Genomic DNA, 57,671 nt, shown 5'->3' on the forward strand with positions numbered 1-57,671 from the left:
TCTGATCTTCTGGACAGCGTTGATTTTATAGGTGCCAAGTTTCCAGCCCGTTACGGTGGTGCTCCAAGTGCCGTTGCGCTGTACTTGTGCATTTGGAGGCGCGACCGGCATTGGGTCGGCTGGACTTTCGAGGATAGTGAACTCGATTTCGGTTCTGAGCTTCTCGTCGAAATGTCCGGTGCCGGAAAATGTGATCGTTTCATTGGCTTGCGTATATGTGACCGTCGGCTTGCCCGTGCGTACTCGTATGCCGAAGGGTTGGCTGGTCAGTGATGTCGTTCCCAAATAGGTATGCGTGCCGACAATTGAATGCGGACCAGGTGTCAGCGTGAAAGATGCAGACCATGCGCCTGTGGCGGCATCGGTTGGGGTGCTGATTTGAGCTTGGGTGTTTTCCGAACGCACAGCAACAGCACTGGAGATCCCGGCGACGACAGTGCCTGTGAACGTTGATGTCATGTCCACCGTCTGCGTCAATCCAGGAGACGTTATTCGGGGAGGGTCAATGACATAAAAATTTCGTTGGACTGACGGCACAGATGTTGCGCCATCGTATCTTTGAATGGCGACTAGAGAATAATTTTTGCCGAACGCAAACTTATAAGTGCTGGTACCACCCCATGACCCATCAATTTCGATCTTTGCGTAGGCCAATACTTTGATCGATGTGTCTTTGATGTAAACATCCACTCTTGTCAACTCTTGGTGCAGACCGCCTGTACCCGCAAATTGCGGCGTTTGTGTACTTATAACCTGCGGCAACGGACTGAGCGTTACAGGCTTGAGTACGGTCAGTGACGCTTTCCCCGCGTAGCGCCCCTGCGTATTTCCATACTCCTCTCGGATGATGAAATCCTGTAAACCCTGAGGGACATTATCAAGGAGCGTGACAGTCCAATTTCCGTAGCCATTGGTAATGGCCGTTGTGCTCAGTACAGTGCCTGAATTGGGACGCACAAGCGTGATTTTGCTGCCTTTACCGGCGAGGCCTGGAACCGTTGTAGTCACAGTACCATTGCTGCCAATGCGAGCAGCCTTTCTGACCAGCAAAGTCCGCGGTGTCCACCTTGACCATTGATCAATGTAATCCCATCTTCCATCAACTCTGACTTGCAGGTCACTCTCGGGAAGGTCTTCGACTCGAATACTGTGCCAGACGCCCCCCAACCATGCACTTTCAGTGATACGTCGGTAGTAATTATCGGCTCCGTGAAAATCCAGATGAACGTTGTGATAACGGCCATCGTTTACCGGTATACGAAACTTGAAGTCCATCGTGGTATCTACTAACAGTGACTCGGAGCCGGCCTCATACTCCAAATCCGCGACCAGGATTCCCGGCTCTTCGGAAATCGGATCATCGGATTTTTGGGAAGGGCGATGGTCCTCAGGAAACGGGCCATCTTCTGGAGAATTGGAGCCTGGGTTCTCATGGTCGGACATGATTGAGCTTCCTTATACCGTCGGTACCTGGGTGCCTCATTGAAGAACCGTAAGCACGAAATGACACCTGTAAAACCTGACAGTCCCGATCAGCGGTAACTATTCCCACGCCGCATCATGCAGACGTCCTTCAGTCATTAACACGCGGCTACATCGGCTTGCGCCGTTGCCTACACATCACTCAGAATCCGCCGGCTTGTGCGCTTTGAAGCGGCCTCGTAACGTGATCCGTGCCGCTGCCAATCAGTGGTCGGGTTTAGTCGCTCGGGGGTTTGTCATCAAGGTGTATAAGCGTCATCAAGTCGGGTAATCCCTATCCCCGCACTCGATGGTGGCTGTACGCAGGGCGCTTCGGCGCGCCGGTTTTTGGTGATACCCCCGGTCGACTAACCTGCGTCCAGCCGCCACCCTTTCGTTTAGTCGCGAGGGGTGAAGGCCCCAACCAAGGGTTATCACCATGATCAAACCAACACCCAATCCCCCCGAAACCGAAGACTCGACCTCCCCCTACGCTTCCCCCGATTCCACCAGACTCCACGAGGCCGCTGAAAAAGCCCTCGATCACTACCTGAAAAAAGCCGCCGCTGCGCCGTCGTGCAATTCCGTCGATCGCGGCATGCAGATGTTCATGGTCGCGCCCGACATCAACCCCGAAGCGATGGCCATTCAAACCTACGAAACCTTTTCTTCGGTCAGCATTCTGCTGCTCGACCTGGCGGACAGCCTCGAGGACAAGCCGCGACATCTGGCGATGGCGATCTATCAGTTGAGCGAGATGGGCCTATTGCTGGCGGAAAAGGCGCTGGATCAGGAGCGGGCGATCGCGGTGGCGTGACGTAAAAATCAAAAGATCGCAGCCTTCGGCAGCTCCTACATTTGGAATGCGCTCCCCCTGTAGGAGCTGCCGAAGGCTGCGATCTTTTGCTGTTCAGGCAGAAGCGGGCAGCGGCTGAAAACTGAAATACTGCTTCAGCGCCAGCACCAGTTGGCCAAACTCCGGCGGAGCGCGGCGCAGGATGAACCCGGCGTCGTAATGCAGCGGCGTGGCGTCTTCATGGCACCACACGCAACAGGCGCTGAAATCGATGACTTGCTGGCTGCCATCGCGGGCGGGGACCTTGAGGCGTAACTGAAAATCCACCCCGATCATCATCGGCAACTGGCTGATCAGCATCAGCCCGTCCGTAGACACATTGCCGAGAAAGCCGACGGGTTTGTCGGTGACGCTGTTGAACACTCTGAGGTAATACGGCAATTGATGCCGTTCGATCCGGCGGTCGGTAAACATGATGTGCTGTTCGCCATGCAGGGCTCCGTCACGGAGCCGCACCTGTGCTTCGGAACGAACCTGTGCGACAGGCCCGCTCTCCCCGCTTCCGGTGTGACGGTCGCGACAATCGCCGTCACCTTGTAACTGCCAGTCGCAGGTGTTGCGCCGTTATCGAGACACGGCTCGAAACGGTTTCCTTGACTATAGCGGAGCTTGTACAGACGGCCAGATTTTGTACGAAAACCGCGTCAGAAGCGCGTCGGCCGTACCACCGCAGCGGCGCTGCGTGTCGGGTAATGGCCCAGGCTCTGCAACGTTTCCAGACGCGCGCGGGCGCGGTAGGCGTATTCGCTGTTGGGGTACGAAGCGATGATGAACTGGTAGGTCTGCACCGCGTCGATGTAGAGCTTCTGTCGTTCCAGGCACTGACCGCGCATCATCGACACTTCCGGCCACACGTACGGGCGGGCGCGGCTGGCGCGTTCGACCTTGGACAGTTCGAGCATGACCTGCTCGCAGTTGCCGCGTTCATAGGCGCTGTAGGCGTTGTTCAAATGGTGGTTCATCGACCAACGGGTGCAGCCCGTCGCGGCGAGGGCGCTGAGGGCAAGGGCGGCAATGGGCAACAATCGCATGGGGGTTCTCCTGTCTTGTGCTCTGTATCGACCCCAGGTCGGAAAACTTCAGACGCGCTGGTCGCAAAGTTGCCGCGTTCAATAAAGAAAACGATAAGTAGTGCATTCGAACAATGACTACACCCTTCGAGCATAGTAGCCTCTGCCTGCGCTTGAACTCAGGAGTCTTTGCATGTCCGTCCGTCGTACCAAAATCGTCGCTACCCTTGGCCCGGCCAGTAACTCGCCGGAAGTTCTCGAACAGCTGATTCTGGCTGGTCTGGACGTCGCCCGTCTGAACTTCTCCCACGGCACCCCCGACGAGCACAAGGCTCGCGCGAAGCTGGTGCGTGACCTCGCTGCCAAGCACGGCCGCTTTGTCGCCCTGCTCGGTGACCTGCAAGGCCCGAAAATCCGTATCGCCAAATTCGCCAACAAGAAGATCGAGCTGAAGATCGGTGACAAGTTCACCTTCTCCACCAGCCATCCGTTGACCGAGGGCAACCAGCAAGTGGTCGGCATCGACTACCCGGATCTGGTCAAGGACTGTGGCGTGGGCGACGAGCTGCTGCTCGACGACGGCCGTGTGGTGATGCGCGTTGAAACCGCCACCGCCACTGAACTGCATTGCGTAGTGACCATCGGCGGCCCGCTGTCCGACCACAAAGGTATCAACCGTCGCGGTGGCGGTCTGACCGCGCCGGCCCTGACTGAAAAAGACAAGGCCGACATCAAGCTCGCCGCCGAAATGGAAGTCGACTACCTCGCCGTATCCTTCCCGCGCGACGCCGCCGACATGGAATACGCCCGTCAACTGCGTGACGAGGCCGGCGGCACTGCCTGGCTGGTGGCGAAGATCGAACGCGCCGAAGCCGTGGCCGACGACGAAACCCTCGACGGCCTGATCAAGGCCTCCGACGCGGTGATGGTTGCCCGTGGCGACCTCGGTGTGGAAATCGGCGATGCCGAACTGGTGGGCATTCAGAAGAAAATCATTCTGCACGCACGTCGCCACAACAAGGCCGTGATCGTCGCGACGCAGATGATGGAGTCGATGATCCAGAACCCGATGCCGACCCGCGCCGAAGTGTCCGACGTGGCCAACGCCGTGCTCGATTACACCGACGCCGTGATGCTCTCGGCCGAATCCGCCGCTGGTCTCTACCCGCTGGAAGCCGTGCAGGCGATGGCGCGCATCTGCGTCGGCGCCGAGAAACACCCGACCGGCAAGACCTCCAGCCACCGCATCGGCAAGGAATTCAGCCGCTGCGACGAGAGCATCGCGCTGGCGACCATGTACACCGCCAACCACTTCCCGGGCGTCAAAGCGATCATCGCGTTGACTGAAAGCGGCTTCACCCCGCTGATCATGTCGCGGATCCGCTCCTCGGTGCCGATCTACGCGTTCACCCCGCACCGCGAAGCCCAGGCCCGCGCAGCAATGTTCCGTGGCGTCTACACCATCCCGTTCGACCCGGCCTCGCTGGAACCGCACGAAGTCAGCCAGAAAGCCATCGACGAACTGACCAAGCGCGGCGTCGTGGAAAAAGGCGACTGGGTCATCCTGACCAAGGGCGACAGCTACCACACCACTGGCGGCACCAATGGCATGAAGATCCTGCATGTCGGTGATCCGCAGGTCTGAGTGACCGGCAGCTGAAACGCAAAAGCCCCGCCATGTGAATGGCGGGGCTTTTTTGCTTATGATTCAACAGATATTTTGTCTGGTAAGGCCCTTTTGCGAGCAGGCTCGCTCCCACACTTGAAATGCAATCTCCTGTGGGAGCGAGCCTGCTCGCGAAGGCGTCTTGACACTCAGCGAAAGAACCCGCTCAACGCCGCCACCGCCTCTGGCGAACGCAGCCGCTGGGTAAACAATGCGCCCTCCTCCTCGATCACTTTGCGCAGCAGCTCGCGATCGGGCGCTCGCATCAGTTGCTTGCTGATGTGCACCGCTTCGGCCGGCAGCTCATCAAAACGCAGCGCCATTTCCCGGGCCTTGCTCAACGCAGCCGCGCCACTGTCCAGCGCGTCTGTGGCAATTCCCCATTGCGCAGCCTGTGCGCCGCTAAAGCCTTCGCCGAGCAATAACAACTCAGCCGCTTTTGCTTGCCCGAGCAAACGCGGCAGGATCAGGCTGGAGCCGAATTCCGGGCACAATCCGAGGTTGACGAACGGCATGCGCAGCCGGGCGTCGCGGCTGACATAGACCAGATCGCAATGCAGCAGCAGGGTCGTGCCGATACCCACCGCAGCACCGGCCACGGCGGCGATCACCGGTTTGCGGCATTCGAGCAGATTGAGCATGAAGTGAAACACCGGGCTGTCGAGGTCGCTCGGCGGTTGTTCGATGAAGTCGGCGATGTCATTGCCGGCGGTGAAGCACTCGGCGCTGCCGCTGATCAGTACGGCATTGATTTCGGGGTCGCTGTCGGCCTGTTTCAGTGCTTCGGCGAGGCGGCTGTACATGGCGCGGGTCAGGGCGTTTTTCTTGTCCGGGCGGTTGAGGCGCAGGGTCAGCAAACCGCGTTCGCGTTCCAGCAGGATGGCTTCGGTCATGGCGTGTCTCGCGTCTGAAAATCAGCGCTCAACCACGGCTCACAAACACGTCGGCCAGCAGTTGATTGCGCGGCAATCCGGCCAGGTACAGACGCTTGGCGAATGCGTCGACACTGGTCGTCGAGCCGCAGACTAAGGCCAGGGTCTGCCGGGAAACAAGGCGCAGTTGCGCCAAAGCGGCGGCCGAGTCGGCCGCTGCCCACAGCTCGACACTGAGGTTTTCGCGCTGCGCGGCCAGTGCGGCAAGGGGTTTGGCCAGATAGTGTTCGCGTTCGTCATGGGCCAGGTGAATGACGCGGATGGCGCCTTGGTGATCCTCACGCAAGGCCTCACGCAGCACCCCGAACAACGGACCCAAACCAGTACCGGCAGCCAGCAGCCACAGCGGCCGGGCGTGCCAGTCCGGATCGTAATGCAAGGCACCGCCGCGCAGTTCGCCAAGGCGGATCGAGTCGCCGATCTGCAGCTTGCGTGCGGCATCGATGAATTCGCCGGATTGCCGGCAATCCAGGTGAAACTCGAGAAAGCGGTCTTCTTGCGGCAGGCTCGCCAGCGAGTACGGGCGGGCGATGTGGCCGATCCACAACACCAGATGCTGGCCGGCGCTGTAGCGCAATGGCCGCTGCGGGGTCAGGCGCAGGCGCAGAACGCTGTCGCTGAGCCAGTCCAGCGCTTCGACCACGGCCGGGCGGCCGTCGCTGATCGGGTCGAAGGTGTGTACCTGCAAGTCTTCGACCACCTGACACTGACAAGCCAGGCGCCAACCGTCCTGACGTTGCTCGGCACTCAAGGCGTCCGGACGATTGTCGGTGGGCACACCTCGGATGCATTGCACCAGACAGGCATGGCAACTGCCGGCGCGGCAGCTGTAGGGCACGGCGACACCGTTCTGATTGAGACTGTCGAGCAGGTTGCTGCCCGCTTCAACCGTCCACTGCCGATCACCGACGCGCAATTCAGGCATCAATGTTCTCCCACGCGGCGGCACAACGATTGCGCCCGTCACGCTTGGCCCGGTACAGCGCCTGATCGGCACGCTGCAACGCCTCATCCAGATCATCGCCAACGGACAGCAGGGTCATGCCCGCCGACAGGCTCAGGTTGCGCACTTGCAGGCCCATCAATTCCACCTCACTGAAGGCGATGCGCAAACGCTCGCAACACGCGGTCAGGCGTTCGGCATCGCAGTCGGGCACCAGCACGACGAATTCCTCGCCACCATAACGCGCCAGCACATCACCGTCGCGCAGACAGGCTTGCGCCACCCCGGCAAACGCCTGCAATACCTGATCGCCGGCGGCGTGGCCATGCAGGTCGTTGATGCGTTTGAAGTGGTCCAGATCGATCAGCGCCAGCCCGTGCATCACGTCGCTGTCCAGCGCGTTCAGCTCGCGGGAAGCGATGCGCAGGAAATGCCGGCGATTGAACAGCCCGGTCAGTTCGTCGGTGGCGACCAGATCTTCAAGCTGGCGCATCATTCCGCGCAGGGTGTCCTGATGCGCCTGCAAGGCAAACCGGCGCTGGCGCTGGCGTTGTCGGGAAACCTGGACAAAACGTGCGTAAAGCACCAGCCACGCCAAGACCATCGCCAGAATGCACACCTGCAACGCTGCGAGCGCAGGCTCGGCCAAGCGGAAGTGGTAGGCGTCCCACAGGGTAATCGCGGAAAAACTGAAGAACACCAACAGCGCACAGCGGATGAACACCCGTCGGGTGAGATGGAACAGGCCGAACAGCAGGATCAGCACGTAAAACACCAGAAACGCGCCGCGCGCCTCGTCGACATGGGCGATCAGCCACGTTTGCCAGCCCAGGCCCATCAGCACTTGCGCTTCGGTCAGGCTGGGGTCGGCGAAGCGCTGGTTGCGCCCGCTCCAGAACATGGCGAAAAGGCTCGCCTGACTGATCACTACCAGCGCGCTGCCGATGGCCACGCCACTGAGCGATTGCTGGTAATGCCCGGTGAAAAACGCCAGCCACAGCAGCAGCAGAGCCAATCCGTAGGTGGCCGCAGCGAGGGCGAAGCGTTTGAGCAAAAGGCGTTGAATGGCGTTATGGGTCAATCGTTGACTCACCGTGCGATAGGAGGCTGACCGAGTGTCCTACTCTACAGACCGGATGCCACTTTAGAGGCCCGGTCGCTAAATGACCACCGATTTTCGGGCTCGAAAATTGACGTCAAATGCATGACCTGATTGAGCTGCATTGATGCCCGCACCAGGTCCCTGTGGTGAGGGGATTCATCTTCGATGGGCTGCGAAGTGGCCCCTTGCAACTTGTCAATCACACTGAGCTCACAGGTTTTACGACTGCTGCGCAGCCGAGCGGGGATAAATCCCCTCGCCACAGGGTCATCCGACCAAAAGCCAATGTGCCCCCACCACCGAGGCGCGGTATACTGCCGCGCCTTTTTAGCGTCGCGCCACAAAGGGACAGCTACAAGCCGCAAGCCTGAAGCGGCAAGCTCAAGCTGTCCGCGTAATGCTTTAACTTGCCGCTCGAAGCTAGAAGCTTGTAGCTGCCCCATCGTGTTTTAGAGGAGCGCGACTCATGACCGTGATCAAGCAAGATGACCTGATTCAGAGCGTTGCCGACGCCCTGCAGTTCATTTCCTATTACCACCCCGTGGATTTCATCCAGGCGATGCACGAAGCCTACCTGCGCGAAGAATCGCCAGCGGCCCGTGATTCGATGGCGCAGATCCTGATCAACTCGCGCATGTGCGCCACCGGCCATCGCCCGATCTGCCAGGACACCGGTATCGTCACCGTGTTCGTCCGTGTCGGCATGGACGTGCGCTGGGATGGCGCCACCATGGGCCTGGACGACATGATCAACGAAGGCGTGCGTCGCGCCTACAACCTGCCGGAAAACGTCCTGCGCGCCTCGATCCTTGCCGACCCGGCAGGCGCTCGCAAGAACACCAAGGACAACACCCCGGCGGTGATCCACTACTCCATCGTCCCGGGTAACACCGTGGAAGTGGACGTGGCGGCCAAGGGCGGCGGTTCCGAGAACAAGTCGAAAATGGCCATGCTCAACCCGTCCGACTCGATCGTCGACTGGGTCTTGAAGACCGTGCCGACCATGGGCGCCGGCTGGTGCCCACCGGGCATGCTCGGCATCGGCATCGGCGGCACCGCCGAGAAAGCCGCGGTGATGGCCAAGGAAGTGTTGATGGAATCCATCGACATTCACGAGCTCAAGGCCCGTGGCCCGCAGAATCGCATCGAAGAAATGCGTCTGGAGCTGTTCGAGAAGGTCAACCAGTTGGGTATCGGTGCCCAAGGCCTCGGTGGCCTGACCACCGTGCTCGACGTGAAGATCATGGACTACCCGACCCACGCCGCATCATTGCCGGTGTGCATGATCCCCAACTGCGCCGCCACCCGTCACGCACACTTCGTGCTCGACGGTTCCGGCCCGGCCTCGCTGGAAGCGCCACCGCTGGACGCCTACCCGGAAATCGTCTGGGAAGCCGGCCCGTCGGCGCGTCGTGTCAACCTCGACACCCTGACCCCGGAAGACGTGCAGAGCTGGAAACCGGGCGAAACCGTGCTGCTCAACGGCAAGATGCTCACCGGTCGCGACGCGGCGCACAAGCGCATGGTCGAAATGCTCAACAAGGGTGAAACCCTGCCGGTCGACCTCAAGGGTCGCTTCATCTACTACGTCGGCCCGGTTGATCCGGTCGGTGACGAAGTGGTTGGCCCGGCCGGCCCGACCACCGCAACGCGGATGGACAAGTTCACCCGCCAGATCCTCGAGCAGACCGGCCTGCTGGGCATGATCGGCAAGTCCGAGCGCGGCCCGACCGCGATCGACGCGATCAAGGACAACAAGGCCGTGTACCTGATGGCCGTCGGCGGCGCTGCGTACCTGGTTGCGCAAGCGATCAAGAAGTCCAAGGTGCTGGCGTTTGCCGAGCTGGGCATGGAAGCGATCTACGAGTTCGAGGTCAAGGACATGCCGGTCACCGTAGCGGTGGACAGCAAAGGTGAGTCGGTACACATCACCGGCCCGGCGATCTGGCAACAGAAGATCAGCGAGAGCCTGGCGGTAGAAGTGCAGTAAGCCTCTGGCGTCATGAAAACGGCCGGTGCATCCGCAAAGATGCCCCGGCCGTTTTTGCTTGTTCAAACCAATTGCGATAAAAGAATCGCCCAAGCACAGAAAACGATCTTGCGCACCTGTCAGATCTGACAGGTCCATCTCTGGCCCACTCCTGTTAGCGTCTATCCATACGCCCTATGTAGCGCGAATGGACTCGACCATGGCCGATCAAGACCTCAGCATCACAGCTCCCTCCATCGCCAAGAGCTCATCGATCGCCACCATCGGCAAAAGCTGGAGCGCCGTCGGGCCGACCGCCTCGGCTGGATGCGAATTGCCGATCCCGCTCTCAAGAGGTCGTGGTTATGACCCGCAAATATCCCTGTCAATCAACAGCCAGAGCGGTAACGGTCCGTTTGGCCTTGGTTGCCACCTGGGCCTGAGCCAGATCAGCCGCCGCACCAACAAAGGTGTTCCACGGTATACCGAGCACGATCAAATCATCGGGCATGACGGCGAGGTGTGGATGCCGGAGCTCGATGATGCCGGAAACCTGAAGTCGCGCACGGAACACAGCTACAGAGCTCGCCCCATTCCTGAGCACAACGTCGTGATCTACCGGGCGCGGATCGAAAGTGATTTTTCCCTGCGCGAATGCTGGCATCCGGCTGACGGTGGAGCCCCGTTCTGGCTGGTCCACGGCGCCGACGGTACGTTGCATGTCTACGGCAAAACCAGCGCCTCACGCCGTGCCGACCCCGACGACGAATCGCGCATTAGTAGCTGGCTGCTGTGTGAAAGCATGAACGCCCATGGCGAACACATCTGCTACGAGTACAAGCCCGACGATCAGCCTGACGAGCACGATCCGATTCACGACTACCGCGCCCAGCGCTATCTGCGCCGGGTGTGCTACGGCAATGCCACGGCGAGCGATCGCCTTTACAGCTGGGACACTGACCGGCCGACGGATCTGCCATGGCATTTTCAACTGGTGTTCGATTACGGCGAACGCAGCAGTTCGCTGACGGAGACCCCGAGCTACGAAGAAGTGAACCGCTGGCGGCTGCGACCGGATCCGTTTTCCACCTATGGCCAGGGTTTTGAACTGAGCACCCGCAGGCTGTGCCAGCAAGTGTTGATGTTTCATCACTTCCCCGAAGGGCTGGCGACAGAGGCGAAGCTTGTACGGCGCCTGCTGCTGGAATACCGACCTATCCAGAACACTGCGCCGTGGGCCTACAGCCAAATCACCGCGGCGCACTATCAGGCCTTCGATGCGCAAGGCAATGTCGAGCATTCACCGCCGCTAGAGTTCGAATACTCACCCTTCGAGATCAACAAGACAGCTGCACGCCTGTTGGAAAACGAGACTCAACCGGGCATTGATGACGGCGGGTTCTACCAATGTGTCGATCTGTATGGCGAGGGCGTGCCGGGCTTTCTCTGCCGCTATGACAACGCCTGGTACTACCGCGAGCCGCTGCGCGCGGCGCCTGGCACTGAATTGATCGGTTACGGCCCATGGGCTCTGCTGGACAAGATCCCGGTGGCAGATCGTAACCGCGCCGTGGCGCAACTGCTGGATCTGACCGGTGATGGGCGCCTGGACCTGATAATCGCCCGCTTGGGTTACTGCGGTTTCCATGCGCTGAATGCGCAGCGCCAATTCGAACTGTTCAGCGCGTTCGACACGTTTCCCCGGGAACACCAGGATCTGACTTTGACCATGGGGGATTTCAGCGGCGACGGCCTGATGTCAGCGGCCAGCATCAGCCACGACCGAGTGAGGCTCTATGCCAGCCTGCGCGAAAAAGGCTTCGCCGCCGCACAGGAAATACCCCATGCATACGAAGACGACCGTCTGCCGGTATTCAGCAACTCGCGAACCGAACTGGTGCTTCTGGGCAATCTGCTCGGCAGCGACATGCCCGAGCTGTGTCGCATCCGCCATGACGAAGTGCGCTGCTGGCCGAATCTTGGTCATGGCAAATTCGGTCAAGGTCGCAAGATCAGTGCCCTGCCCTTCACCTACGACGAATTCGACGCCGCACGAGTGCGTCTGGCCGACCTCGATGGCTCCGGCGCACCCGCGCTGATCTATCTGCGATCCGAAGGGTTCGACATCTACCTGAACCGGGGCGGCAACGGCCTGGAGCAGATTCCCGTCAGCGTGCCGTGGCCTGAAGAAGTGCGTTATGACCGTTTGTGCCAGGTCAGTTTCGCCGACCTGCAAGGCCTCGGTTGCGCCAGCCTGATTCTGACGGTGCCGCATATCCAGCCTCGGCATTGGCGCTACGATTTTGTTGCAGCCAAGCCCTATCTGCTGCTCAACAGCAACAACAACATGGGTTACTCGAGCAGCGTGACTTATCGCAGTTCGGCTCAGGAATGGCTGGATGAAAAGGAGCGGCTGCTGGCACTTGCGCGTGCACCGATATGTCATCTGCCGTTTCCGCTGCCCGTGGTGAAGAAGCAGGAGCAACACGACGAGATCACCGACAACCGGTTGACCCAGTCATTCACCTGGCGCGAAGGGTTCTACGACGGCAGGGAACGGGAGTTTCGCGGGTTCGGCTATTTGCAGCAACTTGACTGCGAGATTGGAGCCGATCCTTCAGAGCCTGGCTTCAACGAGCCGGTGCAAACATGCACCTGGTTTCACAACGGGCAGGAAATGAATCGTTCCCGCGAGGATTATTTCAACGCGGACGTGGACGCCTGCCCGTTGGGCGAAACCCTGTTCAGTCGTTATCACCCCAAGGGTGAAATCGATGAGCCTGTCACGCCGGAAGATTTCGACAGTCGCTATCGGATTGCGCAGGCACTGGTCGGCTCGGTTGCCCGAACGGAGACCCTTGCCTACCAGGCAGATGCCCTAGTGCCTGGCGCTGCCAAGCTGTACTCAGTAGAGGAAAAGCGCTATCTGGTGCGCGAGGTGCGGCCGCAGGGGCCATATGCCGCAGCCATTCTGCTGCCCTTTCAGGTCGAAGCAATCAGCTATCAGTACGACGGTTTTATCAACGACCCGCTGTGCCGCCACGATGTCACCCTGCGCTGGGACGCTTATGGCGCCGCGACCCATGCACTGACGGTGAGCTATGCGCGCAGGTTGACCGCCCAGAGCCCGCCACCCTTCACCGAGGACCACCTGAATCAATGGTGGTCCGACGCTCACGACGAGGCGCAGCAATACTTTTACATCAGCGAAACCCGTGCGCGTCTGATCAATCTGCCAGAGCCGCAGCAATGGCGACTGAGCTTGCCCTATCAGGAACGGGGCGATGCGCTGAAATTGGCCAAAGGTACGCTACCCGGCGAGTTGAACCCGGCACAGGTATCTTTCGAATCGTTGAGAAAGCTGCAGGATTCGCAAGAATGGGCCATCGAACGGGTACTGACTTCCCAATCCATACAGCGTTATGTGGACGTAGAGGGTATTGAACTGGAGGACGGCGTCGCCGGATTCGAAGCCCTGTCGCATTCTATGGAGCTTGCTTTGCTGGACAAGAACGCGCTGGACGCTTACAGCATTGTGCCCGACCTGAACATTCGCGAGGCCCTCGAGGCAATTGGTTACTCACCCATGCCGCTGCTGTTCGATACGCCGCCGAGCGAGGAACAAAACCTTTGGTCATCGCGGTTCAATCTGGCTCGGTACGGCGACTTGCAAGCCTTCTACAAAGTGCTCGATTTCAACGAAACGCCAAGCCATGGCGTGACCAGAGCCGAATACGATCAACACTGCCTGACGGTCATGCGCATGGAGTTGCCCGACGGTTGCGCCGTGCAGGTCGCGGAATTCGATTACCACGCCCTGAAACCCAAGCGAATCACCGACGCCAACGACAACACTGAAGAAGTCATCCATGAGCCTTCCGGTCAGCCGCTGGTCATCAGCTTTCACGGTACCGAGAATGGCAAACCTGCCGGATTCGACAAGCTGACCGATGGGTGGACCCTACCGGACACCAGTCCGGAATACGCCATTCAGTATCCAGAAGACACTGTAAAAAACGCAGCGAGTACCCTGCACAAAAACCTGTTCAGCTGGATGGGCCTGATACCCGCCTCCACGCTTCAAACCCTGTCAATCAAGCAGGGCGATCTGTTGCCCGGCGGGCAGATCCGCGCCAGCGCACGTCGCCGGCTCGCGCAAAGCCTCAACCTGACGCCTGAAGACCAGCAATTGCTCGAGGCCATTGAACTGGCTTACCGAGAACCGGTTCACACCGTGGTGCTCAGCGCCGACCGCTATCCCTACGACGCCATAAAGGCGCAGATCCAGATCGTCAAAACCTGCGTCGACGGCTTTGGTCGGGTACTGCAAACCCAACAGAAGGTCGATCCGGGGCTGGCTTATTTGGTGGGTGAGGATGGTCAATTGCTGATCGAAGAAGGTGAGCAACCGACGCAGACACGCTGGCGTATCAGCGAACGCGTCGAATACAACAACAAAGGTCTCGCGCAGCGCCAATACCGGCCGTTTTTCGCTAACACGCACCGCTACGTCAATGATCAATCGCTGCGCCAACTCGGGCTCTTCGATCAGCTGTTCTATGACGCAACGGGACGTCCGATCAAGCTGATCAACGCCAAGGGCGACTTTTCCCGCGAGACGTATCATCCCTGGTATCACACCAGCGAAGACTTCAACGACACCGCTGAAGAGGTGGTGTCTACGCGCGGGTCAGGCGCATGAGCGCCTCCACACATTGGCGCACGCCTTCGCTGATCGTCAGCGACGGACGTGGCCTGCCAGTCCGTCAGGTCGCTTATCTGCGTACCGTGGTGGGCGATACGCCTAGCGCACTCGTGACCCTCCAGCACCACGATGTCGCCGGGCGCCTGGTCGCGCAACAGGATCCGCGCCTGCCGATCGCGAACACAACCACCGTGTTTTCGCTGAACGATATCGCCGTGTTTACCGACAGCCGGGATAGCGGCTGGCGCCTGCAGCTGCCGGGCAGGGCCGGGGAGCCCGGACACCGTTGGGACGCGCGCGGCCATGTCTGGCAATCGACCTTTGACGAGCAATTGCGCGTGGTGCAGCTCGAAGTCTCGGGAAACGGCGAAAATCAGCTCGATACCTTCACATACGCCCCCGGCTCTGCCGGAGCAGACTCCAACCTGCGCGGCCGGTTGATCCGGCAGACAGATCCGTCAGGCTCGCTGGATATCACCAGCTATGCCCTCACCGGACAGGCACTGGTGGAAAAGCGCACATTTGATGATCACCAAGCGTTCACCAGCCATCAGGTGTTCAGTCCGCTTGGTGCCGTGCTTGAACAGACCGACGCCGGCGGCCATCGCAGAACCTCGCGCTATGGGCTTGCCGGGCAGCTCAGGCAGATGCACTTGCAAGTGAAGGCAAACATCACGCAAGTCCTGCAGGATGCGCACTACAACGCCAATGGCCAGCTCATCGAGCAACAGGACGGCAACGGAGTGCTCAACGAATGGACCTACGACCCAGCCGACGGACGCTTGCGCACCCGGATCAGCCATAAGCCCGGCCAACCCGCATTGCAGGATCTGCAATATTCCTACGATCGCGTCGGCAATATCATCCGCATCGAAGACCACGCCTTCGAGCCCACCTGGTTCGCCAATCAACGGGTCGACGGCCACCGTGAATTCGACTACGACTCCCTGTACCGTCTGATTCGCGCGACCGGTCATGACGACGCCCTGCCCCCGGACATTCCCGGCCTGCCGCGACCGCCCGACGAACGAAACCGCCTCAATTACACCCAGACGTATAGCTACGACGACGGCGGCAATCTGACCGAATTGCGTCATCAGCGCGACGGCAACAGTCGCACCCGCACCATGCGCATCGACGACAAAAGCAATCGCGGGGTGCGCTGGCAAACAGGCGACGAGCCGCCGGACTTCGACATCTGGTTCGACCCGCACGGCAATCAACGCAAGCTGCACCACGGTCCGTCATTGCACTGGAACAGCCGTGATGAACTGGAGCGCGTGGATCTGGTTATCCGTCAGGACAGCGATAACGATGCCGAGTATTACCAGTACAGCGCGGGCCAGCGGGTCCTCAAATGTCATGAATGGTTCACCAACAAGGTCCGCCACTTCCACCAGGTGCGCTACCTGCCAGGGCTGGAAATTCGCAGCAAAGACAACGGCGAAGAGCTGCACATCATCAGCCTCGGTAACGCGCGCTGCCTGCATTGGGCGCAACGTTCAGCGCCGATGGACGACCAGATGCGCTACACCCTCGAAGACCACCTCGGCTCTTGCGTGATGGAGCTCAATGAAGACGCTGTGGTCACCAGCGCAGAAGGCTATTACCCGTTCGGCGAAACCGCATGGATGGCCCCGGAATCGGAAATCGAATACCGCTTTATCCGTTATTCCGGCAAGGAAATGGACGTCAGCGGTTTGTACTACTACGGCGCCCGTTATTACGCGCCGTGGTTGCAGCGTTGGGTCAGTGCTGACGCCGAGCAGGCGGACGGCCTGAATTTGTATGCATTCGTGGGAAATAACCCGATCCGTTTCATCGATCCGGACGGCAACAAGCGTGCAGAAGGCGTGATCATGCTGTATTCGGCGTTCGCATCCGCCGTGGAAGGGCATTCCGAAGAAGTCCTGGGACAGCTGCACAGCATCATTCATCAGGATGTTGCACTGAGCATGGCAATGAATCTGGCGGGAGAAACCCTCAGAGGCGTTATCGGTTATGAGGGTGGATCCATCGGTGGTACGCAATTTGACACCATGATCCCCGCTCTTGAAGTAAAGCCGAATGTGTTGAAACCCTCAGGCTTGATCGGCGGCAACATCGGTGGAGATGTCGCCGCAGCTATCGGCGAACCACTGGCTGACCATGTCAGGCTTCGCGTCGGTCCTTTGATACCGCAGACCTCGCAGATGTCCGTCAGCGCGATTGATCAAAGTCTGGGAATTCAGGAATCGGTCAGGGAGATCAACTCCTGGAAAGACTTCAGGAGGGAGCTGCTCCATCCGGCACTCAATGCGATCACCAACCCAGTGTTTTTGATGAACAGAGTATTCGGATCGGTAATCGCCATCATTCCCGGCGCACTCAACATGGGAAGTCGGGCGCAGGAAGCACAGGACATCAAGAACCGCCTCGACCCGGTGAAAATCGAAAAAATCGAGAAAATGCTCAGCGACTGGAAAGCAGCCATCGAAGAACGGTCTGCATGGGCAGAGAATGCCTTTGATGCACTGGGCGTTGACAGTGTTTCGCCCGCCAATGTGCTGCCGAATGCGAATAGCAACACGTCCAGCGAAACATTGGCGGTCATCACGCGTTCCGGCCTGCAGCAAAGGAACCGGGCTGTACTTGCGAACATCGCGCAAGCGCAGGCCGGCCTCGCGCATTACAAAGAGATGGGGTCGACGGACAACCAGTATTTGGCTAGGCAGCGACATCTGGCATCGAAAAAACCTGGCAGTCCACTGGTTGCCAAGTTTAAAAATGGACGATGAAACCATGCACTCGCGCACGCCGTCCTTGTCGGCCACTGACGGTCGAGGCTTTACTGTCCGGCAGATCGATTACCTGCGCAACCTGGCCGGTGCCTCCCCCAAAGCCCTCGTGACTCGCCAGCAATACGATTTGGCCGGCCGTCTGGCATTGCAGCAGGATCCGCGTCTGGCCGTTGCCAACGTCAGTACCGTTTACGCGCTGAACGGCGATGCGCTGTACACCGCCAGCGTGGACAGCGGCCAGCGTTTGATGCTGCCCGGGTTGGCCGGCGAGCCAGTGCAGCGATGGGACGGCCGCCACCAGCATTGGCAGTCGTCGTTCGACGAGCAACTGCGCGTGGTGAAGCTTGAGATGACCGGCAACGACAAGACACAGCTCGATACCTTCACCTATGCCGACGGTTCTGCCGGAGCAGACTCCAACCTGCGCGGCCGGTTGATCCGGCAGACAGATCCGTCAGGCTCGCTGGATATCACCAGCTATGCCCTCACCGGACAGGCACTGGTGGAAAAGCGCACATTTGATGATCACCAAGCGTTCACCAGCCATCAGGTGTTCAGTCCGCTTGGCGCCGTGCTTGAACAGACCGACGCCGGCGGCCATCGCAGAACCTCGCGCTATGGGCTTGCCGGGCAGCTCAGGCAGATGCACTTGCAAGTGAAGGCAAACATCACGCAAGTCCTGGAGGATGCGCACTACAACGCCAATGGCCAGCTCATCGAGCAACAGGACGGCAACGGAGTGCTCAACGAATGAACCTACGATCCAGCCGACGGACGCTTGCGCACCCGGATCAGCCATAAGCCCGGCCAACCCGCATTGCAGGATCTGCAATATTCCTACGATCGCGTCGGCAATATCATCCGCATCGAAGACCACGCCTTCGAGCCAACCTGGTTCGCCAATCAACGGGTCGACGGCCACCGTGAATTCAGCTACGACTCCCTGTACCGTCTGATTCGTGCGACCGGTCATGACGACGCTCTGCCCCCGGACATTCCCGGCCTGCCGCGACCGCCCGACGAACGAAACCGCCTGAACTACACCCAGACGTATAGCTACGACGATGGCGGCAATCTGACCGAGTTGCGTCATCAGCGCGACGGCAACAGTCGCACCCGCACGATGCGCATCGACGACAAAAGCAATCGCGGGGTGCGTTGGCAAACAGGCGACGAGCCACCAGACTTCGACATCTGGTTCGACCCGCACGGCAATCAAAGCAAGCTGCACCACGGTCCGTCATTGCACTGGAACAGCCGTGATGAACTGGAGCGCGTGGATCTGGTTATCCGTCAGGACAGCGATAACGACACCGAGTATTACCAGTACAGCGCGGGCCAGCGGGTCTTCAAATGTCATGAATGGTTTACCGACAAGGTCCGCCACTTCCACCAGGTGCGTTACCTGCCAGGGCTGGAAATTCGCAGCAAAGACAACGGCGAAGAACTGCACATCATCAGCCTCGGTAACGCGCGCTGCCTGCATTGGGCGCAACGTTCAGCGCCGATAGACGACCAGATGCGCTACACCCTCGAAGACCACCTCGGCTCTTGCGTGATGGAGCTCAATGAAGACGCTGTGGTCACCAGCGCAGAAGGCTATTACCCGTTCGGCGAAACCGCGTGGATGGCCCCGGAATCGGAAATCGAATACCGCTTTATCCGTTATTCCGGCAAGGAAATGGATGTCAGCGGTTTGTACTACTATGGCGCCCGTTATTACGCGCCGTGGTTGCAGCGTTGGGTCAGTGCTGATCCGGCGGGGGATGTGGATGGTTTGAATCTGTATGGTTTTGTCGGTAACAACCCGATCGTCCATGTCGACCAGACCGGTGCCTTCAAAGTGGTGTTTGACCTGGTCAGAAAAGCGGTGGGTATCTTTGATCAAGCGCAAACTGCGGCGGAGCAATTGCACAACCTGACCACCGAGTTCGATGGCCTGATTCCTGAAGGCCAGAACATCGAAGAAGTGCGCAAAAGCATGACGTTCGGCAAATTCATCACCTCCCGGGCCGGCATCAAATCGGCCTTTTACGGTATCGGCAAAGGCATCGCCATCGGCAGTGTCATCGGCACCGTGGTACCCGGAATCGGCAACGCCATCGGTTCCGGCGCAGGGGCAATCGCGGGGGCGATTGTGTTCCCGGTATTGCGTTACCACTTTTTCAAGAAGGGTTTGAAAGCAGCGCAGACGCTGCACACCCAAGAACTCAAGGATGGGCTGAAGACGCTGAGCGACGGCGCCGCAAAAGCCGTCGACGGCGCGGGAGTTCTTCTCGATAGAGGTGCTGCGGTTATCGACAGCATCAAGACCTTCACTGATAACGTCGACAGCTACTCCGAACCCATCCAGAAGATGTTCTACGCCCAACTGGAAGCCCTGGATGCAGAAAAACAGCGTCAGTTCATGAAGCTGGCGAGGACTGGCGTAGACCCGTTCGAAGCTATCGACGAGGTCCTGCAAACCGCACAGGCAATCATCGCAGCCCCGAGCGAGGCGCAAGGCGTGACTGAACGCCTGCAGCAACTGGAGCGCTCGCTCGCTGCCGAACCTCGCGGCAGACCGGTGCCGAAGCCGAGGTTGAATCTTGTGCATCGACGTCAGGTACAGGAGACAGCTGTCTAGCAGACACGGCCGGCGCGAACAGCGCGCCCGGCCACCTCGGCCCATGCTATCGTGCCCGCCCGTCCTGCCGACCTTTCATCCAGCATGCTGCCGACTTCCCGTACCCTGCGTCTGTCGTTGTATTCCCTGCTGATCATCGCCGGCACGGTCATTGCCGCGACGCTCGCGATGCGCCACGCGGAACGTCAGGCGCTGGAAGAAGATGCCGCCCGCGCCAATCAGCAACTGGGGTTGTACGCCAACTCCTTGCACACCCTGATCGACCGCTATCGCGCCCTGCCCGCCGTACTGGCGCTGGATCCGCAATTGCGTTCGGCCCTGGCCGGCCCGGTCGGTGCTGCGCAGCAAGCGGCATTGAATGTGAAGCTGGAAAAGATCAACGGCGCCGCGCAATCCTCGACCCTTGAACTGCTCGATCGCACCGGCCTGGCCGTGGCCGCCAGCAACTGGCGCTTGCCCAGCAGTTACGTTGGCCACAATTACGGCTTCCGCCCCTATTTCAGCCAGACCCGCACCCAAGGCACCGGGCGGTTTTACGCGGTAGGCGTGACCAGCGGCATTCCCGGGTATTTCCTTTCCAGCGCCGTACTTGGCGACAACGACGAGTTTCTCGGCGCGATGGTGGTCAAGCTGGAGTTTCCCGAACTGGAGCGCGAATGGAGCCAGGGCAGCGACACGCTGCTGGTCAGCGATGCACGCGGGATCATCTTTATCGCCAATCAGCCGGGCTGGCGTTATCGCGCCTTGCGGCCGTTGAGCGCTGATGATCTGGCCGAGATCAAATCCACGCGACAGTACGACAAGCAATCGCTGCTGCCGCTGACCCATTTGCCGCTACGGCGCTTCGATGACAACAGCGATCTGCGCCGGGTCGAAGGTCCGCAGGGCACGGCGGATTATCTGTGGGAATCGCTGCCGCTGACGACCGAGGGCTGGACCCTGCACCTGCTGCGCCGTCCGCAAGTGGCCTTCGAGGATTTGCGCAACGCCGCGCTGGCCGCCGCCGGTGTGTGGCTGGCGCTGGTGTTCCTGTTGCTGTTTCTCAATCAGCGCTGGCGGCTGGCCAAGGTCCGTCAGCGCAATCGTGAAGAACTCGAGCGCCTGGTCGAGGAGCGCACCCGCGATCTGCGCACCGCGCAGGAAGGTCTGGTGCAGTCGGCCAAACTCGCCGCGCTGGGGCAGATGTCCGCCGCGCTGGCCCACGAAATCAATCAACCGCTGACCGCCCAGCGCATGCAACTGGCAACCCTGCGCCTGCTGCTCGAACATGGCCGCGTCGATGACGCCTACAAGGCGCTGAAACCGGTGGACGACATGCTCACGCGCATGGCTGCCCTAACCGGCCACCTCAAGACTTTCGCCCGCAAGAGTCCGAGCGGTTTGCGCGAACGTCTGGATCTGGCGACGGTTGTCGATCAGTCGCTGCAACTGCTCGATGCGCGGCTGCGTGACGAACAAGTCAGCCTGGTGCTGCATCTGACCCGTCCGGCGTGGGTGCGCGGTGATGCGATTCGTCTGGAACAGGTGTTGATCAATTTGCTGCGCAACGCGCTGGATGCGATGCAGGGTAAAGCCTGCAAGCGTCTGGAAATCCGTCTGGAGGCTGATGAACAATTGTGGCGGCTGAGCGTCAGCGACAACGGCGGCGGCATTGCCGAGGAACATCTCGGCCAGGTGTTCGATCCGTTCTTTACCACCAAACCGGTGGGTGACGGTCTGGGCCTGGGGCTGGCAGTATCCTTCGCCATCGTGCATGAATCCGGCGGGCGCCTGAGCGCCGAGAACGGCGACACTGGCGCGGTGTTCAGCCTGACCCTGCCAATCGATCTGGAGGCACATATCTGATGCTCGACTCGGTGATGGTGGTCGACGATGAAAGCAGCATTCGCAACGCCGTTGAACAGTGGCTGAGCCTGTCCGGGTTTCAGGTGCAATTGTTCAGCCGCGCCGAAGAATGCCTCGCCGCGCTCCCCGAACATTTTGCCGGGGTGATCCTCAGCGACGTGCGCATGCCCGGCATGGACGGTTTGCAACTGCTCGCCGAAGTGCAAAAGCGCGACGCCGATCTACCGGTGATTCTGCTCACCGGCCATGGCGACGTGCCGATGGCGGTCGAAGCCATGCGCGATGGCGCCTACGACTTTCTGGAAAAACCGTTCAGCCCGGAAACCCTGCTCGGCAGCCTGCGCCGGGCGCTGGACAAACGCCGCCTGGTCCTGGAAAACCGTGCCTTGCACGAACTGGCCGACAACCGCGCAAAGCTCGATGCGACGCTGCTCGGCGTGTCCCGCGGCTTGCAGACATTGCGTCGGCAGGTGCTGGATCTGGCGACGTTGCCGGTCAATGTGCTGATCCGGGGCGAAACCGGCAGCGGCAAGGAACTGGTCGCACGTTGCCTGCATGATTTCGGCCCGCGTGCCGGCAAACCGTTCGTGGCGCTGAACTGCGCGGCGATTCCGGAGCAACTGTTCGAGGCCGAACTGTTCGGCCATGAGAGCGGCGCGTTTACCGGCGCCTCGGGCAAGCGCATCGGCAAGCTGGAATACGCCGATGGCGGCACGCTGTTTCTCGATGAGATCGAAAGCATGCCGCTGGCCCAGCAGGTGAAATTGCTGCGGGTCTTGCAGGAGCAAAAGCTTGAGCGGCTGGGGTCGAACCAGAGCATTCGCGTTGATTTGCGTATCGTCGCGGCGACCAAACCGGACCTGCTCGACGAAGCCCGCGCCGGGCGTTTTCGTGAGGACCTGGCGTATCGCCTGAACGTCGCCGAACTGCGCCTGCCGCCGCTGCGCGATCGCCGCGAAGACATTCCGTTGCTGTTCGAGACCTTCGCGCAGAATGCCGCTCAGCGTCTGGGTCGGACCTTTCCGCCGTTGACCGGTGCGCAGCTCAGTCACCTGCTCAGCCATGACTGGCCGGGCAATGTGCGCGAACTGGCCAACGTCGCGGAACGTCAGGTATTGGGGCTCGATGAACCGGTCGCTGGAATCGATCCGGGGCAATCGCTGGCGGCGCAGCAGGAAGCGTTCGAAGCGCAATGTCTGCGCGCGGCGTTGACCCGGCACAAAGGTGATGTCAAAGCCGTGCTCGAAGAACTGCAACTGCCGCGCCGCACGTTCAATGAAAAGATGCAGCGGCATGGATTGAGTCGGGAGATGTTTGTTTCCGACAGCTGATGATCGTTCCCACGCGCAGCAAAGGAATGCAGCCCGGGACGCTCTGCGTCCCCTTCGAAGCCGAACGCGGAGCGTCCGTTGAGGCATTCCCACGCAGAGCGTGGGAACGATCACACAGCTGACTTATTCGGCGTCTCTGATGGCCCCTTCGCGAGCAAGCTCGCTCCCACATGGAGTCAGTCCACTCTGTGGGAGCGAGCCTGCTCGCGAAGAGGCCTGTTGAGCCGCAGCAAATGCCCACTCTGATGAGCAATTTTCCGCTCACCACAACCCATGCATAAGCGGATTTCCGCTCACCCTTTCCCGCCACCCCCTCTAAACCGGCCCTCCTTCCCTTGGCACACCTCCTGCTATAGCCCTGGCAGGCTGCGTTCCGACGCGCTCCACAAAAACAATTAAACGAAGGATCCTTCAATGGATAACTCCAACGCCCTGCCCCTTGGGTCGGCTGCCGTGCCGGCCAAACCGAGAACCACCGCCAGCCGGATCAAATCGATCTTCAGCGGCTCTGTCGGCAACATGGTCGAGTGGTACGACTGGTATGTGTATGCCGCCTTCTCCCTGTACTTCGCGAAAACCTTTTTCCCCGCCGGTTCCACCACTGCGCAACTGATGAACACCGCTGCGATCTTCGCCGTGGGCTTCTTGATGCGTCCGATCGGTGGCTGGCTGATGGGCATGTACGCCGACAAGGTCGGGCGCAAGAAAGCGCTGATGGCCTCGGTGTACCTGATGTGCTTCGGCTCGCTGCTGATCGCCCTGAGCCCGAATTATGAAACCATCGGCATCGGCGCGCCGATCCTGCTGGTGTTCGCCCGCCTGCTGCAAGGCCTGTCGGTCGGCGGCGAGTACGGCACCTCGGCGACTTATCTGTCCGAGATGGCGACCAAGGAACGTCGCGGCTTCTTCTCCAGCTTCCAGTACGTGACCCTGATCTCCGGGCAGCTCATCGCCCTTGGCGTATTGATCGTGCTGCAAAACATGCTGACCACCGAACAGCTGTACGCATGGGGCTGGCGCATTCCGTTCGCCATCGGCGCGCTGTGTGCAGTGGTGGCGCTGTACCTGCGTCGCGGCATGGAAGAAACCGAGTCGTTCACCAAGAAAGAAAAATCCAAGGAAAGCGCGATGCGCACCTTGATGCGCCACCCGAAAGAGTTGTTGACCGTGGTCGGCCTGACCATGGGCGGCACCCTGGCGTTCTACACCTACACCACCTACATGCAGAAATACCTGGTGAACACGGTCGGCATGAGCATCTCCGACTCGACCACCATTTCCGCCGCCACGCTGTTCCTGTTCATGTGTCTGCAACCGATCATCGGTGGCCTGTCGGACAAGATCGGTCGTCGTCCGATCCTGATCGCCTTCGGTGTGCTCGGTACGATCTTCACCGTGCCGATCCTGATGACCCTGCACACCATCCAGACCTGGTGGGGCGCGTTCTTCCTGATCATGGCGGCGTTGATCATCGTCAGCGGCTACACCTCGATCAATGCGGTGGTGAAAGCCGAATTGTTCCCGACCGAAATCCGCGCCCTGGGCGTTGGCCTGCCGTACGCGCTGACCGTGTCGATCTTCGGCGGCACCGCCGAATACATCGCGCTGTGGTTCAAGAGCATCGGCATGGAAACCGGTTACTACTGGTACGTCACCGCGTGCATTGCCGTGTCGCTGCTGGTGTACATCACCATGAAAGACACCCAGAAGCATTCGCGGATCGTCACTGACTGATAGGGCTACTTCGCTGGCAGGCCACAAAATCTGTGTCCTGCCACGAACCCTACGGGGTCTCGCGTCTGGCTGGAAATATGCGCTGGGTCCTTGCACTATGGCTGCATCCGAATGCAGCTCAGGAATCCGCTCCCCATGCCCGATGACATCCACTTCTACGAACCCGCCAACGGCCACGGCCTGCCTCACGATCCGTTCAACGCCATCGTCGGCCCGCGCCCCATCGGCTGGATTTCCTCGCAGGATGCCGAAGGCCGGCTCAATCTCGCGCCATACAGTTTCTTCAACGCTTTCAACTACGTGCCGCCGATCATTGGTTTTTCCAGTGTCGGGCGCAAAGACAGTCTGAACAATATCGAGCAGACCGGTGAGTTCGTCTGGAACCTCGCCACGCGCCCGTTGGCCGAGCAGATGAACCAGAGCTGCGCGATGGTCGCGCCTGAGGTCAACGAGTTTGAACTGGCAGGGCTTACGACCGTGGCGTCAAAGGTGATTTCGGTGCCACGGGTCGCCGAAAGCCCGGTGTCCTTCGAGTGCAAGGTCACGCAGATCATCCAGCTGCAACGCGCCGATGGCGAAACTGTACCGAGCTGGCTGATCCTCGGTGAAGTAGTCGCGGTGCACATTGCCAAATGGCTGCTGAAGGACGGCATCTACGACACCGCCGCCGCACAACCGATTTTGCGCGGCGGCGGGCCGGCGGATTATTTCCAGCTGGGGCCTGAGGCTCTGTTCAAGATGTGGCGCCCGGGCGCACAGAAGTAATTACCAGATCAGCTCGGCGTCGTCAGTGACGCCCTTGAGCTTGTCCAGTTCGTTGATGGCTGCATCATCGGCAGCGATGGCGCCGGGGAACACCTGCTCGTTGAGCAATTTGTGAAAGCGTGGTGCGCCGCCATCGACCAAGGCCTTGACCGCGATGGCCGCGTAATAACCCTTGTTGCCGCCCAGCTCGACGGGGACGACTGCGGAGACTGCTTCGAAGCGTTCAAACTCTTTACGTGCCATGTCGCGGATCCTGGCTCAATCAAATAAGCCGGACATTAAACCCTCAACCGGCGAGTTTGTGTATCGGCGCGGCGCATTGACCGAGGGCCTGCGCGGCGGAAACGTCCCTGAAGGTGTGGAAGTCAAGGCTGTTGACCACCAGGTCCTGCACCAGCTCGGCGAAGACTTCCATTGACGGACTGTTGAAATAAGTCGTCATCATTTGCTGACTGCTCCAGTAGCCGCTGACCAGCCACAGGTCGGCGTCGCACTGCGATTGTTGCAAGGAAAAACTCAGGCAGCCGGGCGCCGCGCGCGAGACCTCGATCAACGCGCTCAGGCGCACACCGAGTTCCGCCGAACGCCCGGCCTGGGCACGAACGAAGGCCATATGACTGACAGGCATTTGCTTGGACATGATCAACCCTCCATGAAATCGCGTGGCAGCCGGGGGACGGGCTGCGACTGAAGCAAAGATTAAGGGCCGGGGCGGCTGCCCCGTTAGTCGATTCCTGCCTTCGCGTTGCACAATCCTGCGAGACTGTGCCGACGACCTGTAACAACCTGTAAACCCGCGCAACACGTCTGTCATACGCGTTTTGTGTAGGAGCTGCCGAAGGCTGCGATCTTTTGCTTTTGCCTTGAAGATCAACGGATCGCAGCCTTCGGCAGCTTCTACAGAATCGTATGGCGGGAGGCATGTGCGCACCCGCGGGCAGAATCAGGCAAGCATTTGGCAGAATGTGTCTACCGCTGCTGCTTGCACAAACATATGCTCTGCTGCATTCCCCCTCACTTGCCGAGGATGCCGTGCATGACGTCATTCGATCGTTTTCAAGCCGAACCCAGCGCCGACATGGAAAAGCAGCGCGCGGAGCTGGCGGCGATCATCCGCCGCAACACCAGCGACGATGGCAGCTACCAGACCGCCATCGGTTCGCTGGTGATGTCGCGTCACACCCAGTCCCATGACTTTGCCCCGGTACTCGCGCAGCCGGCGCTGTGCATCATGGCGCAGGGGCGCAAAGAGGTCCGCCTGGCCGACGAGTTCTTCAACTACGACCCGCTGAATTATCTGGTGGTATCGGTTTCGATGCCGCTCAGCGGGCGCGTGGTGAATGTCTCGCCGGAAGAACCGATCCTCGCCGTGCGCCTCGACATCGATCCGACCGAAATCACCGCGCTGATCGCCGACGCCGGCCCGATGGGCGTACCGACGCGGCCGACCGGACGTGGTCTGTACGTGGAAAAAATCGACAGTGCCATGCTCGACGCGGTGCTGCGGCTGGCCCGACTGCTCGACGCGCCGAAAGACATCGCCATGCTCGCGCCGCTGATTCGCCGGGAGATTCTCTATCGCCTGCTGCGTAGTCCGCAGGGTCATCGTTTGTATGAGATTGCGATTGCCAACAGCCAGAGCCATCGCATCAGCCAGGCAATCAAATGGCTCAACGGCAATTTCGAGCAGCCGCTGCGCATCGATGATCTGGCGCGGGAAGTGAACCTCAGCGTGTCGACCCTACATCACCGCTTCAAGGCGATGACCGCGATGAGTCCGTTGCAATATCAGAAACAGCTGCGCCTGCAAGAAGCGCGGCGGCTGATGTTGACCGAAGGGCTGGAAGCCTCGGCGGCGGGGTATCGCGTGGGCTATGAAAGTCCGTCGCAGTTCAGCCGCGAGTACAGCCGCCTGTTTGGCGCGCCGCCGTTGCGGGACCTGGCGCGGTTGCGGCTTTCTGTCTGATCCGGAATCTGAAGCGGGGCTCATGGCGCTTTCGCGAGCAGGCTCGCTCCCACGGAGAAATGCATTCCAATGTGGGAGCGAGCCTGCTCGCGAAGGGGTCAGTCCAGGCGATACATCTCTGTGATCAGAGCGCGCGGATCACATGCTTGATCTCCTGAAACGCCGCCAACCCCCAAGGCCCCAGCTCTCGCCCGACACTGCTCTGCTTGTAACCGCCCCAAGCCGTCTGCGGGAAGATCACCTGCGGAGCATTGATCCACACCAGCCCCGCTTGCAAGGCATTGGCCACGCGATCTGCTGCGGTGGCATCGCGTGTCACTACGCTCGCGACCAGGCCGAACTGGCTGTCGTTGGCCAAGGCAATCGCTTGGGCCTCGCTGGCAAAACTGCGCACACACACCACCGGCCCGAAAATCTCTTCACGCCATAAGGCGCTGTCCAGCGACACGTCGGTGAACACCGTCGGTTGCAGGAAATAACCGCGCGGCAAATGCGCCGGACGATTGCCGCCGCACACCAACCTCGCCCCGGCGCTCAAACCGCGATCAATATGCCCAAGCACCCGCTGGTACTGCGCCTGATTGACCAGCGCGCCCATCTCCACGTCCGGATCGAACGGATCGGCCACTCGAATCGCCTCTGCGCGCTTTTGCAGGTGCTGAAGAAATTCATCCATCAATTCCTCGGCAACCAGCACCCGACTGGTGGCCGAGCACATTTGCCCGGCGTTGAAGAACGCCCCACCACACGCCAGTTCCACCGCCAGATCCAAATCGGCATCCGCCAGCACCAGCAAGGAAGATTTGCCACCCAGCTCCAGGCTCACACCCTTCACGGTTTCAGCAGCGCGTTGCATCACCTGCACACCCACAGCGTTGCTGCCGGTAAAGGAGATCTTGGCGATGCGAGGATCCGCCGACAACGGCGCGCCTACCGCCAGCCCGGTGCCGCAGACCAGATTGAACACGCCGTCGGGCAGCCCGGATGCAGCGATGATCGCGGCCAGTTCCAGCTCCGGCAGCGGCGTCACTTCAGAAGGTTTCAGCACCACGCAGCAACCGGCGGCGAGCGCTGGCGCCAGTTTCCACGCGGTGGTGACCATGGGGAAATTCCACGGCACGATCAGCCCGACCACTCCGCACGGCTCGCGCCGCAGGCGCGCACTGAAATCATCGCTGGGCAACGGCACGTTGCTGTCCTGACCGGCGTCGAGGCCTTCGGCGAGTTCGGCGTAATAGTCAAAAGTGGCGATCACGTCATCGACATCGATGGCCGCTTCGAACTGCGGTTTACCGTTGTTGCTCGACTGCAGGTTCAGCAAATGCTCGCGACCGTTGCGCACGCCGTTGGCAATGTTGCGCAGGATCGCAGCGCGTTCGGCGCCGGTGGTTGTCGACCAGTGTTCGAACGCCTCGGTCGCCGCGCTGATCGCCTGGTCGACGGCGTGTTCGTCACCGCCATTGACGGTGGTCAGCAGCGCTTCGGTAGCGGGGTTGATCACCCGCAGATGTTCGCGGCCTGACGACCATTGGCCATTGATGTAGAGGCCGTCGAGTGTGGTTGGAAAGCTGATCATTGGGCCACCGCCTGCATCCACTGGTTCTGGTCGATTTCAATCAGCGTCGGGCCTTGCCGGTCCGTCGCTTTACGCAGCGCTGCGCGCAATTCGTCGATATTGCTGATGGCTTGCGCGGCGCAACCGAGGCCCTTGGCCACGGCGACGAAGTCCGGGGTGTAGATGTCCACGCCAACCGGTTCGATGGCGCGGTTGACCATGTACTTTTTGATTTCCTCGTAACCCTGGTTATTCCACAGCAGCACGATCACCGGCACCCGCGCTTCGACGGCGCTGGCCAGTTCCGGCAGGGTGAATTGCAAGCCGCCGTCGCCGATCAGGCACACCACTGGCGGTCGCGCGCCGTTATCGAGTTGGCCGCCCAGCCACGCACCAATCGCCGCCGGCAACGCATAGCCAAGCGTGCCGTAACCGGTGGATGCGTTGAACCAGCGGCGTGGACGCTGGGGGTTGAACGTGAGGTTGCCGGTGTACACCGGTTGCGTGGAATCGCCGACGAACACCGCTTCGGGCAATTCGTGCAACACGGTTTCGAGGAAACGCGTCTGCGCCAGCGTCGACGCATCCCAACTCGCCGCCAATTCATTACGCAGGCGCATGGCGCGGACCTGGCCCCAATCATTACGACGCTCGGCCAGCGGCTTTTGCGTCAGCGTGCTGAGCAAGGCTTGTGCGGCGTTGCGCGAGTCAGCGACCAGTGCGACGTGCGGCGGGTAGTTGCGCACGGTCTGATCGGCATCGATGTCGATGCGCAGCAGCTTGCCGGGAATCTCGAAGCCGCCGGCGAAAGTGACGTCGTAATCGGTCTCGGCCAGCTCGGTGCCGATCGCCAGCACCACGTCGGCTTCAGCGACCAGTGCGCGGGTGGCGACGAGGCTTTGCGTCGAACCGATCAACAACGGATGGCTGGTCGGCAGCATGCCTTTGGCGTTGATGGTCAGCGCTACGGGAGCGTCGAGCAATTCGGCGAGTCGGGTCAGCTCCGGTGCCGCGTCGATAGCACCGCCGCCGGCGAGAATCAGTGGACGTTGCGCGGTGGCGAGCAGTTCGCTCATGCGGGCCACGGCTGCCGGTGCGGCGCCGGCGCGATCGATATTCACCGGCAGGCTGGCGAGCAACTCATCGGCCTCTTCCACCAGCACGTCCAACGGAATTTCGATGTGCACCGGACGCGGTCGCCCGGCCTGGAACAGCGCGAAAGCGCGAGCAAGCACCACCGGCAGTTCGGCAGCGGACATCAGCGTGTGCGAGAACGCTGCGACGCCGCCGACCAGTGCGCTCTGGTTCGGCAGCTCATGCAACTTGCCGCGCCCACCACCCAACTGACTGCGCGACTGCACGCTGGAGATCACCAGCATCGGAATCGAATCGGCGTAAGCCTGGCCCATCGCCGTGGTGATATTGGTCATGCCCGGGCCGGTGATGATGAAGCACACGCCGGGTTTGCCGCTGGTGCGCGCGTAGCCGTCAGCCATGAACCCGGCGCCCTGTTCATGACGAGGCGTGACGTGGTTGATGCTTGAGCGCGCGAGGCCTCGGTACAGCTCGACGGTGTGCACACCGGGAATGCCGAACACCTGCTCGACCGCGTAATTCTCCAATAGCTTGACCAGTACTTCGCCGCACGTTGCCATGTTGATTGCCCTTTCATTCACTGAACACTCCCTGTGGGAGCGAGCCTGCTCGCGAATAAGCGGTCCAGCCAACATCCGTGTCGAACCTTGAACCGTCTTCGCGAGCAGGCTCGCTCCCACAGGGTCCGTGGAGTGCCCATTGGAACGGTGCGCAACTGGCAGCAACAATCGATTAAAAGTCATACTAGCCATGTCCCCACGTCATACCTCGGATCGCCATGAAACGCCTGCCACCTCTGCCCGCTCTGCATACGTTCTGGATCACCGCGCAATGCTGCAATTTCACTCGCGCCGCCGAGCAGTTGCACATCACTCAGGGCGCGGTGAGCCGGCAGATCGCCGGGCTCGAAGAACAGCTCGGTTATCCGCTGTTCATTCGTCTGGCCCGAGGTCTTGCGCTGACGGCCGAAGGCCGCGAATGGCTGCCGAAAGTGGAAAAAATCTTCGGGCTGATCAGTGAAGCGACCGAGCAGATCGGTCAGACGCGGCAAACCTTGCAACTCAAGGCACCGAGCTGCGTGATGCGCTGGCTGCTGCCGCGTCTGCTGCAATGGCAGAAGGAACGCCCGGACGTGCCGGTCAAATTGACGGCGTCGCTGCAACACGGTGTGGATTTCCAGCGCGAGCAATTCGACGCCGCCGTGATCTACGGCCCGCCGCCGGACAATTCGCCAGGCGCGCTGCATCTGTTCGACGAGCAACTGACACCGGTCTGCTCGCCGCAACTGCTCAAGGGCTCGCCCGCGCTGAATTCACCGCAGGATTTGCAAGAGCATCTGTTATTGCACCCGACCCACGACATTCAGGACTGGTCGGTATGGCTCGATGCAGCGGGATTGCGATTGGGCAACCTTGGCAGCGGGCAGCATTTCGAAACGCTGGATCAGGCGATGTCGATGGCCTCGCACGGGACCGGGGTGGCGATCGGGGACTGGTCGCTGATTGGCGATGATCTGGACGCAGAACGGCTGGTGATGCCGTTTGCGTTGAAGGTGAAGACGGGGTTGGCGTATTACGTGGTGGTGCCGCAGGACGCGGAACCTTGCGCGCCTCTTCAGCAATTGATGGACTGGTTAGTCGAACAGGCCTGGTCTCGCTGAAAATCTACACTCACCTGTGGGAGCGAGCCTGCTCGCGAATGCGGTCGTTCATTGAGCATGAATGTTGACTGACATGCCGCCTTCGCGAGCAGGCTCGCTCCCACATTGAGACTTCGCCCAATCTTAGTAACCGACCGTATAACGCTGGCGCAAATGCTTCGGCGTTTCCACTTCGTCGATCAGCGCAATCGCGTAATCGGCAAAGGTGATCCAGCTGCGTCCTTCGGCACTGACCAACAGATGATCCTTGCCGACGCGATACTGGCCGCTGCGTTCACCCTCGACAAACTCCGCCGACGGCGACAAAAAGGTCCAGTCCAGTTCCTGCTCCTGACGCAGCGCATCAAGAAACTCAGCACCTGCGCTCGCCTCGGCTTTGTATTCGGCCGGGAAACCGGCACTGTCGATCACCCGCGTGTCATCCGGCAGCAACAGCGAACCGGCGCCGCCGACCACCAGCAAGCGCTTCACGCCCGCCTGTTTTACCGGTCCGACAATCGCCGAGGCCGGGACGGTGGCGAAATGCGCTGCGCTGATCACTGCGTCGTGACCGGCCACCGCCGCTTGCAGCGCCGCCGAATCCAGCACGTCGAGGCTCTTGCTGACGACACCGGCGCGATCACCGACCTTTGAGGTATCGCGGGCAATGGCGGTGACGCTGTGGCCGCGACGCAGGGCTTCTTCCAGCAGTTGGCTACCGGCACGGCCGGTGGCACCAATGATTGCAATCTTGCTCATGACATTCTCCAGTTGGCTTGAAAATGCTGCGTGTTCAGGTTCGGCTTACCACTGCATCTCGCCCTTGGCGACTTTCGCGCTGAGCTCCAGCGAGCTTTCCTCGCCGAGTTGCGGGTAGCGTTTTTTCATCGCTGCGATCAGTGCAGCAGAGTCTTTGGCCTTGGCGGTTTCGGCATCGAAGGCCTTGATGTAATCGGCGGTGAATTTCACGCTGGCCAGCGAGCGGCTGCTGTCGCCCAGAAAATGGCCGGGTACTACGGTTTGCGGTTTCAGGCTTTCGATGGCGTGCAGGGTGTGCAGCCAGTCGGCGTGGGATTGCGCGGTCTGGGTGTCGGCCATCCACACATGAATGTTCTCGGCGACCACTACGCCACCGACCACAGCTTTGAGCGACGGGATCCATACGAAGCTGCGATCCGGTTGCTTGCCGTCGAGGCCGATCACCTGCAATTGCTTGCCTTCGAGGGTCAGGCTGTCGCCCTTGAGCACGTCCGGGACGATGGTTTTCGCCGGCACATCGGCGCCCATTTTCGGCCCCCAGAAGGCCAGTTTGCCGTCGACGGTGTGCTTGATGTGATCGACAGTCGGCTGCGAAGCCAGCACTTTCGCCTGCGGGAATGCTTTGGTCAGGGTGTCGAGGCCGAAGTAGTAATCCGGGTCACCGTGGCTGATGTAGATGGTGGTCAACTGTTTGCCACTGGCGCGGATCTTCTCCACCACCTGTTCGGCCTGGGATTTGCCGAATTGCGCATCGACCAGAATCGCTTCTTTCTCACCGCTGACCAGCACCGAGCTGACCGGGAAAATCGCCTGGGTGCCCGGATTGTAGATATCGAGGCTCAGCTCGGCGGCGGATGCATGGGCGGCAAAGCCGAAAAATGCTGCGGCGAGCAGAACGCGTTTGAAGGGGGTGAAGCCGATCATTTGTTGCTCCGGATTGCGAATGCCAGTCTGGCGATGAACAGAGCTTAGTTGCCAGACTCAGTACAAAAAATGCGATGCTTGGACATAGTTTGTTTCTGAAAGCGGGCAAATCATGGATCGGCTTCAAGCAATGCGAGTATTCGTCACGGTGGTGGACCTCGGCAGTCAGTCGGCGGCGGCTGACCACCTCGACCTGTCGCGGCCGGTGGTGTCGCGCTATCTGGCGGAGCTGGAAGACTGGGTCGGCGCGCGGCTGATGCACCGCACCACGCGCAAATTGAGCCTGACCGCCGCCGGCAGCGAAATCCTCCCGCGCTGTCGGCAGATGCTCGACTTGTCGCACGACATGCAGGCCGCCGTCAGCGAACCCGATGACGCGCCGCGCGGATTGCTGCGGATCAGCGTCAGCACCTCGTTTGGCCAGGCGCAGCTGGCCGATGCGGTCGCGGCGTACGTCAGGCTTTACCCCGGCGTGAGTATCGATCTGCAAATGCTCGACCGCACGGTGAATCTGGTCGATGAACGCATCGATCTGGCGATTCGCACCAGCAATGATCTTGATCCGAATCTGATCGCCCGGCGCCTGACCGTGTGCCGCTCGGTGGTCTGCGCAGCGCCGGCTTATCTGCTTGAGCATCCGGCGCCGCAGACGGTTGAGGATTTGAGCCGACATAACTGCCTGACCCATTCCTATTTCGGCAAGAGCCTGTGGCATTTCGAGGAGGATGGCGAACCGGTTTCGGTACCGGTGCAGGGCAATATCAGCGCCAACGAGGCCAGCACCCTTCTGCGCGCAACCCTCGCCGGCGCCGGCGTGGCGATGCTGCCGACCTACCAGGCTGGCGTGCATATTCACAACGGCGAACTGCTGCGTTTGCTGCCACACGCAGAACCGCGCCAGATGAATATCTACGCGGTGTACGCCTCACGTAAACACATGCCGGCGGCACTGCGCAGCATGCTCGACTTTCTGGTTCAGCGTTTTCCCGAAAATCCCGCGTGGGATGAAGCTGCGAGCCTCAAGCCACAAGCGCCAAGCTGACCGCGTCGTGACAGCTTGCCGCATGCCGCATGCCGCTTAAAGCTTGCAGCTGCGCCTGCCTGACCTATGCTCAAAGTAATACCGCAAGGTAGACGTTCAGAGGTCGAACACCATGAACATCAAAACAAAAAGATACGCCGCCATTTTCATCACCTGCGCCGCCACGCTGGCGCTGTACGGCACCGCTGCCTGGCGGGTCGAGCAGTTGCGCCAGCTGCCGCGCGAGTATGCGAGCTGCAACTACGAGCGGTGTATTCCGCACAATGCCACGCTGAACGCATTGCGCTGATAGACCTGAGCTGGACTGCAACTCCCCCAAAGGGCTGGCGGTGTTCTCAGGATTGTTGCTCGGCCTTCAAGCGGTCGCGGAATGCCTTTGGTGAAATCCCCACGCGGCGGCGGAACAGGCGCGTGAAATTGGTCGGATCGGAAAACCCCAACAGCTCCGACATCTCGTAAATCGTCATGCTGGTGTAGGTCAGCAGGCGCTTGGCTTCCAGCAACTGACGCTCGTGCATGATCTGCAACGCCGGTTGCCCGGCCAATTCACGGCAGGTGCCGTTGAGGTGCGACACGGAGATGCCCAGGCGATGGGCGAGGTCTTCGACCTTGACGTGCTGGCGGTAAGTCTCTTCCACCAACTGAATGAAACCGTTGAGGTATTCGCGTTGGCGCTGCGGGCGCTGACTGGCCTTATGGCGGACGATCGCCTGGCGGCTGACCCAGACCATGATCACGCTGACCAGCGAATGCATGAGCATTTCCCGCGCCGGTTGATGGCCGTTGTACTCGGCCTGCAACGCTGAAAACAGGCTGTTGAGATAATCGCCATCCTTGCCGGCCGGGTAGTTTTCCGCCCGGGCCAGCGCGTGTACCGAATCGCCCAGTTGCGCCTGCAAATGGTTGATCAGCGGCGTGGCCAAGGTGACGATGAAGCCTTCAACATCCTCGGAAAAACGAAAGCCGTGCACCGACAACGGTGGCAGCACCTGTATCGCCGGAGTCTCGAGTTGCGTGCGCTGGCCTTCGATTTCTAGCTCTGCCTGACCTTTGAAAACGAACAGCAGCTGGCACAGATCCGCGTGGCGGTGAGGTTTGATTTCCCATTGGTGTTCGCGACTGCGCGAGGAAATGGTTTCACAGTGCAGCAAGTCCGGGGTCGGCCAGTCCAGGCTTTCACCATAGAGCTTGAACACCGGAATAGAAGGCAGGGCAGGCTTGTTCATACTTCAATCCAGGCCTCTGGTTTTTGGGCGATAATCGCACCGATTGGCAGAATGTACAGGTATCGGCTCAGTTTTCACCTTCAATTGACAGACTCGCAAGGGAAAAATGCAAGCACTCGATCCATAAAATCATTCACCGGTTGTTGCTGCGTGAAGCTTGCGAGTCATAAAAACAATGAAAACCCTGAAAACCCAAGTCGCCATTATCGGCGCCGGTCCTTCCGGACTGCTCCTCGGCCAGTTGCTGCACAACGCTGGCATCGACACCCTGATCCTCGAACGCCAGACGCCCGATTACATTCTTGGGCGCATCCGTGCCGGTGTGCTTGAACAAGGCATGGTAGAGCTGCTGCGTGAGGCCGGCGTCGGTCAGCGAATGGATGCCGAAGGTCTGGTTCATGGCGGCTTCGATCTGGCGCTGGACGGGCGTCAGGTGCACATCGACTTGCACGCGCTGACCGGCGGCAAAACAGTGATGGTCTATGGCCAGACCGAGGTCACCCGCGACCTGATGGCCGCTCGTCGGGAGGCCGGCGCGCCAACAATTTATCAAGCGAGCAATGTCGTTCCCCATGGCATGAAAAGCGACGAAGCTTTTGTCACCTTCGAAAAGGACGGTGAAAGCTGGCGCGTCGATTGCGATTACATCGCCGGTTGCGATGGTTTCCATGGCGTCGCGCGGCAGTCAATTCCGGCCGAATGCCTGAAGATTTTCGAGCGGGTCTACCCGTTCGGCTGGCTGGGCATTCTCGCCGACACACCGCCGGTCCACGATGAATTGGTCTACGCCCGCCACGAACGCGGCTTCGCCTTGTGCAGCATGCGTTCGGCCACCCGTACCCGCTATTACCTGCAAGTGCCGGCGGATGAAAACGTCGACGACTGGAGCGATCAGCGTTTCTGGGATGAGCTGAAAAAACGCCTGCCGGATGCCCTCGCGGAAAAACTGGTGACCGGTCCTTCGATCGAAAAAAGCATCGCGCCGCTACGCAGTTTTGTCGTCGAGCCAATGCAGTACGGGCGCATGTTTCTCGTCGGCGACGCCGCCCATATCGTCCCGCCGACTGGCGCCAAGGGCTTGAACCTGGCCGCCAGCGATGTCAGCACGTTGTTCAATATTCTGCTGAAGGTCTATCGCGAAGGCCGCACCGATCTGCTGGAAAAATACTCGGAGATCTGCCTGCGCCGGGTGTGGAAAGCCGAACGGTTTTCCTGGTGGATGACGTCGATGCTGCATCGCTTCGACGAGCACGATGAATTCAGCCAGCGCATCAGCGCGTCGGAACTGGACTATTTTGTCAGCTCGCAAGCAGGGCAAAAAACCATTGCAGAAAATTACGTCGGGCTTCCGTACGAGGCTATCGAATAGCCTGCTATCGACTTACACTGGCGAGCACTTACCCGCTCGCCTTGTCCATGCGGGTCAATCACTGCCCGCAGGTTTTCCGTGACCACTCTCAATCAGCCTGAAACGCCCAAACCGGCCATTCGCAGCGTGCTGGTCGCCTTGATGATGGCGATCTTCCTCGGTGCGCTGGACCAGACCATCGTCGCCGTGTCGATGCCGGCGATCTCCGCGCAATTCAAGGACGTCAGCCTGCTGGCCTGGGTGATTTCCGGCTACATGGTGGCGATGACCGTGGCGGTGCCGATCTACGGCAAGCTCGGCGACCTGTACGGGCGACGCAAACTGATGCTGTTCGGCATGGGCCTGTTCACCCTCGCCTCGCTGTTCTGCGGCATGGCGCAGAGCATGGAACAGCTGGTGCTGGCGCGGATTCTTCAGGGCATCGGCGCCGGCGGCATGATCTCGGTGAGTCAGGCGATCATCGGCGACATCGTCCCGCCGCGTGAACGCGGCCGCTATCAGGGTTATTTCAGCAGCATGTACGCCGTGGCCAGCGTTGCCGGTCCGGTGCTCGGCGGCTACATGACCGAATACCTGTCGTGGCGCTGGGTGTTTCTGATCAACCTGCCGCTGGGCCTCGGCGCCTGGTGGGTGGCTCGGCGCAATCTGCGCGGCTTGCCGATTCCGCAGCGCAAACCGGTGATCGATTATCTCGGCACGGTGCTGATGATCATCGGCCTGACCGCGTTGCTGCTCGGCATCACCGAAGTCGGCCAGGGTCATTCATGGCGCAGCAGCGAAGTGCTCGGCCTGTTCGCTTGTGCCGTGGTGGTATTGGCGCTGTTCGTCTGGCATGAACGCCGGGCGCGGGAGCCGTTGTTGCCGATGCACTTGTTCGCCAACCGCAATGCCCTGTTGTGCTGGTGCACGATTTTCTTCACCAGTTTCCAGGCCATCTCGCTGATTGTGCTGATGCCGCTGCGTTTCCAAAGCGTCACCGGCGCGGGTGCCGACAGCGCGGCGTTGCACTTGCTGCCATTGGCGATGGGCTTACCGATCGGTGCCTATTTCGCCGGCCGCCGCACCTCGATCACCGGACGCTACAAACCGCAGATTCTCACCGGGGCGATCCTCATGCCGATCTCGATTCTCGGCATGGCCTTCAGTCCGCCACAAGCAACGCTACTCAGCGGTCTGTTCATGCTGCTCAGCGGCATCGCCGGCGGCATGCAGTTCCCGACCTCGCTGGTCGGCACGCAGAACTCGGTGGAACAACGCGACATCGGCGTCGCCACCAGCACCACCAATCTGTTCCGCTCACTGGGCGGCGCGGTGGGCGTGGCGTTGATGTCGGCGCTGCTGCTGGCGTTGTTGCACGACTCCAGTTTCGCCCATCTGGCGAACAGTTCGCTGATCAGCGAAGGGCATTCGGGCAACGTCCTGCTCGATGGCCTGAACGCAGCCCCCGGCGAAGCGCAGAACGCTTTGCGCGCGGAGCTGCTGGTGACCTTCCGCCACTTGCTCTGGGTCAGCACGGCTGTCTCGTTGCTCGGGCTGGCAGCGGCGATTGCCATGCCGAACAACCTGCTGCGCGGGCGGGAGCACGGCGCGAAATAATTGCCGCAACAAATACCACTGTGGGAGCGAGCCTGCTCGCGAAGGCGCGGTGTCAGCCGACACATAGCTGAATGACACACTGCTTCGCGAGCAGGCTCGCTCCCACAAGGGAACGGTGTTCGCTCAAGGGCTGTAGTAGCCCACCGCGACGAGGAAATGTCCGACCTTTTTCAGGTAAGCATGCTTGTCCTCGATCTTGCCGGTCACCGGGTTTTTCCAGCGGTATTCATATTCGCCTTCATCCTGCTTGTCGATCAGCGCCAGAATCGGCTCGCCCACCGGTTTGCCTTCCGGATCCTTGACCTTGCCAAAATCAGTGTTGATCAAACGCAGATTGGTGCCGTGGGCGACGTAGCGTTGGTTGTTCAGATCGACCACGAAGACATACAGGTCATCCTGCAAGTAACCGCCCTTGAGTGAGTTGATCGCGGTCAGCGTGCCCTTCTCGTTCTTGGTCAGATCCGTCGCGGCTTTGTCCAGCAAGGCCCTGGCCTGCTCAGCCGAGGCCCGTGGCAGGTAGTAACCCACCGCGAGAATGCGCTGCCCGACGCGCTGGTAGAACACATGCTTGCGCTCGACCTTGCCGTCGGCCCAGTTCTGCCAGCGGTATTCGGCCTGCTGGATACCGTTGCCTTCCGGCACTTTCAACGCATCCTTGAACGCCTTCTGCAGATCCGGCCCGAGCACTTCGCTGACATCGCGGCCGATCAGCGCCGATGACGGCCCGCCACTGGCAAGCATGACGCCTTTGGTGTCGAGGACGAACACGTAGCGATCCTTGTCGACGAACTCACCCTGGCGGCTGAAGGCGGCGAACGCCTTGTCACCATTGTCGTGGTAGTAGGCCAAGGCTTTTTCCAGCAGGGCAATGGCGGCCTGACTGTCATCCTTGGCGGCGGTGGCGGCGCTGGCTTGGCCGAAGCCGGCCAACAACATCAGGCCGAGCCAGGCCACTTTATGCAAAAACCCCATAGCGCATCCCTCGTTCTTTTTGATGTTTCAAGAGCGTAGACGGCTTGCGGTCATGTAGAGATATTCAGAGCGTTTCTGAACATTGCGCCGTGAAGCTGGCAAGCAACGCTCGCCAGCCTCGCTCAGCGCTTACGGGCGGGAATTGATCTGCTGCTGGAGATTCTGGATCTGCGCCTGCAAGGTGTTGAGGTTGCGGGTCATCTGCGCGCGGAACGCATCGAACTCGGCAGTATTGCCGCCACCCTGTGGCGCTGCCGGGCGGTTGTCCTGCTGACTTTTCAGCACCACGATGTCCTGCTCCAGACGATCGATCGCCGCGCTCGGATTGCCCTGTTTCTTCAGCGCGGCGATATCGGCGCCGAGGCTTTTGAACTGGGCGTCGAAAGCTTTCAACTGGGCATCGACCTTGCTGGTATCGGCCGGGGTGCTTTTAAGGGTCGCCAGCTCGGCGCTCAAGGCTTTGACCTGAGCCTGCAACTGCGTATTGGCGTTCTGTTGTTCGGTGGTCTGCGCGGTCATCTGCGCCAGACGCTTGTCCAGTTCGCTGGCCTGCCCGGCCACGCCTTGCTGCTGCTTGCTCTGGTCGAGCAGCTTGCCTTCGAGTTGCTTGATCTGCAGCTTCAGCGCTTCGCTGTCGCTGCTGACGTTGCTCTGGCTGGCGACAACCTTGCCGGAAATATCCTGCAGGCGCCCCGCCGCTTCTTCGCTGATGCGGGCGAAGCTTTCCTGGGTGGCGACCAGTTGCTGCTCCATCAACGAAATCTGCTGGAAGCTCCACCAGGCCAGACCGATGAAGGCAAAAAACAACGCACCGACCAGCGCCCACAGCGGCCCGGTGCTGGCGGCCTTGACCTTGACCACTGGCGCGCTGCGCGAATGCACGGAAGTGCGGTGGCCGGGGGCGATGTCATCGTCATCGAACGGATCGGCGCGCAGGCTTGGCACGTTGTCGAAATCGTCGTCGTGGGCATCGTTTCGCATGGACATTGAGGCAACCTTTGGCAAACGCGGTGATGGCTAAATGCTGCGAAGTATAACCGCCGCAGCCGCAGGCATTGACCCTCAACCCGCAAGGCGGTTCATTGCCGCCCGGCCGAATCGTTTCAACGGATGTCCTGGGCTTTCCACCACGCACAGAACTCATCGAGGGCCGCCCACAGGCTGACTTTCGGATCGTAGTCGAGATAATGCCGGGCGCGGCTGATGTCGAGGGTGAAATTTTTTTTCATGACCTGCATGCCCAGGCGCGACAGGGTCGGCTCAGGGCGTCCCGGCCAGAGCATGCACGCGCCTTCATTGAGCGCCGCAACACTGTAGGCCAGACCGTAGGAGCGATATTTGCGCACCTGATCGACGTCCATCCGCCGCATCACGTAATTGACCACATCCCACAGCGGCACCGGCGTGCCGTTGCTGATGTTGTAGGCCTTGCCCAGCGCCGAACCTTGCGCCAACAGGCTGCTGAGCATGGCTTCATTGAGGTTCTGCACGCTGGTGAAATCGACTTTGTTCAAGCCGTTGCCGATGATCGCCAGCCGGCCCTTGCGTTGCATCTTCAGCAGGCGCGGGAAGATGCTCATGTCACCGGCACCGGTGACGAAACGCGGGCGCAGGGCGATGGTTTCCAGACCGAATTCCTGGGCGCCGAAGACTTTCTGCTCGGCCAGATATTTGGTCGCGGCGTAGGGATGCTTGAAGCGTTTGGGCACTTGCTCTTCGGTCAGACCGAGATGGTCGCGGCCATCGAAATAGATCGATGGCGACGACAGATGCACCAGCCGCCGCACCCGCTGCTTGAGGCACGCTTCGACGACGTTTTCGGTGACTTCGACGTTGCCCTGATGAAAGTCCTGATAACGCCCCCACACACCGACAGCACCGGCGCAATGCACCACGGCTTCGACATCGTTGCACAGGTCGTGCACCAGATCGGCGTCGGTCAGATCGCCCGGCACGAACTCCGCGCCCCGGCGCACCAGATGCTCGACGCTCTCGGCCCGGCGACCGTTGACCCGCACTTCAAGGCCCTGCTCCAGGGCGAAACGCGCAAAGCGCCCGCCAATAAAGCCGCTGGCGCCGGTAACCAAAATCTTCATCAAAAACTCCAGGGAAGCAGCTGCAAGCTTCGAGCTTTCAGCTGCAAGTTGAAACGGTGCGTGTTCTTGCAGCTTGACGCTTGCAGCTGCGTTCAAGCCACTAGCCATTGCTTTGAGGAGCGCAGCAGTTGCTCGGTCAGTAGATTGAGCAACTGGCCGCCATTGCGCCAATGATGCCAGTACAGCGGCACGTCGATCGGTTTATCTGGCAGCAATTCGCGCAGCACCCCGCGTTGCAACTGTTCGCGCACCTGCAGTTCCGGCACCAGCCCCCAACCCAGACCGGCCTCGGTCAGGCGGATGAAGCCTTCGGAGGACGGACATAAGTGATGTTCAAACGCGCCGTCGACGCCCAACAGCGCCAGATAGCGATGCTGGAGAAAATCGTCCGGGCCGAACACCAGCGCCGGGGTGCGCGGCAGCTGTTCGGCGCGCACGCCATCGGGAAAGTGCCGGGCGATGAAGGCCGGACTGGCCAGGGCACGATAACGCATGGCGCCGAGCAACACGCTGCGGGCACCCGCCACCGGCCGCTCGCTGGCACACAGGCATGCGGCCACTTCACCGGCACGCATGCGCTTGAGGCCAACGGTCTGGTCTTCGACGATCAGGTCGAGCAACAAATGCTGCTCGGCGCAGAAATCGCCGACGGCCTCGGCCCACCATGTGGCGAGGCTGTCGGCGTTCAGGGCGATGCGCAGGCGATCGGGCAAGCCTTCTTCGTCGAGCGCCGGCACCACTGATTGCAAGTCGCGCTCGAGCAGACGCACCTGCTGCACATGGTTGAGCAAGCGTCGGCCGATCTCGGTCGGCGATGGCGGTGTTTCGCGCACCAGCACTGGCTGGCCGACCCGCGCTTCAAGCAATTTGATGCGCTGGGAGATCGCCGACTGCGACAGGCCGAGCACCTGTGCGGCGCGATCGAATCCGGCCTGCTCGACCACAGCGGCGAGCGCGGAAAGCAATTTATAGTCGAACATCAGTTTTCCTAATGGGCGATCAGCACTATTGGTTTTTCTTATACAGCGTCACATCGGAGAATAGCCAGCAAGCACTCTCCTTCAAGGATTTCTCTCATGTGGCAAAGCTATGTAAACGGCCTGTTGGTGGCGTTCGGCCTGATCATGGCGATCGGCACGCAGAACGCATTTGTCTTGGCGCAAAGCCTGCGCCGTGAACACCATTTGCCGGTGGCGGCATTGTGCGTGGTGTGTGACGCAATTCTGGTCGCGGCCGGGGTGTTCGGCCTGGCGACGATCCTCGCGCAGAACCCGACCCTGCTGGCGATCGCCCGTTGGGGCGGTGCGACGTTTCTGATCTGGTACGGCAGCCAGGCGCTGCGCCGGGCCTGCTCGAAACAGAGCCTTGAGCAAGGCGAAAACCAGACCGTGCGTTCGCTGCGCGCAGTGATGCTCAGCGCTCTGGCGGTGACCTTGCTCAACCCTCACGTTTATCTCGATACGGTATTGCTGATCGGCTCGCTGGGTGCGCAGCAATCGGTGCCGGGCGCTTATGTAGTCGGCGCGGCCAGTGCATCGTTGCTGTGGTTTTTCACCCTGGCCCTTGGCGCGGCGTGGCTGGCACCGTGGCTGGCCCGCCCGAGCACCTGGCGCATTCTCGATCTGGTGGTGGCATTGATGATGTTCGCCGTGGCCGCGCAGTTGATCATCGCCGGATGATTTATTCGCAAAGGCTCTGGAACCTCTATCCCACACAGTTGTTGCGTGGTTAAGGCGCGACCCCGGTGCTATGATCCGAACCCTGCGCCGCAAAGAGTAAAAACTCGCCGGTGCATTTCCGGCCGCCCGTGATCGGCCTTGCGCTCACCGCAACAGACCTGATTAGGAGAATCATCATGGCTTTCGAATTGCCGCCGCTGCCTTACGCACACGATGCCCTGCAGCCGCACATCTCCAAGGAAACCCTGGAGTTCCACCACGACAAGCACCACAACACCTACGTCGTGAACCTGAACAACCTGGTGCCAGGCACCGAGTTCGAAGGCAAGACCCTGGAAGAAATCGTCAAGACTTCTTCGGGCGGCATCTTCAACAACGCCGCTCAGGTCTGGAACCACACTTTCTACTGGAACTGCCTGGCGCCAAACGCCGGCGGTCAACCAACCGGCGCTCTGGCAGATGCCATCAACGCAGCGTTCGGTTCGTTCGACAAGTTCAAGGAAGAATTCAGCAAAACCTCGATCGGCACCTTCGGTTCCGGCTGGGGCTGGCTGGTGAAAAAGGCTGACGGTTCCCTGGCCCTGGCCAGCACCATCGGCGCCGGCAACCCGCTGACCAGCGGCGACACCCCGCTGCTGACCTGCGACGTCTGGGAACACGCTTACTACATCGACTACCGCAACCTGCGTCCGAAGTACGTTGAAGCGTTCTGGAACCTGGTCAACTGGGAGTTCGTGGCCGAGCAGTTCGAAGGCAAAACCTTCACCGCTTAAGCTGCACGCCAGATGAAAAACCCGGCTTCGGCCGGGTTTTTTTATGCCCGGCGCATGGCGTTTCTCGCACGGTAAAAGCAGCTTCGCGCCGTTTGCCGCCAGCCCCCAGCCGTCTACCATCACAGAAAGGAAAAAATCTTTGGCCCAGTGCTCAAGTTGAAGGCAATTGCAACCGACACAGTTAATTCAGAGCTATTACTCAAATGACGACATTGCGGCCAGGATCACGGCGACTTTTCCCGTGCCTGATTGTCCCTTTGACTGCCAACCCGGGATTGCCAATACTCATGGCAACTTGACGCTACCCGCACGGAACAAGGAATAACCCTTTGAAGCTGGAACTCAAGAACAGCTTGTCGGTGAAGTTGCTCCGGGTCGTGCTCCTGTCGGCATTGATCGTAGGCGTAGTCTTGAGCTGCGCGCAGATTGTCTTCGATGCCTACAAGACCCGTCAGGCTGTGGCCGGCGACGCCGAGCGCATCCTCGACATGTTCCGCGATCCATCGACCCAGGCCGTGTACAGCCTGGACCGGGAAATGGGCATGCAGGTGATCGAGGGGCTGTTCCAGGACGACGCCGTGCGTCAGGCCTCCATCGGCCACCCCAACGAAGCCATGCTCGCGCAGAAATCCCGCGAGCTGCAGCATTCCAACAGTCGTTGGCTGACCGACCTGATTCTCGGCCAGGAACGCACCTTCACCACGCAATTGGTCGGCCGTGGCCCCTACAGCGAATACTACGGCGACCTGAGCATCACCCTCGACACCGCCACCTATGGCGAAGGGTTTATCGTCAGCTCAGTGATCATTTTCATTTCCGGCGTGCTGCGCGCACTCGCATTGGGCCTGGTGCTGTATCTGGTCTATCACTGGCTGCTGACCAAACCGCTGTCACGAATCATCGAGCACCTCACCGAGATCAATCCGGATCGCCCCAGCGAGCACAAGATTCCGCAGATCAAGGGCCACGAAAAAAACGAGCTGGGCCTGTGGATCAACACCGCCAACCAGTTGCTCGAGTCCATCGAACGCAACACCCATCTGCGCCACGAAGCGGAAAACAGCCTGCTGCGCATGGCCCAGTACGACTTCCTCACCGGTCTGCCGAATCGCCAGCAATTGCAGCAGCAACTGGACAAGATTCTCGTCGATGCCGGCAAATTGCAGCGCCGCGTCGCGGTGTTGTGCGTCGGCCTGGATGACTTCAAGGGCATCAACGAGCAATTCAGCTACCAGACCGGCGACCAATTGCTGCTGGCCCTGGCCGATCGTTTACGTGCCCACAGCGGTCGTCTCGGCGCCCTCGCCCGCCTCGGCGGCGATCAGTTCGCGCTGGTGCAGGCCGACATTGAACAACCTTACGAAGCAGCAGAACTGGCGCAAAGCATTCTCGATGACCTTGAGGCGCCCTTCGCCCTCGACGATCAGGAGATCCGCCTGCGCGCGACCATCGGCATCACCCTGTTTCCGGAGGACGGCGACAGCACCGAGAAGCTGTTGCAGAAAGCCGAGCAGACCATGACCCTGGCCAAGACCCGCTCGCGCAATCGCTATCAGTTCTACATCGCCAGCGTCGACAGCTAGATGCGCCGTCGTCGCGAGCTGGAAAAAGATTTGCGCGATGCGCTGATCCGCGACCAGTTCTACCTCGTCTACCAACCGCAGATCAGCTATCGCGACCACCGCGTGGTCGGCGTCGAAGCGCTGATTCGCTGGCAACATCCGGAACACGGTCTGGTGCCGCCGGACCTGTTCATCCCGCTGGCCGAACAGAACGGCACGATCATCGCCATCGGCGAGTGGGTGCTCGATCAGGCCTGCAAGCAATTGCGCGAGTGGCACGATCAGGGTTTTGTCGATTTGCGCATGGCGGTCAATCTGTCCACCGTGCAACTGCACCACGCCGAACTGCCACGGGTGGTCAACAACCTGTTGCAGATGTACCGCCTGCCGCCGCGCAGTCTGGAACTGGAGGTCACCGAAACCGGCCTGATGGAAGACATCACCACCGCCGCCCAGCATCTGCTCAGCCTGCGCCGCTCCGGCGCGCTGATTGCGATCGACGACTTCGGCACCGGCTACTCGTCCCTCAGTTATCTGAAAAGCCTGCCGCTGGACAAGATCAAGATCGACAAGAGCTTCGTCCAGGACCTGCTCGATGACGACGATGACGCAACCATCGTTCGCGCGATCATCCAACTGGGCAAGAGCCTCGGCATGCAGGTGATTGCCGAGGGCGTGGAAACCGCCGAGCAGGAAACCTACATCATTTCCGAGGGTTGCCACGAAGGTCAGGGCTACCACTACAGCAAACCGCTGCCGGCGCGGGAGCTGGGCATTTACCTCAAGCAGGCGCAACGCACCAACGCGGCGATTCTCTAAAAGCGAGAGATCGCGCCATCACACCTGCCTAAATAAGAAATATTTCCAAGCACGCCTTTACACATAATGCGAAAGATTTGCATTATGTCGCAGTTTTGCGCGCCACCGGCGCCAGTCCACTCAACTACCGAAGCAGGATGTTCGCCATGATTCGTATGCCTCTGGCTACCGCCAGTCTGCTGGCCATCGCTATTTCCCTCGCCGGTTGCGGCGAAGGCAAGGACAAAGAAAAAGCCTCCGAAATGACTCCGGCTTCCAGCAGCGCTGCTCCAGCCCCTGCCGCTGCACCTGCTCCTGCCGCCGGTAAAGTTGACGATGCCGCCGCCAAGGCTGTGGTCGCGCACTACGCCGACATGGTCTTCGCCGTTTACAGCGATGCCGAATCCACCGCGAAAACCCTGCAAACCGCCGTCGACGCGTTCCTCGCCAAGCCGAACGCCGACACCCTCAAAGCCGCCAAGGCTGCCTGGGTCGCCGCACGCGTGCCGTATCTGCAGAGCGAAGTATTCCGCTTCGGCAACACCATCATCGACGACTGGGAAGGTCAGGTTAACGCCTGGCCATTGGACGAGGGCTTGATCGACTACGTCGACAAATCCTACGAGCACGCACTGGGTAACCCGGGCGCCAGCGCCAATATCATCGCCAACACCGAAGTGCAGGTCGGCGAAGACAAAGTCGACGTGAAAGAAATCACCCCGGAAAAACTCGCCAGCCTCAACGAGCTGGGCGGTTCCGAGGCGAACGTTGCCACCGGCTACCACGCGATCGAATTCCTCCTCTGGGGCCAGGATCTGAACGGCACCGGCCCTGGCGCCGGCAACCGTCCGGCCTCGGACTACCTGGAAGGCGCCGGCGCCACCGGTGGTCACAACGAGCGTCGTCGCGCCTACCTGAAAGCCGTGACCCAACTGCTGGTCAGCGATCTGGAAGAAATGGTCGGCAACTGGAAGCCGAACGTGGCCGACAACTACCGCGCCACCCTGGAAGCCGAGCCAGGCGAAACCGGCCTGCGCAAAATGCTCTTCGGCATGGGCAGCCTGTCCCTGGGTGAACTGGCGGGCGAGCGCATGAAGGTTTCCCTGGAAGCCAACTCCCCTGAAGACGAGCAGGATTGCTTCAGCGACAACACCCACTACTCGCACTTCTACGACGCCAAAGGCATTCGTAATGTTTACCTGGGCGAGTACACCCGTGTTGATGGCACCAAGATGACCGGCGCCAGCCTGTCGTCGCTGGTGGCCAAGGCCGATCCGGCTGCCGACACCGCGCTGAAAGCCGATCTGGCCGCGACCGAAGCGAAGATCCAGGTCATGGTCGATCACGCCAACAAGGGTGAGCACTACGACCAGTTGATCGCTGCCGGCAACACCGCTGGCAACCAGGTGGTTCGCGACGCCATCGCCGCGCTGGTCAAGCAGACCGGCTCGATCGAAGCCGCTGCGGGCAAACTGGGCATCAGCGACCTGAACCCGGACAGCGCCGATCACGAATTCTGATCACAGCGTCCGCGTCAAAAAGAGGCGACCTTCGGGTCGCCTCTTTGTTATCTGTCCTACACGGCCCATTGTAGGAGTGAGCCTGCTCGCGATAGCGGAGTGTCAGTTGACGAATTAGTGTCTGATAAACCGCTATCGCGAGCAGGCTCACTCCTACAGGTGTTTTGCATCGGGCCTCAGAGTTGCCCCTCATCAAGCAAACGATAATTCCTCTTATTCAAACTCCCCCGCCCTGTTAGACTTTGCGCCTTCATTTTTGCCCGTCCGCAGGATGTCTGATGCCCTCGCTGCCTCTTCGCTTGTCCGCACTGTTGCTGGCCCTGGGCCTGAGTGCCTGCGATGACGCCCCGCGTTTCACCAAGGCCGAGCCGGGTGAAGCGCGTTCGGGCGGTGCGGCGACCGTGCGCAAGAGCGATCAGAACGCCTTCTCCCTGCCATCGGCCAACCTGCCGCCCTCGCGGCGGGTGGACTTCAGTGTCGGCAACAGCTTCTTTCGCAGCCCGTGGGTGATCGCGCCGTCGACCACCACGGCCCGCGACGGCCTAGGCCCGGTGTTCAATACCAACGCCTGCCAGAACTGCCACATCAAGGACGGTCGCGGGCATCCGCCGGCACCTGACGCATCCAATGCGGTGTCAATGCTGGTGCGCCTGTCGATTCCCGACGCGCCGCAATACGCCAAAGTCATCGAACAGCTCGGCGTAGTGCCGGAGCCGGTGTATGGCGGGCAGTTCCAGGACATGGCCGTGCCCGGCGTTGCCCCGGAAGGCAAGGTACGCGTCGACTACACACCGGTGCCGGTACGCTTCGAGGACGGCACCGAGGTCGAGTTGCGCAAACCGACTTTGCAGATCACCCAACTCGGTTACGGCCCGATGCACCCGGACACGCGTTTTTCCGCGCGGGTGGCGCCGCCGATGATTGGTCTGGGCCTGCTCGAAGCGATCCCCGAAGAGGCGATCCTCGCCAACGCCGCCGCCCAGGCGAAAGAGAGCAACGGCATCAATGGCCGACCCAACCAGGTCTGGGATGACCAGTTGCAGAAAACGGTCATCGGCCGGTTCGGCTGGAAAGCCGGGCAACCGAATCTCAATCAACAGAATGTTCATGCGTTCTCCGGTGACATGGGCCTGACCACCAGCCTGCGGCCGTTCGACGATTGCACCGAGGCGCAAACCGCCTGCAAACAGGCGCCGAACGGCAATGGTCCCGACGGCGAACCGGAAGTCAGCAACAACATTCTGCGTCTGGTGCTGTTCTACAGCCGCAACCTGGCAGTGCCAGCGCGCCGTGGCGTCAACGATCCACAGGTGCTGGCTGGCAAGAATCTTTTTTTCCAGGCCGGTTGCCAGTCGTGCCACACGCCTAAATACACCACCGCCGCCGATGCCGCCGAACCGGAATTGGCCAATCAGGTGATTCGTCCGTACAGCGACTTGCTGCTGCATGACATGGGCGAAGGCCTGGCGGACAACCGCACCGAATTTCAGGCCTCCGGCCGCGACTGGCGCACGTCGCCGTTGTGGGGGATTGGTCTGACGCAAGCGGTCAGCGGTCACACCCAGTTTTTGCATGACGGTCGCGCACGTAACCTGCTCGAAGCGGTGCTCTGGCATGGCGGCGAAGCGTCGGCGGCGCAGCAACAGGTTTTGTCTTTCAATGCCGAGCAGCGCGCTGCGTTGCTGGCGTTTCTGAACTCACTTTAAATACTGTAAAAGCATCGGGAGCCCGACATGTTCCGTCCCAAGTTACTGTTCACCAGCCTTGCCGCGCTCGCCCTCGGCGCCTGCTCGCCGCAGGACCCGCAAGCGGTCACTTCGGCTGCGATCGCCAAATCGGTGATCCTGCCGACCTACACTCGCTGGGTCGAAGCCGACCGGCAACTGGCGGTCAGCGCCCTCGCCTACTGCCAGGGCAAAGAGACCCTGGAAACCGCCCGTGCCGACTTCCTTCACGCGCAGAAAGCCTGGGCCGAGTTGCAACCGCTGCTGATCGGTCCGCTGGCCGAGGGCAATCGTTCGTGGCAAGTGCAGTTCTGGCCGGACAAGAAAAACCTCGTCGGCCGTCAGGTCGAGCAACTGGTCGTCGCCCAGCCGCAGATCGATGCCGCCGCACTGGCCAAATCCAGCGTCGTGGTGCAAGGCCTGTCGGCTTACGAATACATCCTCTTCGACGCCAAGCCTGACGTCGCCAACGATGCGCAGAAAGCCAAGTACTGCCCGCTGCTGATCGCCATCGGCGAACGCCAGAAGCAACTGGCCGAAGAGATCCTGCAGGGCTGGAACAACACCGACGGCATGCTCGCGCAGATGAGCAAGTTCCCTAACCAGCGCTACGCCGACTCCCACGAAGCGATCGCCGATCTGCTGCGCGTCCAAGTGACGGCACTGGATACCCTGAAGAAAAAACTCGGCACGCCAATGGGCCGCCAGAGCAAAGGCGTGCCGCAGCCATTCCAGGCGGATGCGTGGCGCAGCCAGTCGTCGCTGACGGCGCTGGAAGCCAGCCTTGCCGCCGCCAAAACCGTCTGGGAAGGCGTCGACAACAAAGGCCTGCGCGGTCTGCTGCCGGCCGAGCAGAAGCCGTTGGCGGACAAGATCGATGCCGCCTATGCCGCGTCGCTGAAGCTGTTCGACAGCACCCAGCGCTCGCTTGGCGAAATGCTCGAAGACGACGCCGGTCGCCAGCAACTCAACGATATCTACGACAGCCTCAACGTCGTCCATCGCCTGCATGAAGGCGAGCTGGCCAAGGCGCTGGGCATCCAACTGGGCTTCAACGCCAACGACGGTGACTGATGAGGGCGAGTGCCATGCTGCGACGTCAGGTTCTGACTTTAGGTAGTGCACTGCTGGGAGCAGTGACGCTGGGCGGCTGGACGCTGTTCAAACGCAAGGATCAGAGCCCGCTGTTGCTGTCGGCGCGCGATGACAGCGACGGCAAGCATTACGCCGTCGGTTATCGGCTCGACGGTACGCGGGTGTTCGCTACCCACGTCGGCCAGCGTTGTCACGACATCATCGATCATCCGACGCAGCCGCTGGCGCTGTTCGTTGCACGGCGTCCGGGTACCGAGAGTTACCTGATCGACCTGCGCGACGGCAAGCTACTGCAGACCGTGACCTCGCAGCCGGACCGGCACTTCTACGGCCACGCCGTGGTGCACAAGGACGGCGAATACCTGTACGCCACCGAAAACGATACGACCGATCCTGGTCGCGGTTTGCTCGGTGTGTACAAGTTCGAAGGCGAGCGGCTGGTGCACACGGGCGAGATTTCCACCCACGGCCTCGGCCCGCATCAGGTGTCGTGGATGCCCGACGGCGAGACGCTGGTGGTGGCCAACGGCGGGATTCGCACCGAGGCGGAAAGCCGCGTCGACATGAACCTCAACGCCATGGAACCGAGCCTGGTGTTGATGCAGCGCGACGGCACATTGCTGAGCAAGGAAACCCTCGCCCAGCAGATGAACAGCGTCCGCCACCTGGGCATCGCCAGTGACGGCACCATCGTTGCCGGTCAGCAATTCATGGGGCCGTCCCACGAGCGCTCGGAGCTGTTGGCGATCAAGCGACCCGGGCAACCGTTCGTGGCGTTCCCGGTAGCGGAGGATCAGTTGCAGGCGATGGGGCACTACACCGCCAGCGTTGCGGTGCACAGCGACCTGCGTCTGGTCGCGTTGACAGCGCCGCGCGGCAATCGCTTCTTTATCTGGGACCTGGACAGCGGCGAACTGCGCCTCGATGCGCCTTTGCCTGATTGCGCCGGCGTTGGTGCGGTAAAGGATGGCTTTGTCGTGACTTCGGGTCAGGGCCGTTGCCGTTACTACGATTGCCGGCAGGAACAGCTGCTGGCCAAGCCGCTGGAATTGCCGGCGGGGCTCTGGGACAACCATCTGCACTTGATGGCCTGACAACAAGTCCCGTGGCTGACAATCAACCTGTGGCGAGGGGATTTATCCCCGTTGGGTGGCGCAGCCGCCCTTAAAACTGCAATTGCGGTATGACTGAAGGATTCAGGGGGCCGCTTCGCAGCCCAACGGGGGATAAATCCCCTCACCACAGGATTGTGTCCCGCTGCACCTGTAAACACTGCCAGTTGGAATCCCCACCTGACTCGGAGTAATGTGCCCGCCTGTCTCATGATTTATCCAAGGAACTGGACATATGCTGCGTCGCCGCATGCTGATCATGTTGGGTGTTGTTTTGCTGATCGTTCTGGTACTGGGCGGATACAAAGCCTTTTCGATCTACACGATGATCCAGGGCTTTTCCAAGCCCAAGCCGCCGATCAGCGTCGCTGTGGCCACTGCCGGCGAACAGCCGTGGCAGATGCGCCTGCCCACCGTCGGCACGCTCAAGGCGCTGCAAGGTGTCGACTTGAGTCTGGAAGTCGCCGGCACCGTCACTGAACTCAAATTCGAATCAGGGCAGAAGGTCAAGGCCGGGCAACCGTTGCTGCAACTCGACAGCGCCGTGGAAACCGCCCTGCTCGAAACCGCCAAGGCTGATCTGGGCCTGGCGCAACTGGACTTCGGCCGTGGCGCGCAACTGGTCGACAGCCGCGCGATCTCCAAAGGCGAGTACGACCGCCTCTCCGCCGTTCTCCAAAAGAACAAGGCCACGGTCAATCAGCTCAACGCGTCGCTGGCGAAAAAGCGCATCCTCGCGCCATTCAGCGGCACCATCGGCATCCGCCAGGTCGACGTCGGCGACTACCTCGCCAGTGGCACCAAAATCGCCACGTTGCAGGATTTGAGCAGCCTCTACGCTGACTTCTACGTGCCGGAACAAGCGGTGCCGAAACTCGCTATCGGTCAGCCCGTGCAGTTCACCGTCGCCGCGTATCCGGGGCAGAACTTCGTCGGCAAGATCAGCGCAATCAACCCGATCGTCGAAAGCACCACGCGCAATATCCTCGTCCGCGCCACCCTCGCCAACCCCGACGGCAAGCTGCTGCCGGGCATGTTCGCCAGCCTGGAAGTGCTGCTGCCCGATCCGCAGAAGCACATCGTGGTACCGGAAAGCGCGATCACCTACACCCTGTACGGCAACTCGGTGTACGTGGTCGGGCAGAAGAAGGCCGAGGACGGCAGCGTTGCCAAGGATGACAACGGCCAACCGCTGCTGATCGCCGAGCGGCGCTTCGTCGAGACCGGTGAACGCCGCGATGGCCTGGTGATGATCAACAAGGGCGTGCAGAGCGGCGAACAAGTGGTAACGGCGGGCCAGATCAAACTGGACAACGGTGCCCACATCGCCATCAGCGACGACAAGACCCTCGGCGAGCAGAACAGTCCGCCTCGCGCCGACTGATCAAGGAATCCCCATGGCTTTTACCGATCCGTTCATCCGCCGCCCGGTGCTCGCCACCGTGGTCAGCCTGCTGATTGTGCTGCTGGGCTTCCAGGCCTGGAGCAAGCTGCCGCTGCGCCAGTACCCGCAAATGGAAAACGCCCTGATCACGGTGACCACGGCTTATCCCGGGGCCAACGCCGAAACCATTCAGGGCTACATCACCCAGCCGATGCAACAGAGCCTGGCCAGCGCCGAAGGCATCGATTACATGACCTCGGTCAGCCGGCAGAACTTCTCGGTGATTTCGATCTACGCGCGCATCGGTGCCAACACCGACCGCTTGTTCACCGAACTGCTGGCCAAGGCCAACGAGGTGAAGAACAAGCTGCCGCAGGACGCCGAAGACCCGGTGCTGAGCAAGGAATCCGCCGACGCTTCGGCGCTGATGTACATCAGTTTCTTCAGCAAGGACCTGAGCAACCCGCAGATTACCGATTACCTGTCGCGTGTCATCCAGCCAAAACTGGCGACGCTGCCGGGCATGGCCGAAGCGGAGATTCTCGGCAATCAGGTGTTCGCCATGCGCCTGTGGCTCGACCCGGTGAAACTCGCCGGCTTCGGCCTCAGCGCCGCCGACGTGACTGCGGCGGTGCGCCAGTACAACTTCCTCTCGGCGGCGGGCGAAGTGAAAGGCGAGTACACCGTCACCAGCATCAACGCCAACACCGAACTGAAATCCGCCGAAGCCTTCGCGGCGATTCCGCTCAAGGTCGATGGCGACAGCCGCGTGTTGCTGCGTGATGTCGCGCGGGTGGAAATGGGCGCGGAAAACTACGATTCGATCAGCTCGTTCGGCGGCACGCCGTCGGTGTACATCGGCATCAAGGCCACCCCCGGCGCCAACCCGCTGGACGTGATCAAGGAAGTGCGCAAGCTGATGCCCGAGCTGGAAGCGCAGCTGCCGCCGAATCTGAAAAGCGAAATCGCCTACGACGCCACGCTGTTCATTCAGGCCTCGATCGACGAGGTGGTGAAGACCCTGTTCGAAGCGGTACTGATCGTCATCGTCGTGGTGTTCCTGTTCCTCGGCGCGCTGCGTTCGGTAGTGATCCCGGTGGTGACCATTCCGCTGTCGATGATCGGCGTGATGTTCTTCATGCAGATGATGGGTTACTCGATGAACCTGCTGACGCTGCTGGCGATGGTGCTGGCCATCGGTCTGGTGGTGGACGACGCGATCGTCGTGGTGGAAAACATCCACCGGCACATCGAGGAAGGCAAGACGCCGTTCGACGCAGCCCTGGAAGGCGCCCGGGAAATCGCCATGCCGGTGGTGTCGATGACCATCACCCTGGCGGCGGTGTATGCGCCGATCGGTTTCCTCACCGGGCTGACCGGGGCGCTGTTCAAGGAGTTCGCCCTGACCCTGGCCGGCGCGGTGGTGATCTCCGGCGTCGTCGCCCTGACGCTGTCGCCGATGATGTGCGCGTTTCTGCTGCGCCACGAAGAGAATCCCAGCGGCCTGGCCCATCGCCTCGACCGCGTCTTTGAAGGCCTCAAGCGCCGTTATCAAAGCATGCTCCACGGCACGCTCAATACGCGGCCGGTGGTGCTGGTGTTTGCGGTGATCGTGCTGTGCCTGATTCCGGTGTTTCTCAAGTTCACCAAGTCGGAACTGGCCCCGGACGAAGACCAGGGCATCATTTTCATGATGGCCAGCGCGCCGCAGCCGACCAACCTCGACTACCTGAGCACCTACACCGACGAGTTCATCACCATCTTCAAGGAGTTTCCCGAGTACTACTCCTCATTCCAGATCAACGGCTACAGCGGCGTGCAGGCCGGTATCGGCGGTTTCCTGCTCAAGCCGTGGAATGAGCGCAGCCGCACGCAGATGGAAATCCTCCCCGAGGTGCAGAGCAAACTGGAGAGTATTCCCGGCCTGCAGATCTTCGGTTTCAACCTGCCCTCCCTGCCCGGCACCGGTGAAGGCCTGCCCTTCGAATTCGTGGTCAACACCGCCAATGACTACGAGCTGCTGCTGCAAGTCGCCGAGCGCATCGAGAAACGCGCCATGGAGTCGGGCAAGTTCGCCTTCGTCGACCTCGATCTGGCATTCGACAAGCCGGAAGTAGTCGTGGATATCGACCGCGACAAGGCCGCGCAGATGGGCGTGTCGATGCTTGACCTCGGCAGCACGCTGGCGACCTTGCTTGGCGAGGCGGAGATCAACCGCTTCACCATCGACGGGCGCAGCTACAAGGTCATCGCCCAGGTTGAACGGGCCTACCGCGACAACCCGGACTGGCTGAACAATTACTACGTGAAAAACACCCAGGGCGAATTGCTGCCGCTGTCGACACTGATCAAGGTCAGCGACCGCGCAAGGCCGCGCCAGCTCAATCAGTTTCAGCAGCTCAACGCGGCGAAGATTTCCGGTTTCCCGCTGGTGAGCATGGGCGAAGCCATCGACACCGTGCTACAGATTGCCCGCGAAGAAGCACCGGCCGGGTTTGCCTTCGATTACGGTGGTGCCTCGCGCCAGTACGTGCAGGAAGGCAGCGCATTGTGGGTCACGTTCGCCCTGGCGCTGGCGATCATCTTTCTGGTGCTGGCCGCACAGTTCGAAAGCTTCCGCGATCCGTTGGTGATTCTGGTGACCGTACCGCTGTCGATCTGCGGCGCGCTGATCCCGTTGTTCCTTGGCTGGTCGAGCATGAACATCTACACCCAGGTCGGGCTGGTGACGCTGATCGGCCTGATCAGCAAGCACGGCATCCTGATCGTCGAATTCGCCAACCAGTTGCGCAAGGACAAGGGCCTGAGCGCCCGTGAAGCGGTGGAGGAAGCGGCAGCAATTCGCTTGCGCCCGGTGCTGATGACGACGGCGGCAATGGTGTTCGGCATGGTGCCGCTGATTCTGGCCACCGGGGCGGGCGCCGTGAGCCGTTTTGATATCGGCATGGTGATTGCCACGGGGATGTCGATTGGCACGTTGTTTACGCTGTTCGTGCTGCCGTGTGTTTATACCTTCCTTGCTAAGCCAGATGCCAGATAAGCACATTTCCCTGTGGGAGCGAGCCTGCTCGCGAATGCGGTATTTCAGTTGCATTGATGTCGACTGACACACCTTCGCGAGCAGGCTCGCTCCCACAGAGGACGATATGTATCTTGAAAGTTGTGGAATAAAAAAGGCCTCGCAATTGCGAGGCCTTTTATTTGGGCTTGAAGCGTGTCAACTGGCTGGCCTCATCCCTTGAGACAGTCCGAACATGAACAACAGCAGATCATGATCAGGCTGGGTCGCCACGGAAGCCTTGGCCACCCGTGGAACCGAACAATGAGCGTCGTTCCCGGACGCCCCTATGACCTGCATGCGCGGCTGCTCCCAGGCAGCCACCGCCAGTGAAGCAACTGCCAAGGCCCCGATCAGGAACAAACCTCGTGCAATTTCGAGTTTCATCGCTATAAACCTTTGATAGCGCTGCCAAACGCCGTCTCATAAAAGTAGACGAGTTTCTTCCAGTCGGCATCGCGGAACGACGAATGGCGACGCAATTGCTTCATGTCATGCTGCGCGGCGCGATAGGGGGTCAGACGCTGGCGGCACTTCTCCAGATCGATCAACGCCACTTCAACCTGCGCTGCTTCGCCCTCACCGGTGACGCGAACGAAAACGTGCTTGATGTAGATGCAGCTGTGCTGCCAGCGGCCCTTGTGCATGCGCGCCAGGTTCTCGGCGAGGTCCTTGAGGACTTTCTCGTAAACCACCTCGCCACACTGATCGCGACCACCGGCAGCGGCCAGCCAGTGTTCCAGTTCCTGGAAGCCATCGAGCGATTTGGTGACGAGCAGCGCGCGCCATTTGTGCTGCGGATCCGGCTGGGCGCCACAAAAGACGATTTGCGGCACGCGCACACCCAGTTTGCTCACACCCGTCAGGGCATCGAGTTCGCGCAATACGGTCGGGCGACCGAAGGGGTGCAACCAACTGCGATAGATGTGCCCGGTCTGGCGCTTGGCGTACAAGAGTTGACCGTCACGGTCGACGATGCGCTGCACCCCGCTTTCGCCACCA

Annotated in this window: 44 protein-coding genes and 1 pseudogene (1 of these 45 running past the window's edge); 26 read left to right on the forward strand and 19 right to left on the reverse strand. The window is 60.7% G+C overall.

All coding sequences use genetic code 11. The annotated features are described in order from the left end of the window. Positions 1-1,443: hypothetical protein (locus KVG87_RS14705; RefSeq protein ID WP_217851342.1), on the reverse strand; the 1,443-nt coding region annotated here is incomplete at its 3' end. 457 nt (positions 1,444-1,900) lie between these two features. On the opposite strand from KVG87_RS14705, the gene KVG87_RS14710 reads away from it, so the two are divergent. Next, positions 1,901-2,278, forward strand: a complete 378-nt coding sequence (locus KVG87_RS14710) for a DUF6124 family protein (RefSeq protein ID WP_217851343.1) — start codon at positions 1,901-1,903, stop codon at positions 2,276-2,278. A 93-nt stretch (positions 2,279-2,371) separates the two neighbouring features. Here the strand turns inward: KVG87_RS14710 and KVG87_RS14715 are convergent, their stop codons facing one another. Further along, positions 2,372-2,731, reverse strand: a complete 360-nt coding sequence (locus tag KVG87_RS14715; RefSeq protein ID WP_041479819.1) for a PilZ domain-containing protein — start codon at positions 2,729-2,731, stop codon at positions 2,372-2,374. Between the two features lie 230 nt (positions 2,732-2,961). Beyond that, positions 2,962-3,348, reverse strand: coding sequence for a tetratricopeptide repeat protein (locus KVG87_RS14720; RefSeq protein WP_095181453.1), 387 nt, complete (start codon positions 3,346-3,348; stop codon positions 2,962-2,964). A gap of 172 nt (positions 3,349-3,520) precedes the next feature. Between KVG87_RS14720 and pyk the strand changes: the two genes are divergently transcribed. Continuing rightward, positions 3,521-4,972 carry a pyruvate kinase gene (gene pyk / locus KVG87_RS14725; RefSeq protein WP_024014116.1) on the forward strand — a complete coding sequence of 484 codons (1,452 nt, stop codon included), beginning with the start codon at positions 3,521-3,523 and terminating at the stop codon, positions 4,970-4,972. Between the two features lie 170 nt (positions 4,973-5,142). Here pyk and KVG87_RS14730 read toward each other — a convergent pair whose 3' ends face one another. From KVG87_RS14730 to KVG87_RS14740, 3 genes are read right to left on the reverse strand one after another with little or no spacing between them, the layout of a single operon-like run. Beyond that, complete coding sequence (locus KVG87_RS14730) at positions 5,143-5,886, reverse strand: enoyl-CoA hydratase-related protein (RefSeq protein WP_056787833.1); 744 nt, start codon at positions 5,884-5,886, stop codon at positions 5,143-5,145. Between the two features lie 28 nt (positions 5,887-5,914). After that, entirely contained in the window at positions 5,915-6,850 is a 936-nt protein-coding gene (locus KVG87_RS14735; protein ID WP_217851344.1) for an iron-sulfur-binding ferredoxin reductase, read from the reverse strand. Then, positions 6,843-7,949, reverse strand: coding sequence for a GGDEF domain-containing protein (locus KVG87_RS14740; RefSeq protein ID WP_041479822.1), 1,107 nt, complete (start codon positions 7,947-7,949; stop codon positions 6,843-6,845). The genes KVG87_RS14735 and KVG87_RS14740 overlap by 8 nt, the downstream gene beginning before the upstream one ends. A 487-nt stretch (positions 7,950-8,436) precedes the next feature. Between KVG87_RS14740 and KVG87_RS14745 the strand changes: the two genes are divergently transcribed. The 9 genes from KVG87_RS14745 (at position 8,437) to KVG87_RS14785 (ending at position 25,725) form a co-directional block, all read left to right on the forward strand. Then, positions 8,437-9,960: a fumarate hydratase gene (locus KVG87_RS14745; protein ID WP_016773454.1), complete on the forward strand. Its 1,524-nt coding sequence runs from the start codon at positions 8,437-8,439 to the stop codon at positions 9,958-9,960. 199 nt (positions 9,961-10,159) lie between these two features. Beyond that, entirely contained in the window at positions 10,160-14,641 is a 4,482-nt protein-coding gene (locus KVG87_RS14750; RefSeq protein WP_217851345.1) for a SpvB/TcaC N-terminal domain-containing protein, read from the forward strand. Between the two features lie 86 nt (positions 14,642-14,727). Continuing rightward, complete coding sequence (locus KVG87_RS14755; RefSeq protein WP_367616684.1) at positions 14,728-17,421, forward strand: RHS repeat domain-containing protein; 2,694 nt, start codon at positions 14,728-14,730, stop codon at positions 17,419-17,421. Continuing rightward, entirely contained in the window at positions 17,411-18,178 is a 768-nt protein-coding gene (locus KVG87_RS14760) for a hypothetical protein (RefSeq protein ID WP_217851347.1), read from the forward strand. Before KVG87_RS14755 ends, KVG87_RS14760 begins: the two co-directional genes overlap by 11 nt. A 24-nt stretch (positions 18,179-18,202) precedes the next feature. Further along, positions 18,203-20,050: an RHS repeat domain-containing protein gene (locus tag KVG87_RS14765; RefSeq protein WP_217851348.1), complete on the forward strand. Its 1,848-nt coding sequence runs from the start codon at positions 18,203-18,205 to the stop codon at positions 20,048-20,050. An 84-nt stretch (positions 20,051-20,134) separates the two neighbouring features. Further along, positions 20,135-21,895, forward strand: coding sequence for a sensor histidine kinase (locus KVG87_RS14770; RefSeq protein ID WP_076563976.1), 1,761 nt, complete (start codon positions 20,135-20,137; stop codon positions 21,893-21,895). Continuing rightward, positions 21,895-23,226 carry a sigma-54-dependent transcriptional regulator gene (locus KVG87_RS14775; protein ID WP_217851350.1) on the forward strand — a complete coding sequence of 444 codons (1,332 nt, stop codon included), beginning with the start codon at positions 21,895-21,897 and terminating at the stop codon, positions 23,224-23,226. Before KVG87_RS14770 ends, KVG87_RS14775 begins: the two co-directional genes overlap by 1 nt. Before the next feature lie 414 nt (positions 23,227-23,640). Next, positions 23,641-24,960: an MFS transporter gene (locus KVG87_RS14780; protein ID WP_024014128.1), complete on the forward strand. Its 1,320-nt coding sequence runs from the start codon at positions 23,641-23,643 to the stop codon at positions 24,958-24,960. A gap of 135 nt (positions 24,961-25,095) precedes the next feature. Beyond that, on the forward strand, positions 25,096-25,725 hold the full coding sequence (locus KVG87_RS14785) for a flavin reductase family protein (protein WP_071173402.1): 630 nt from the start codon (positions 25,096-25,098) through the stop codon (positions 25,723-25,725). Here KVG87_RS14785 and KVG87_RS14790 read toward each other — a convergent pair whose 3' ends face one another. Both KVG87_RS14790 and KVG87_RS14795 read right to left on the reverse strand, forming a co-directional pair. Further along, the gene (locus tag KVG87_RS14790; RefSeq protein ID WP_041479831.1) at positions 25,726-25,968 is read right to left on the reverse strand and encodes a hypothetical protein; all 243 of its coding nucleotides are present in this window, start codon (positions 25,966-25,968) and stop codon (positions 25,726-25,728) included. It lies immediately after the preceding gene. A gap of 43 nt (positions 25,969-26,011) precedes the next feature. Next, positions 26,012-26,365: a putative quinol monooxygenase gene (locus KVG87_RS14795; protein ID WP_016773446.1), complete on the reverse strand. Its 354-nt coding sequence runs from the start codon at positions 26,363-26,365 to the stop codon at positions 26,012-26,014. Between the two features lie 396 nt (positions 26,366-26,761). Here KVG87_RS14795 and KVG87_RS14800 point away from each other — a divergent pair, with 396 nt between their 5' ends. After that, positions 26,762-27,691, forward strand: coding sequence for an AraC family transcriptional regulator (locus tag KVG87_RS14800; protein WP_016773445.1), 930 nt, complete (start codon positions 26,762-26,764; stop codon positions 27,689-27,691). Positions 27,692-27,815: 124 nt separating this feature from the next. On the opposite strand, the gene KVG87_RS14805 is transcribed toward KVG87_RS14800, so the two are convergent. Both KVG87_RS14805 and KVG87_RS14810 read right to left on the reverse strand, forming a co-directional pair. Further along, complete coding sequence (locus KVG87_RS14805) at positions 27,816-29,267, reverse strand: aldehyde dehydrogenase family protein (protein WP_217851352.1); 1,452 nt, start codon at positions 29,265-29,267, stop codon at positions 27,816-27,818. Beyond that, positions 29,264-30,901 carry a 5-guanidino-2-oxopentanoate decarboxylase gene (locus tag KVG87_RS14810; RefSeq protein ID WP_217851354.1) on the reverse strand — a complete coding sequence of 546 codons (1,638 nt, stop codon included), beginning with the start codon at positions 30,899-30,901 and terminating at the stop codon, positions 29,264-29,266. The genes KVG87_RS14805 and KVG87_RS14810 overlap by 4 nt, the downstream gene beginning before the upstream one ends. A 218-nt stretch (positions 30,902-31,119) precedes the next feature. Here KVG87_RS14810 and KVG87_RS14815 point away from each other — a divergent pair, with 218 nt between their 5' ends. Continuing rightward, positions 31,120-32,001 carry a LysR substrate-binding domain-containing protein gene (locus KVG87_RS14815; protein ID WP_217851356.1) on the forward strand — a complete coding sequence of 294 codons (882 nt, stop codon included), beginning with the start codon at positions 31,120-31,122 and terminating at the stop codon, positions 31,999-32,001. A 123-nt stretch (positions 32,002-32,124) separates the two neighbouring features. On the opposite strand, the gene KVG87_RS14820 is transcribed toward KVG87_RS14815, so the two are convergent. Both KVG87_RS14820 and KVG87_RS14825 read right to left on the reverse strand, forming a co-directional pair. Next, positions 32,125-32,739, reverse strand: coding sequence for an NAD(P)-dependent oxidoreductase (locus KVG87_RS14820; RefSeq protein ID WP_217851359.1), 615 nt, complete (start codon positions 32,737-32,739; stop codon positions 32,125-32,127). A gap of 45 nt (positions 32,740-32,784) precedes the next feature. Beyond that, complete coding sequence (locus KVG87_RS14825; protein WP_122602065.1) at positions 32,785-33,663, reverse strand: MBL fold metallo-hydrolase; 879 nt, start codon at positions 33,661-33,663, stop codon at positions 32,785-32,787. Between the two features lie 112 nt (positions 33,664-33,775). Here KVG87_RS14825 and KVG87_RS14830 point away from each other — a divergent pair, with 112 nt between their 5' ends. Both KVG87_RS14830 and KVG87_RS14835 read left to right on the forward strand, forming a co-directional pair. Continuing rightward, the gene (locus tag KVG87_RS14830) at positions 33,776-34,705 is read left to right on the forward strand and encodes a LysR family transcriptional regulator (RefSeq protein WP_205869266.1); all 930 of its coding nucleotides are present in this window, start codon (positions 33,776-33,778) and stop codon (positions 34,703-34,705) included. 112 nt (positions 34,706-34,817) lie between these two features. Beyond that, positions 34,818-34,994 (forward strand): hypothetical protein, encoded by a 177-nt coding sequence (locus KVG87_RS14835; protein WP_016773438.1) that lies wholly within the window; start codon positions 34,818-34,820, stop codon positions 34,992-34,994. A gap of 46 nt (positions 34,995-35,040) precedes the next feature. Here KVG87_RS14835 and KVG87_RS14840 read toward each other — a convergent pair whose 3' ends face one another. Continuing rightward, the gene (locus KVG87_RS14840) at positions 35,041-35,931 is read right to left on the reverse strand and encodes a helix-turn-helix domain-containing protein (protein ID WP_024014136.1); all 891 of its coding nucleotides are present in this window, start codon (positions 35,929-35,931) and stop codon (positions 35,041-35,043) included. A gap of 184 nt (positions 35,932-36,115) precedes the next feature. Between KVG87_RS14840 and pobA the strand changes: the two genes are divergently transcribed. Both pobA and KVG87_RS14850 read left to right on the forward strand, forming a co-directional pair. Then, positions 36,116-37,300 carry a 4-hydroxybenzoate 3-monooxygenase gene (gene pobA / locus KVG87_RS14845; RefSeq protein WP_437180903.1) on the forward strand — a complete coding sequence of 395 codons (1,185 nt, stop codon included), beginning with the start codon at positions 36,116-36,118 and terminating at the stop codon, positions 37,298-37,300. Between the two features lie 78 nt (positions 37,301-37,378). Beyond that, positions 37,379-38,896: an MDR family MFS transporter gene (locus tag KVG87_RS14850; RefSeq protein ID WP_071173411.1), complete on the forward strand. Its 1,518-nt coding sequence runs from the start codon at positions 37,379-37,381 to the stop codon at positions 38,894-38,896. 123 nt (positions 38,897-39,019) lie between these two features. Here the strand turns inward: KVG87_RS14850 and KVG87_RS14855 are convergent, their stop codons facing one another. The 4 genes from KVG87_RS14855 to KVG87_RS14870 all read right to left on the reverse strand — a co-directional run bounded on the left by KVG87_RS14855 (position 39,020) and on the right by KVG87_RS14870 (position 42,944). Beyond that, positions 39,020-39,868 (reverse strand): cache domain-containing protein, encoded by an 849-nt coding sequence (locus KVG87_RS14855; RefSeq protein WP_122507740.1) that lies wholly within the window; start codon positions 39,866-39,868, stop codon positions 39,020-39,022. Between the two features lie 129 nt (positions 39,869-39,997). Next, positions 39,998-40,855: an ATPase gene (locus tag KVG87_RS14860; RefSeq protein WP_130888881.1), complete on the reverse strand. Its 858-nt coding sequence runs from the start codon at positions 40,853-40,855 to the stop codon at positions 39,998-40,000. Between the two features lie 116 nt (positions 40,856-40,971). Further along, positions 40,972-41,964, reverse strand: coding sequence for an NAD-dependent epimerase/dehydratase family protein (locus KVG87_RS14865; RefSeq protein WP_122507742.1), 993 nt, complete (start codon positions 41,962-41,964; stop codon positions 40,972-40,974). Between the two features lie 92 nt (positions 41,965-42,056). Then, positions 42,057-42,944 carry a LysR family transcriptional regulator ArgP gene (locus KVG87_RS14870; protein ID WP_076563989.1) on the reverse strand — a complete coding sequence of 296 codons (888 nt, stop codon included), beginning with the start codon at positions 42,942-42,944 and terminating at the stop codon, positions 42,057-42,059. A gap of 96 nt (positions 42,945-43,040) precedes the next feature. On the opposite strand from KVG87_RS14870, the gene KVG87_RS14875 reads away from it, so the two are divergent. The 9 genes and pseudogenes from KVG87_RS14875 to KVG87_RS14915 all read left to right on the forward strand — a co-directional run bounded on the left by KVG87_RS14875 (position 43,041) and on the right by KVG87_RS14915 (position 56,651). Next, complete coding sequence (locus tag KVG87_RS14875; protein ID WP_016773432.1) at positions 43,041-43,643, forward strand: LysE/ArgO family amino acid transporter; 603 nt, start codon at positions 43,041-43,043, stop codon at positions 43,641-43,643. A gap of 176 nt (positions 43,644-43,819) precedes the next feature. Then, a complete protein-coding gene (locus KVG87_RS14880) occupies positions 43,820-44,416 on the forward strand; it encodes a superoxide dismutase (RefSeq protein WP_217851362.1) in 597 nt (198 codons plus the stop codon). A 329-nt stretch (positions 44,417-44,745) separates the two neighbouring features. After that, positions 44,746-46,797: pseudogene (locus KVG87_RS14885) on the forward strand (putative bifunctional diguanylate cyclase/phosphodiesterase). A gap of 146 nt (positions 46,798-46,943) precedes the next feature. Then, positions 46,944-48,296, forward strand: a complete 1,353-nt coding sequence (locus tag KVG87_RS14890) for an imelysin family protein (RefSeq protein WP_217851363.1) — start codon at positions 46,944-46,946, stop codon at positions 48,294-48,296. A gap of 278 nt (positions 48,297-48,574) precedes the next feature. After that, on the forward strand, positions 48,575-50,002 hold the full coding sequence (locus KVG87_RS14895; protein WP_217851364.1) for a di-heme oxidoreductase family protein: 1,428 nt from the start codon (positions 48,575-48,577) through the stop codon (positions 50,000-50,002). A 27-nt stretch (positions 50,003-50,029) separates the two neighbouring features. Next, positions 50,030-51,094 (forward strand): imelysin family protein, encoded by a 1,065-nt coding sequence (locus KVG87_RS14900; protein ID WP_056789978.1) that lies wholly within the window; start codon positions 50,030-50,032, stop codon positions 51,092-51,094. A 14-nt stretch (positions 51,095-51,108) separates the two neighbouring features. After that, entirely contained in the window at positions 51,109-52,209 is a 1,101-nt protein-coding gene (locus tag KVG87_RS14905; RefSeq protein ID WP_217851365.1) for a DUF1513 domain-containing protein, read from the forward strand. A 253-nt stretch (positions 52,210-52,462) separates the two neighbouring features. After that, positions 52,463-53,611: an efflux RND transporter periplasmic adaptor subunit gene (locus KVG87_RS14910; RefSeq protein WP_197890830.1), complete on the forward strand. Its 1,149-nt coding sequence runs from the start codon at positions 52,463-52,465 to the stop codon at positions 53,609-53,611. Positions 53,612-53,624: 13 nt separating this feature from the next. Beyond that, positions 53,625-56,651 (forward strand): multidrug efflux RND transporter permease subunit, encoded by a 3,027-nt coding sequence (locus tag KVG87_RS14915; protein ID WP_056789986.1) that lies wholly within the window; start codon positions 53,625-53,627, stop codon positions 56,649-56,651. Between the two features lie 177 nt (positions 56,652-56,828). Here the strand turns inward: KVG87_RS14915 and KVG87_RS14920 are convergent, their stop codons facing one another. Continuing rightward, the gene (locus KVG87_RS14920) at positions 56,829-57,056 is read right to left on the reverse strand and encodes a hypothetical protein (RefSeq protein ID WP_041479852.1); all 228 of its coding nucleotides are present in this window, start codon (positions 57,054-57,056) and stop codon (positions 56,829-56,831) included. Positions 57,057-57,058: 2 nt separating this feature from the next. After that, positions 57,059-57,671, reverse strand: the 3' portion of a protein-coding gene (locus KVG87_RS14925) for a lipopolysaccharide kinase InaA family protein (RefSeq protein ID WP_056789989.1). It continues 104 nt past the right edge of the window; only the last 613 of its 717 coding nucleotides appear in the window; its start codon lies beyond the right edge, outside the window; its stop codon occupies positions 57,059-57,061.

The sequence above is a fragment of the Pseudomonas siliginis genome (assembly GCF_019145195.1).
In the GTDB taxonomy this organism is placed as follows: domain Bacteria; phylum Pseudomonadota; class Gammaproteobacteria; order Pseudomonadales; family Pseudomonadaceae; genus Aquipseudomonas; species Aquipseudomonas siliginis.

Coding starts and splice junctions, on each gene's coding strand:
- KVG87_RS14780 (WP_024014128.1), top strand. CDS start 23,641: ATGGATAACTCCAACGCCCTGCCCCTTGGGTCGGCTGCCGTGCCGGCC.
- KVG87_RS14735 (WP_217851344.1), bottom strand. CDS start 6,850: ATGCCTGAATTGCGCGTCGGTGATCGGCAGTGGACGGTTGAAGCGGGC.
- KVG87_RS14900 (WP_056789978.1), top strand. CDS start 50,030: ATGTTCCGTCCCAAGTTACTGTTCACCAGCCTTGCCGCGCTCGCCCTC.
- KVG87_RS14795 (WP_016773446.1), bottom strand. CDS start 26,365: ATGTCCAAGCAAATGCCTGTCAGTCATATGGCCTTCGTTCGTGCCCAG.
- KVG87_RS14915 (WP_056789986.1), top strand. CDS start 53,625: ATGGCTTTTACCGATCCGTTCATCCGCCGCCCGGTGCTCGCCACCGTG.
- KVG87_RS14775 (WP_217851350.1), top strand. CDS start 21,895: ATGCTCGACTCGGTGATGGTGGTCGACGATGAAAGCAGCATTCGCAAC.
- KVG87_RS14825 (WP_122602065.1), bottom strand. CDS start 33,663: ATGATCGGCTTCACCCCCTTCAAACGCGTTCTGCTCGCCGCAGCATTT.
- KVG87_RS14770 (WP_076563976.1), top strand. CDS start 20,135: ATGCTGCCGACTTCCCGTACCCTGCGTCTGTCGTTGTATTCCCTGCTG.
- KVG87_RS14745 (WP_016773454.1), top strand. CDS start 8,437: ATGACCGTGATCAAGCAAGATGACCTGATTCAGAGCGTTGCCGACGCC.
- KVG87_RS14805 (WP_217851352.1), bottom strand. CDS start 29,267: ATGATCAGCTTTCCAACCACACTCGACGGCCTCTACATCAATGGCCAA.
- KVG87_RS14865 (WP_122507742.1), bottom strand. CDS start 41,964: ATGAAGATTTTGGTTACCGGCGCCAGCGGCTTTATTGGCGGGCGCTTT.
- KVG87_RS14880 (WP_217851362.1), top strand. CDS start 43,820: ATGGCTTTCGAATTGCCGCCGCTGCCTTACGCACACGATGCCCTGCAG.
- KVG87_RS14790 (WP_041479831.1), bottom strand. CDS start 25,968: ATGGCACGTAAAGAGTTTGAACGCTTCGAAGCAGTCTCCGCAGTCGTC.
- KVG87_RS14760 (WP_217851347.1), top strand. CDS start 17,411: ATGGACGATGAAACCATGCACTCGCGCACGCCGTCCTTGTCGGCCACT.
- KVG87_RS14815 (WP_217851356.1), top strand. CDS start 31,120: ATGAAACGCCTGCCACCTCTGCCCGCTCTGCATACGTTCTGGATCACC.
- KVG87_RS14810 (WP_217851354.1), bottom strand. CDS start 30,901: ATGGCAACGTGCGGCGAAGTACTGGTCAAGCTATTGGAGAATTACGCG.
- KVG87_RS14840 (WP_024014136.1), bottom strand. CDS start 35,931: ATGAACAAGCCTGCCCTGCCTTCTATTCCGGTGTTCAAGCTCTATGGT.
- KVG87_RS14835 (WP_016773438.1), top strand. CDS start 34,818: ATGAACATCAAAACAAAAAGATACGCCGCCATTTTCATCACCTGCGCC.
- KVG87_RS14855 (WP_122507740.1), bottom strand. CDS start 39,868: ATGGGGTTTTTGCATAAAGTGGCCTGGCTCGGCCTGATGTTGTTGGCC.
- KVG87_RS14870 (WP_076563989.1), bottom strand. CDS start 42,944: ATGTTCGACTATAAATTGCTTTCCGCGCTCGCCGCTGTGGTCGAGCAG.
- KVG87_RS14730 (WP_056787833.1), bottom strand. CDS start 5,886: ATGACCGAAGCCATCCTGCTGGAACGCGAACGCGGTTTGCTGACCCTG.
- KVG87_RS14720 (WP_095181453.1), bottom strand. CDS start 3,348: ATGCGATTGTTGCCCATTGCCGCCCTTGCCCTCAGCGCCCTCGCCGCG.
- KVG87_RS14750 (WP_217851345.1), top strand. CDS start 10,160: ATGGCCGATCAAGACCTCAGCATCACAGCTCCCTCCATCGCCAAGAGC.
- KVG87_RS14920 (WP_041479852.1), bottom strand. CDS start 57,056: ATGAAACTCGAAATTGCACGAGGTTTGTTCCTGATCGGGGCCTTGGCA.
- KVG87_RS14905 (WP_217851365.1), top strand. CDS start 51,109: ATGCTGCGACGTCAGGTTCTGACTTTAGGTAGTGCACTGCTGGGAGCA.
- pyk (WP_024014116.1), top strand. CDS start 3,521: ATGTCCGTCCGTCGTACCAAAATCGTCGCTACCCTTGGCCCGGCCAGT.
- KVG87_RS14820 (WP_217851359.1), bottom strand. CDS start 32,739: ATGAGCAAGATTGCAATCATTGGTGCCACCGGCCGTGCCGGTAGCCAA.
- KVG87_RS14800 (WP_016773445.1), top strand. CDS start 26,762: ATGACGTCATTCGATCGTTTTCAAGCCGAACCCAGCGCCGACATGGAA.
- KVG87_RS14875 (WP_016773432.1), top strand. CDS start 43,041: ATGTGGCAAAGCTATGTAAACGGCCTGTTGGTGGCGTTCGGCCTGATC.
- KVG87_RS14830 (WP_205869266.1), top strand. CDS start 33,776: ATGGATCGGCTTCAAGCAATGCGAGTATTCGTCACGGTGGTGGACCTC.
- KVG87_RS14715 (WP_041479819.1), bottom strand. CDS start 2,731: ATGTTTACCGACCGCCGGATCGAACGGCATCAATTGCCGTATTACCTC.
- KVG87_RS14895 (WP_217851364.1), top strand. CDS start 48,575: ATGCCCTCGCTGCCTCTTCGCTTGTCCGCACTGTTGCTGGCCCTGGGC.
- KVG87_RS14890 (WP_217851363.1), top strand. CDS start 46,944: ATGATTCGTATGCCTCTGGCTACCGCCAGTCTGCTGGCCATCGCTATT.
- KVG87_RS14785 (WP_071173402.1), top strand. CDS start 25,096: ATGCCCGATGACATCCACTTCTACGAACCCGCCAACGGCCACGGCCTG.
- KVG87_RS14710 (WP_217851343.1), top strand. CDS start 1,901: ATGATCAAACCAACACCCAATCCCCCCGAAACCGAAGACTCGACCTCC.
- KVG87_RS14910 (WP_197890830.1), top strand. CDS start 52,463: ATGCTGCGTCGCCGCATGCTGATCATGTTGGGTGTTGTTTTGCTGATC.
- KVG87_RS14860 (WP_130888881.1), bottom strand. CDS start 40,855: ATGTCCATGCGAAACGATGCCCACGACGACGATTTCGACAACGTGCCA.